Below are 57,671 nucleotides of genomic sequence, written 5' to 3'. Positions count from 1 at the left end.
CGTCCTTGGGGCTGGTGGCAACATCGGGCGACATGGACAGGCGCGCGGCCATGGAGCTTTCGCTGTCGGGGTGCGATTTACGCCCTTCACGTGCGCGGTACCTGCGCATGGCTTCGGGAATCATATCGGTCCGATTGGATGGCAGAATGCCCGCCGTGCGGATCATGCCGGCAAGCGAGCGCGCGGTGTAGGCCCCGCGGGAAAACCCGAAAATGTAGATCTGGTCGCCGGGCTCGTAAGTGAACAGAAGCGCGCGGTAGGCTTCCAGAATGCGGTCATCCAAACCCCAGCCCAGCGCACCGCCAAGCACCTTGTCCATGAATCTGGACAGTTTCGTCACGCCCTGACCGCTGCCCACGCCGGGCAGATAATGCACGACCTGCGTGACGCCATCGCGCGCCGTCGGGCGGATCGCTTGGGCAATGCGCAACACATGGGTTGGATTTTGCGCGTCGGAGCGATTCCAGGTTCCGTCACAGAAAATGGCGATACGTTTCATGTTAGCCTCGGTTTTGGATACCGAAGCTTAACATGCCACGATGGGTTGAGAAGCCTTTTGACGGGGCCGGCTTAGTCCAGCGTGACGCCCTTTCGCCCCGCCAGATCCGTAAAGTATTGCCACGCCACACGGCCCGAACGCGCGCCGCGTGTGGCTTGCCATTCAATGGCCTCGGCCCACAGGGTGTCGTCGTCGATCTCGACCCCATAGGCGGCACAATAGCCGCGGATCATCGCCAGATATTCGTCCTGATCACAGGGATGGAAGCCCAGCCATAGGCCGAAACGATCCGACAGCGAGACTTTTTCTTCCACCGCCTCAGACGGGTTGATCGCCGACTGGCGTTCGTTCTCGATCATATCGCGCGGCATCAGGTGGCGGCGGTTTGAGGTGGCGTAGAAGACCACGTTGTCTGGGCGGCCTTCGATCCCGCCATCCAGCACGGCTTTCAGCGACTTATAGTGCTGGTCGTCGTGACTGAACGAGAGGTCATCACAGAAGAGCAAAAAGCGATGCTGCGAGCCGCGCAGAAGATTCAAAAGACGCGCCACAGATGGTAGGTCTTCGCGCTGTAATTCCACGATCTTCAAAGGCTTTCCGCGGCTCAGAACCTCGGCGTGAACGGCCTTAACCAAGGACGATTTCCCCATGCCCCGTGCGCCCCAAAGCAGTGCGTTGTTTGCGGGCAGCCCGTCGGCAAATTGCAGGGTGTTCTCCAAAAGCGTATCGCGCGAGCGGTTTACGCCGACCAGCAGTTCCAACGCCACGCGCGAGACCTTCTGGACAGGCTCCAACCGATCGGGCGAGACATGCCAGACGAAGGCGTCAGCACTGTCAAAATCCGGTGCTTCGAACGGTGCGGGTGACATGCGCTCCAAAGCCTCGGCAATGCGTTTCATCATGTCCTGATCCGCCATGGGGATGGTCCTTCTTCTGGTCGAAAATCCTGAACCTTTAAAGCGCGGATGGGGCGGCTTTTAAAGGTCTAAGCCACCCCGCAGATGAAAAAAGCGCGCCCGATGGGCGCGCTTTGGTGTCTTGTGACATATGCGGGATCAGCGACCGGTTTCGACCATGCCCGGATCATCCTCGGGATCGTCATCCGGACCACCATCGGGGTCGTCGTCACCGTCGTCATCCTCGTCCTCGTCGAACTCGGCCATCAGCTCGTCTTCGGCTTCCTCGTCCTCGTCGTCGAACCACAAGCCTTGCGCGCGCAAGTCAGCCTCGCGTTTGGTTTCAACCCGCTTCACCAGCTGGATCGAAATCTCGTAAAGGCCATAGACCACAACGAACAGAATAACCTGCGTGATGACATCGGGCGGCGTGACCAGAGCGGCCAGAACCAGAATGCCCACGACGGCGTATTTGCGCACATCGGCCAGACCTTGCGAAGACACCAGACCAGCCTTCCCCATCAGGGTCAGCAGCACGGGCAGCTGAAAGCAGAGGCCAAAGGCCACGATGAACTTGATCGACAGGCGCAGATATTCCTGCACCGAGCCCTGGAAGTCGATGGATGCCTCGACCCCGGTTTCGCCGACATTGCCGGATTGCTGGAAGCCAAGGAAGAAGTCGAACGCCAGCGGCATGACCACATAGAACGCAAAGCTTGCGCCCAACAGGAACATGATTGGCGAGGCGAACAGGAACGGCAGAAACGCGCTTTTTTCGTTTTTGTACAGGCCCGGCGCCACAAAGCGCCACAACTGATAGCTGATATAGGGGAAGGACAACACCAGCCCACCGAAGAGCGAGATCGAGACCGCGACGAAGAAACCTTCTTGCAGTTTAATCAGGATCAGTCCGCAATCGGCCTGACCACGTTCGGCCATAGTCGAACACAGCGGGTCCGTCAGAAAGTTGAAAATCGGGTTCCAGACCGTAAAGCAGATCACCATGCCAATGATGAAAGCGATCGCGGAATGGATCAGCCGCGTGCGCAGCTCGGCCAGATGCTCGATCAGCGGGGCCGAGCTGTCTTCGATCTCGTCAGTGTCGCTCATGCGTCAGATGTGTCCGTGGATTTGGGCTTGGCCGCCGGTTTCTTCGCAGCCGGTTTCTTGGCGGCTGGTGTCTTGGCGGGCGCCTTCTTGGTGGCGGGCTTTTTCGCAGCGGGTTTCTTGGCGGGTTTGGACTTGGCTGCGGGTTTCTCTGCCGCATCGTCCTTTGCCTTGGCGGCAGGCTTCGCGCTGGCAGTGCTGATTTTCTCTGCAACCTTGGTGGTGTCTTCCGCCAGCTTCGCGCGCTCTTCGGCCTCTTTGGCTTTCAGGGCAGCGTCTGCCTCTTTCTGGTCGCGCAAGGCCTTGGAGGGGTCCCATTTCTCGAACCCTTCAGCGGCTTTGTTCAACGCATCCAGCCCCATCGACTTGGGCGATGTGGCCGACTTCAGTGTCGAGGAGACATCCTTGATGCCGCTTTCATCCGCCGCGTCGTTCATCGCCTGCGTGAATTCGCGTCCCATCTGACGCGCACGCGCCGTGAAGCGACCAAGCGTGCGGAACATGCCGGGCAGGTCCTTTGGACCCACCACGATCAAGGCCACCACGCCGATGACCAGAAGCTCGGTAAACCCGATATCGAACATAGGCAGCGCCTTTCCTTAGGCGGCTTACGCCTTGTCTTTTTCGCCCTCGGGCGTCACGTCCTTGGCAACAGAAGCGGCTTCGTCTTCGATTTCCTTCTTGCCGTCATCAACACCTTTCTTGAAGGCGGTGATGCCTTTGCCCACTTCGCCCATCAGCGACGAGATTTTGCCGCGGCCGAACAGAACCAGCACCACGACGGCAATCAGCAGAAGGCCCGGAAGGCCGATATTGTTGAGCATATTTTTCTCCCTAGTCCGAAAGCTTATTGCAGCTTTCGCATATATGTCGCCCTGAACATTTATTGTGTCGCGCGGGAAGTTCAAAGCCCCAAAGGGAAAAAACTGCGAAAACGGCAGGGTTTTCGCGATATCTGACGCGTGATGTCAGCAAGCTGTCAGATAAGTCACCACCAAGGGGCCGAATTTGATCATCGGGTGCGCGGCGATTCTGTCACATCAGCGGCGCGGAAACACAAAGCAGCGGTCGCGGCGGATGGCGATCCAAAGGGGCGTTTCCGGTTTGGGTAGGAACACAGACGGGACCGAGGCCGTCAGGATGCTGCCATCCCGCTCCATCTGGAATTCCACAAGGCTTTCCTTGCCGATAAAACGCGCCCGTTTGACCAACCCGCGGGCCCAAACGCCGTGATCAGGTGTCGGGCTGGGGCCGACGCCGCCACGATCGAAGTCGATCTTCAGGTGCTGCGGGCGGATGACGATGTCCACTTTGGATCCGTCCGGCACGCCCGGCGCCAGAAACTGGCCGAATGCGGTTTGCGTCAGCGCGCCATCCACCGTGCCCGAGATCACATTGACGTCGGAAAAGAAGGCGGCGGCCTGCAGATCGACCGGCGCATTATAAAGGTTATAGGGCGCACCGCGCTGCACGATCTGGCCCGCGCGCATCAGGGCGATCTCGTCGGCCATGCGCATCGCTTCTTCAGGTTCGTGCGTCACCAGAAGCACGGCTGCGCCTTCCTCTTTCAGGATGCTGAGCGCCTCATCGCGGATCCCATCGCGCAAACGATTATCGAGGCCCGAGAACGGCTCGTCCATCAGCATGATCGAGGGTTTGGGCGCCAGCGCGCGCGCCAAAGCGACCCGTTGCTGTTCGCCACCCGACAGCTCGTGCGGGAACTTGTCGACGAAATTGCGCAGTCCGACCTTCTCAAGAAGGACATGGACACGCTGGCGTTTTTCCGTCCGGGTGCCGGTGAGACCGAAAGCCACGTTGTCGCCGACAGACAGGTGCGGAAACAGGGCAAAATCCTGAAACATCAGGCCGATATGGCGTTTCTCGGGCGGGACAAACACGCCGGGACCTGCAACCATTTCGCCGTCGATCCAAACCTCGCCTTCGGTCTGGCGATCGACACCCGCGATGATCCGCAGCGTGGTGGACTTACCGCAGCCGGACGGTCCCAGAAGCCCGGTCACCTGGCCAGCCTCAAGCGACAGCGAGACCTCGCGCACAACATCCAGCCCGCCAAAATTGCGCTTCAACCCGCGCACTTCCAACCGCGCCGTGCTTTGGAGTGTCATGTCCATCTACAGTGCCTTCCCACCTTCTGACGCAAATCCTATTGTTTCCATCAGGTTTCCCTCGCTTAGCAGCCCCCCCGACGCCCCGCAAGCGAAACAGCGAAAAACGACAGCCAAAGGGGCAAGAGGTCGCGGACAGGACGGAGACGCGCGCCAAAGCTGCCAAGCTGAAGGGACGCGAGGTACCCCATGCGATTGTTTCTAAGCTTCACCCCTCTTTTGCTGTCCGTCGTGCTGCTTCAGCTTAGCTCGGGCGGGGCGGCACCCTTGGATGCGGTGTCCGGGCTAACGCTGGGCTTCACGAAATCTCAGGTGGGGCTATTAGGATCCGCGCATTTCATCGGGTTCTTCGTGGGGTGCTGGTGGGCGCCGCGGCTGATGGGGGCCGTCGGACACGCCCGCACATTTGCGGGATTTGCCGCGCTGGGGGCCATTGGGCTGTTGGCGCATATGATTTGGATCGATCCCTATGCGTGGGCGGTGATGCGGATGGCGACGGGTCTGTGCATCGCCGGCAGCTATACGGTGATTGAAAGCTGGATCAACGCACGCGTCACGAACGAGACGCGCGGGCGCCTGACCGGAGGTTATCGCATCGTGGATCTGGGCGGATCGCTCAGCGCCCAATTGCTGATCGCTGTATTAGAACCCGCTCATTACATCAGCTACAACATCCTTGCCATTGCCTGCTGCGCGGCCATCCTGCCCTTGGTCTTGACCCCTACCCGCGAGCCTCACACCCCAAGCGCGCCACGTCTGCGCCCAGCGTTGGCGTGGGGTCGATCTCCGCTGGCGGTGGCCGCGGTGGTGACCTCAGGGATCACAACCGCCGCGTTTCGGATGGTTGGCCCAATCTACGGCAACGAGGTTGGGCTTCAGACGCACCAGCTGGCATGGTTCCTGGCCGCCTTCGTTCTGGGGGGTGCCTTTGCGCAGTTCCCGACAGGATGGCTGGCCGACCGGTATGACCGCCGCTGGGTGCTGATCTGGCTGTCCGTTGCCGCCATTGCCAGCTGCGCGATCACGGTGATGGCCGCCGGATCCGGTGTCGCGGGCGTGTTTCTAGCCGCCGGCCTGTTCGGCTTTACCACCTTCCCGATCTTCTCGGTCGCGGCGGCACACGCAAACGACTTCGCCAGCAGCGAAGAACGGGTCGAGCTCTCCGCCGCTCTGATGTTCTATTACGCCGTAGGGGCCATCGCCTCGCCCCTGTTGGCGTCCAACCTGATCGAAAGCTTCGGCCCGCCCGCCCTGTTCGCGATGGTCGCCTTTGGACATCTGGTCCTTGTCGCCTTCAGCGTGGCACGGATGCGGCGCCGCCCGACCAGCGAAGATCGCACACCCTATACCTACACGCCGCGCACGTCCTTCTCGATGGGGCGACTGTTTGGCAAGCTACGGGACAAATCCGGCGACAATGGTTGACAGTCTGCACTGCGCTGAGTAGTCACGCGCCCTTTCTTTTAAGGAACGGAACGCCGATATGACCTCTTCTGTGCTTGCCGTGGATTTCGGCACTTCGAATTCGGCAGCCGCTGTTTTAAAGGCAGGCGCGGTCCGGCGCATTCCGATTGAAGGAGACGCCGATACGCTGCCCACTGCGGTGTTCTTTCCCACGGATGGCAGCGAGATGCGCATCGGGCGCGCGGCCAGTACAGCGCTGATTGATGGCGACGACGGGCGCTATATGCGAGCGCTGAAAAGCATCCTTGGGCATGAGTTGCTGCACGAAAGCCGTTTGGTCGGCGGCAAACGTCAAACCTTGGCAGATGTGGTCACGTCCTTTCTGGTAGCGTTCAAAGCCCGCGCCGAGGCACAGTCGGGGCAGGAGTTTAGGCGGGTGCTCTCGGGTCGTCCGGTGCAGTTTCATTCCGACAATGCAGCGCGGGACCAACAGGCCGAAGACGATCTGCGGGCCTGCTATCACGCAGCAGGATTTGAGGCGGTCGATTTCCTGTATGAACCCGAGGCGGCAGCACTGGCCTGTCGAGATCTGGGGGACACGCAAGGGATCGGGCTGATCGTCGACATTGGCGGCGGCACCTCGGATTTCAGCGTCTATCGCACAGAGGGCGACAAAATCGAGGTTCTGGCCAGCCATGGGATCCGGCTGGGCGGCACGGATTTCGACCAGAAGATTTCGGTCGCCCACGTGATGCCCCTTTTGGGCTATGGCGGACAATTGCGGCGGACCTTCGGGGACGAGTTGCTGCCCATGCCGAACGCCATATTCAACGAGCTGGCCACATGGGCGAAGATCCCATTCTTGTACGCGCGCGAGACTGAGCGCAAAGTGGAAGACCTGCTGGCCCATGCGGTCGAGCCGGAAAAGCTGGCTCGTCTGCAAGAGGTGATCACCCACCGGTTAGGCCACGAACTTGCCTTCGCCGTGGAAGACGGCAAAATCGCCGCCAATGCGGATCAGGCACAGGCGCGGATTGCGATGGGATTAATCGAGCGCGGACTAAGCGCCCCGATCACGGCCGGCAGCATGAACGCAGCACTTCAAGGATTTCGGGACGATCTGCGCATGGCGATGTATGAAACCTGCATGCGTGCGGGCGTGGCGCCGACCGCGATCAACACCGCCATTCTGGTCGGCGGCTCCAGCCTGATGCGCCTGGTCGCGGACGAGGTCACCGCCACCTGCCCCGCTGTCCGGCTGGAACAGTCCGAAGCCTTCACCGCCGTGGTTGACGGGCTTGCCTTGGCCACAGGGTAAGTCGGCACTGGCCCTTTCGGGGATTTCAGCCTAAACAACCGCAAACACGTATTGGGAGCTCACATGAACCGCGTCCTCATCACTTCGGCGATCCCTTACATCAACGGGATCAAGCACCTTGGCAATCTGGTAGGCTCGCAGCTGCCAGCTGACCTGTATGCACGCTATAACCGCTGCCGGGGCCGCGAGGTCATGTTCATCTGCGCAACCGACGAGCACGGCACCCCGGCCGAGTTGGCCGCCGCGAAAGCTGGCAAGCCCGTGGCCGAGTTCTGCGCCGAAATGCACGAGGTTCAGGCCGAGATCGCGCGTGGCTTCCGTCTGTCCTTTGACAACTTCGGACGCTCGTCCTCGCCTCAGAACCATAAGCTGACCCAGCATTTTGCGGGCAAGTTGGCGGACAACGGGTTCATCGAGGAAGTGAGCGAAAAGCAGGTCTATTCGAACGCCGATGGCCGCTTCCTGCCCGACCGCTACATCGAGGGGGAATGCCCGAACTGCGGCTATGACGGCGCGCGTGGCGACCAATGTGAAAACTGCACCAAGCAGCTGGATCCGACCGACCTGATCAACCCGCGCTCGGCCATTTCGGGCTCGACCGATCTGGAAGTGCGCGAAACCAAGCACTTGTATCTGAAGCAGTCCGCGCTGAAGGACAAACTGGATGCGTGGATCGACCAGAAGTCCGATTGGCCCGTGCTGACGACCTCGATCGCAAAGAAATGGCTGCATGACGGTGACGGCCTGCAAGATCGCGGCATCACGCGCGATCTGGACTGGGGCGTGCCGGTGAAAAAGGGGGACGAAGATTGGCCCGGCATGGAAGGCAAGGTCTTCTATGTCTGGTTCGACGCGCCCATCGAATACATCGCCGCCACCGCCGAGCTAGCGGACGAAAAAGGCGAAGGCCCCGAGTTCTGGGAGCGCTGGTGGCGCACCGACAAGGGTGCAGACGACGTGCGCTATGTCCAGTTCATGGGCAAAGACAACGTGCCGTTCCACACCCTGTCCTTCCCGGCCACGATCATGGGCTCGCAAGAGCCGTGGAAGCTGGTCGATTACATCAAGTCGTTCAACTATCTGAACTACGATGGTGGGCAGTTCTCGACCTCGAAAGGGCGCGGCGTGTTTATGGATCAGGCATTGTCGATCCTGCCCGCGGATTACTGGCGCTGGTGGCTGCTAAGCCACGCACCGGAAAACTCGGACGCAGAATTCACGTGGGAGAACTTCCAGACCAGCGTGAACAAAGACCTCGCTGACGTGCTGGGCAACTTTGTCAGCCGCGTGACCAAGTTCTGCCGCTCGAAGTTTTCGGAAGCGGTGCCGGAAGGTGGTGAATACGGCGAGGCCGAGGCCGCGCTGATCGCCGATCTGACCACCAAAGTCCGCGCCTATGAAGGCCACATGGAGGCGATGGACGTGCGCAAAGCCGCACAAGAGTTGCGCTCGATCTGGGTGGCGGGCAACGAATACCTGCAAGCCGCCGCACCGTGGGCGACCTTCAAAACCGACCCCGATCAGGCCGCCGCGCAAATCCGTCTGGCTCTGAACCTGATCCGTCTTTACGCGGTGCTGTCGGCCCCGTTCATCCCTGATGCGGCTGAAACCCTTCGCACGGCGATGAACACCGACATGGACTGGCCCGGCGACGTGGCCGAGGCACTGGATACGCTGAAAGCGGGCCACGCGTTCACGGTTCCGGAGAACCTCTTTGCCAAAATCGCCGACGAGCAGCGTGAAGAGTGGCAAGAGCGCTTCGCAGGCACGCGCGATTAAACAGATTGCCCGTGATTTTCGAAACGCCCCGCCTGATGGTCGGGGCGTTTTTTGCGACCAATTCGTCGCAAACGCACCCGATATAGCGGTCTCAGCCCACATGGGCACCAAATCAGCCAAATTTCCTTTATTTCGCCCCGAAACTGGCTATCTTCAAAGAAGAATAACAATAACCGGGTAAGATGACCGGAACCATGGGGACAAAAGGCAGCAAAAAGTTGACGATTGCGAAGGGCAAACAAAAGCCGATCCGGCTGTCGCTTTCTGACAAGCGCTCTGTACGTACGCAGTTTGGCGCGCTGCCCTTCCGCATTCATGATGGCAAGGTCGAAATCCTGCTGATCACCTCGCGCGGGACAGGGCGCTGGATCATTCCCAAGGGCTGGCCAATGGACGGCGAAACCCCTGCTGGCGCGGCTGCGACCGAAGCCATTGAAGAGGCTGGTGTCGAGGGGAAACTGTATCATCAGGTCTTGGGCTTCTATGCCTATGACAAGGGGTTTGCAGGCGAACGGCTGCCCTGTGTCGTCGCGGTGTTTCCCCTGAAGGTGAAAAAGCAGTTGAAGTCTTATCGGGAAAAGCACGAACGCCGCCGCAAATGGGTCAGCGCCAAGAAAGCCGCCCAGATGGTGGGCGAGCCTGAGTTGCGGCAGATTATCAAGGATTTCGACCCGAAAGCCCTGCGCTGACCTTCTGCACACATCGCTGGGGTCTTGCACAAGCCCGCGCCGAGTTTCATATATCTTTAACACGACACCACTTGGACGCACGCGCCCCATGATCCGCTATGCCTTGAAATGTGACCAGAACCACAAGTTTGAAAGCTGGTTCCAGAACGCCAACGCCTTTGAAGCGTTAAAGGCGGCCGGTCATGTTGCATGCCCGGATTGCGGGTCCACCAAGGTGGAAAAGTCGCTGATGGCCCCCAAGGTGCGTCCGGCGCGCAGCGCTGCGGCGAAGCCCGCGGCTCCCGATACGGCCCCTGCGCCTGCCCCATCTGCCCCCGCCCCGCATGTGGCGCCGCCCCCTGAAGTGCAGGCCGAGATCGAAGCCGAAATCGCCAAATTGCGTGCCAAGGTCGAGGCTGAAAGCGATTATGTGGGCGCCGATTTCGCCAAGGAAGCACGCGCCATGCATCTGGGCGACGCGCCCGAACGCGCGATCTATGGCGAGACCAAGCTGGAAGACGCCAAAGAACTGATCGAAGACGGGGTGCCTGTAATGCCCCTGCCCTTCACGCCGACCCGCAAGGTGAACTAGGCGCCTTGAGATTGGATGGCATTCGTCTAGGCTGTCGCCAACGACACCCATTGCAGGACGCTGCCATGCCCGACACCATCACTATCCGCCCGGTTCGCGCCGACGACAAACCCGCCTGGCGCGCGCTGTGGACGGCCTATTTGGACTTTTACGAGACCAAACTGGACGACACGGTCTATAACAGCTCGTTCGCGCGGATGCTGTCGGGCGACCCCGGCGAGTTTCAGGGGCTGGTGGCCGAGCAAGACGGCGTGCTTGTCGGCCTGACTCACTACCTGTTTCACCGCTCGATGTGGAGCATCGAGAACACCTGCTATCTGATGGACCTCTATGTCGATCCCAGCCTGCGCGGGGGTGGCGTGGGCCGGAAACTGATCGAAGCCGTCCACACGATCGCAAAGGACAATGGCTGTTCAGGCACCTACTGGCTGACGCAAGAGTTCAACTACAAGGGCCGGATGCTGTATGATCAGGTCGCCACGCGGACGCCGTTTATTAAATACGCGAAGAAGGACTAGGGCCGCGCAATCTGATCGCCTCATTTCTACACCATTCAATTGCCTGCTAAAGGAGTTCACATGCGCATTGTCATAACAGGGGCCAGCCGTGGCATCGGCAAAGAGCTTTATGATCGCTATCAGGCCGACGGGCACGAGGTGATCGGCACCTCGCGCAGCGGCGAAGGCGATTTGGTCGCGCTGGATGTGACCGATCCTCAGGCGTTTCAGGGACTGCAAGACGCGGTTGGCACGGCGGGGGATGATCTGCTGATCTGTAACGCGGGCATCTATCCAGACAAGTTCGAGGAAATGCCCGAAGGCTACCCTGCCCAGATGTGGGCCGAGGGGTTTGCGACCAATGTCACTGGCGTCTTTCTGACGGTGCAGGCGCTGTTGGAGAATGTCCAGGACGCCAAGGGCAAGATTGCCATCATCTCGTCCCAGATGGCCAGCCACACCCGCGCGCCGGGCGGAAGCTACATCTATCGCGCATCCAAAGCCGCCGCGCTGAACCTCGGCCGCAATCTGGCGGCGGATCTGGCGGATGACGGTGTCGCGGTTGGCATCTACCACCCCGGCTGGGTCCGTACAGATATGGGCGGCAGTGATGGTGAGATAGACTCCGAAACCTCGGCCAGCGGATTGATCAAGCGGTTCGCGGCTTTGTCGATGGACAGCGCAGGGTGTTTCGAGACGTGGGATGGTCGGGAGCATCCGTATTAAGAGAGGGGCTTTGCCCCTCGGCCGTTCCGACCTCACCCCAGGATATTTAAGACAAGAAAATGCAGTCTGCCTGGGTCAATCGCGCTCTGCCCTTGCCCTTTTGCCCCCTCCTGCGTAAGAGAAGCCGGACGTAAAGGAAGGGATGGGGTTCCATGCCAATTCTGGTGATGAAATTCGGCGGCACATCGGTCGCCAATCTGGATCGGATCCACCGGGCCTCGAAGCGGGTCGCGCGTGAGGTGGCCAATGGCTATGACGTGATCGTCATTGTCTCGGCCATGTCGGGCAAGACCAACGAGCTGGTGGGCTGGGTGAACGAAACCTCGCATCTGTATGACGCACGCGAATACGACGCGGTGGTCAGCTCGGGTGAGCAAGTGACCGCGGGCCTGATGGCGCTGCGCCTGCAGGAAATGGACGTGCCCGCACGCAGCTGGCAGGGCTGGCAGGTGCCGGTGAAAACCACCGGCGTGCACTCGGCCGCGCGGATCGAGGAAATCCCGTCCGATAACATCATGGCCAAGTTCGGCGAAGGCATGCGCGTCGCCGTTGTGGCGGGCTTCCAGGGCATCGCGGATGATGGCCGGATCACCACGCTGGGTCGTGGCGGATCGGATACCACCGCCGTGGCCTTCGCTGCCGCCTTTGATGCGGAACGGTGCGACATCTACACCGATGTGGACGGCGTTTACACGACCGATCCGCGCATCTCGGATAAGGCGCGCAAGCTGGACAAAATTGCATTCGAAGAAATGCTGGAACTGGCATCTCTGGGCGCCAAGGTTCTGCAAACCCGCTCGGTCGAGCTGGCAATGCGCTATAAGGTGAAACTGCGGGTTCTGAGCAGTTTTGAAGAATATGACCCGGAAGCAGGCACGCTGGTCTGCGACGAGGAGGATATCGTGGAAAGCAATGTAGTTTCTGGCGTCGCATACAGCCGCGACGAAGCGAAAATGACCCTTATCTCGGTGGCGGACCGCCCCGGCATCGCGTCGGCCATCTTCACCCCGCTAGCAGACGCCGGCGTGAACGTGGACATGATCGTGCAGAACATCTCGGAAGAGGGTCGCACGGACATGACCTTCTCGTGCCCTGTCGATCAGGTGGCACGCGCTGAGAAAGCCATGTCGGACGCAAAAGCCGCCGGCGACATCAACTTCCATGACATCGTGGCAGATCAGGACGTGGCGAAGGTGTCGATCGTCGGCATCGGCATGCGCTCGCAGGCTGGTATCGCGGCAAAAATGTTCGACGTGCTGTCCAACGAGGGCATCAACATCAAGGTTATCACCACCTCCGAGATCAAGATCTCGGTCCTGATCGACCGCAAATACATGGAGCTGGCCGTGCAGGCACTGCACGACGCGTTCGAGCTGGAAAAAGCGTAAGAGATACGGCCCTTAGGGTTGAAATGAGAACGGCCTCGCAGAGATTGACGCATTCCGTGCTGTAGGAGGCAATTGGTAATAAGCCGCAGAGCTTTGGTTGGCTCCACCGAAAAACGGTGGAGCCAATTTTGATAGATTGGGCGGAAAAGAACCGTTCGCTGCGATGAGCATCAAAGTCCGCAAAAGCGGGACTATCACGACATTCGCTCCGAGCTTCCAAATGACTAATCTGTTTGCATGTAGCGTCCGACTTGAAACAAGGCGGGTTTCGAAAATGACAGGTTGTCAAAATCTCATCCAGACAACGCCCGGTTTGCACTCCTTTCAGTGAGGTCAGGCGACTTCGAACAAAGCTGCGGCCCCCATACCTCCGCCAATGCACATGGACGTAACCACGTACTTTACGCCACGGCGCCTACCTTCAAGCAAAGCATGCCCGACTTGTCTCGCGCCCGTCATACCGTAGGGGTGGCCAATCGAAATGGCACCGCCATTCACGTTGTAGACTTCCGGATCAATACCAAGATGATCGCGGCAATACAGAACCTGGCAGGCGAAGGCTTCGTTAAGCTCCCAAAGGCCGATGTCTTCGATGCGAAGACCTGCATTCTTCAGCAGCTTTGGAATGGCATAGATCGGGCCGACACCCATCTCTTCCGGTGCGTTTCCTGCAACTGCCATACCGCGATAAATGCCGAGCGGTGTGAGCCCCTGTTGCTCAGCCAATTTGCCTTCCATGAGAACGCAAGCGGAAGCTCCATCTGAGAGCTGGCTTGCGTTTCCTGGGGTAATCACGCCTCCTTCGACAACCGGGTTCAGCCCGCCCAGTGCTTCGGTCGTCGTATTCGGTCGATTGCCTTCGTCTTTTGACAAGGTCACCTCTTCCAGGGTTTCCTCTCCGGTTTCGCGGTTCTTGACCCGCTTTATCGCAGTGATCGGAACGATCTCGTCATCAAAGGCGCCAGCGGCCTGAGCCCGAGCCGTCCGACCTTGGGAAAGTGCAGCGTATTCATCCTGCACCTCGCGGCTGATCCTATAGGTCCGCGCCACGTTTTCCGCGGTCATCAGCATCGGCATATAGGCATGCTCTGATTGGGCGATAACGTTTGGATCTTTCTCATCGCCCGCCCATTTCAGATAAGCATTCTGCAGGGCGGAAATGTTTTCCTGCCCGCCCGCCACGGCAACGTTCTGACCATCCACAATGACCTGCTTTGCAGCTGTCGCAATGGCCATCAACCCGGAGGAACATTGCCTGTCGATCGTCTGTCCTGCCACCGTATTGGGAAGGCCCGCCGCCAGCGCCGACAAACGAGCGACATTCATGCCTGCGGTTCCCGCAGTCAGGACCGATCCGATGACGACATCTTCTATCGAACCGGGGTCCACACCTGCACGTTCAACCGCGTGCTGAATGGCGTGCCCCATCATGGTAGGGGATTTGATGTTGTTCAGAGCACCCTTGAAGGCAACCCCAATCGGAGTTCGGGCGGTTGAGACGATAACGGCTTCTCTCATGATGTTTCCTTTCTGGCATCAAAATGCGCGGCAAGTGTCATGCCCGAGGTTACGAGGTCTTCCAACAAAGGCGCAGGCGTGAACCACATTTCGCCATAGGTGCCAAGCGACTGCCGATAGTGGGTCATGCGTTCCAGAATCTGGCTCAATCCAATCTCATCGGCATAGTGCAACGGGCCGCCGCGCCAATTTGGAAAGCCATAGCCATTGACCCAGATCAGGTCGCAATCACCCGGGCGCGTTGCAATGCCCTCTTCAAGGATCAAAAAGCCCTCGTTGATCAGGGGATAGAGACATCGCTCAAGGATTTCCTGATCGTCGATGTCCCTGCGTTTCACGCCATGCAGATCCGCCAGCTCGGAACTGATTTGAACCATCTCAGCGTCTTCGACCCGTGTCCGTCCCTCGTAAACATAGCTTCCACGCCCGGTTTTCTGACCCAGTCGGCCCAGTTCAAACAACCTGTCCTGCACGGCCTGGTATGTTGGGTCATGTGCGATTTCACTTCGCCGCTCCTGACGCACGCGTGCACCCACATCGACCCCAGCCAGATCCGCCATCGCGTGAATGCCCATGGCCATGCCAAAGCTCTCAAGGACTTCATCCACCTGTTTCGGCGTAGCCCCCTCAAGAAGCAGACGAGATCCTTCGCGAAAGTATGGCTCCAGCATCCGGTTTCCAACAAAGCCGTAGCACACGCCAACCGTGACTGGGAGCTTTCGGATCTTCTTTGCGACCGTGATTGCCGTTGCGATGACATCCGGAGCGGTCTTGACGCCGCGCACCACCTCCAGCAAGCGCATGACATTCGCTGGACTGAAGAAATGGAGGCCAATCACATCCTCCGGGCGGGAGGTGACCGCGGCGATTTCATCAAGATCCAACGTCGATGTGTTCGAGGCCAGTATCGCGCCAGGTTTGGCGTGCTGGTCCAACGCTTCGAAAATCTGGCGTTTGACATTCATGCTTTCAAACGCCGCTTCAATGATCAGGTCGGCCTCTGCGAGGTCGCCGTAGCTGAGCGTCCCGGTGGCGTTGGATGCGAAGGCCTCTGCCCGATCGGCACTGAGCCGCCCTTTTTGGGCCGCACGCTGGAAATGCTCCCGGACCTTTTCCAGCCCCTGTTCAAGCGCACTTTGCATGGTTTCCAGAAACGTGACCCGATACCCTGCCTGAAGAAAGGCGATGGCAATGCCGCGCCCCATTGTTCCGGCACCGATCACTGCGACTGATGAAATGTCACGTGGTTGGTCAGCACGGGTAACGCCCGGAACCTTGGAGCATTCACGCTCTGCAAAGAACAGATGCCGCCCCGCGCGCGATTGAGGTGTGTCGAGCAGTTCGGCGAAACCTGCCTTCTCTTGTGCCAAGCCCTCGGCCAGCGGCAATTCGCACGCGGCCTCGATGGATACCAAGCATCGTTCAGGGGCGACAAGGTTTTTGGACTTTGGTGCTATCTGATCTCGGAAACCCGCGAGATAACCCTTCGGATCAGGGTGTATGACGATCATATCCGCGCAACTGCGTTTCGGATCGCCCTCATGGCTGACACGGGTGGCGAAACCCAAAACATGCGCGCGAAATTCCTGATCATTTTCAAAAAGCGCGTCGACCAACCCGCAAGACGAGGCATATTCGCCTTTCACGGGATCACCCGAAAGGATCATTTGCGTTGCCGCTTCCAGCCCGGCAATCCGTGGCAGCCTTTGGGTGCCCCCGGCGCCTGGCAGCAACCCCAGCTTGATCTCTGGTAGCCCCATCACTGCATCCGGCGTTGCGACACGGTAATCACAGGCAAGCGCGATCTCAAGCGCACCACCCATCGCGGGACCTGCTATCGCGGCGATAATGGGTTTCTTGCAGGTTTCAATCGTTACACACAGGTCTGGCAGGTCAGGCTTGTCCCAAACTGCCCCGGTACGGAACTCGACGATGTCAGCGCCGCCGCAAAAGAGCGGCAGAGCCGAGCATAGAACGATAGCTTTGACCTGTTCATCGGCATCCAACTCGTGGATGGCCGAGGAAAGCGCCTGCCGCATCTTCAGGCCAAGAGCGTTCACTGGCGGGGCATTCAGCTCAATGAAAGCGACACCCTCGGTGTGTTTAATGGAAATCATGTTTGGAAACCTCAATTGGACTGCTTGGCAAGATCTTGTTCGATCTCTGCCCAATCGTCGAAGTGGATTACATTGCAGGGTGAATTCACGTTCTCGAGCCAGACAAAGACGGAGATGAATGGCTGGTCATAGACCCGGGTGGCGTGGGGATCGCCCGCCGCGTTCCAGATAAGTGATCCAGCCGGATAATCCTGCCAGTCACGGGTGCCAAACCGCCAACCAGATTTCTCGGACAGGTTCAGGTACAGCTCTGGCGCGTCGTGGTTGTGGTCGCGATACAGCGTCCTTGGGCCCAGCATGAAAATGCCAAGGTTGAAATCGGGATGGTGATGTCCACATGCGTCTGGCCCAATCAGCAGAGTATGTAGGTTACACTTTGTGTATCCCTCGCCCAATTCGGCACCAGGGGGATAGAATTGGGCGTTGTCTTCGCGCCAGATCAGATCATCCTTGGCCGCTTTCAGACAACGTGCGATTTCTTGCAATTCGGGGGCGACAATCCCGGCGATGGCGTTCTTCAGAACCTCATCGTGCCGGGTTCCTTGGGGAGGTAAATCAAAGAGCCTCTCACCCTTCAGGTCCATGGCTGCCAGCTTGTCCAACGTCAGATCAACGCCGCGCGTGGCAGCTCTGTGAGCCTGCAGATAGGTGACAATGGATTGAATAAGCGCCTGAATACGGCGTTGCTTGTCTGTCATGATTTAAAGTCCGAGCGCGTTGAAATATCTTTCCGCACGAGTTTCTTGTCGAGCTTGCCGACGCTGGTTTTAGGTAGGCGGGCGACAAAGATTATCTCGTCTGGAACTGCCCATTTTGAGATCTCGCCTGCGTCAACCCGCGACTGGATTTCTTCCATGACTCTCAAGCGCACAAGATCCGGGTCGACATCTTTTGCGGCTTGAGCAACCAAGACCGGCCTTTCGCCCCATTTCGCGTGCGGCAACCCGATTGCCGCGACGTCCTCAACGCCGCTACAAGACGATGCTATGTTTTCCAGTGCCAGCGAGGAAATCCATTCGCCGCCGGTCTTGATCACATCCTTGAGGCGGTCAGTAATCTGCAACGATCCATTCCGACGGATATACCCAACATCCCCGGTATGCAGATACCCACCGTCCCAAAGCTCATCCGAGGCTTGCGCATTATCCAGATAGCCTTGTGTCAACCAGGGAGCCCGAGCAACAACTTCGCCGGTTGTTTCGCCGTCATGTGGAACGTCCTGCATATCCGGTGTCACAACACGAAGGTCGACAAGCGGGCCGGGAAAGCCGGTTTGCGCCTGCATCTCGGGGTCATTGCTGGACAAATCGGCCACCGTCAGAAACGGACAGGTCTCGGACATCCCATAGGCCGCATGCAAGGATATGCCTGCCGCCGCCGCCCGGTCCTGCAAATTGCGCGGCAAAGCGGCCCCGCCAATGATCACTTTCCATCTGTCCAGGTCAATTTGTGGGCAGCCCGGATGGTCGAGCACCATTGACAGAACCGTGGGCACGCAGTGGGAAAAGGTGACGTTTTCGTCGGCAATCAATCGCAAGATTGTGTCAGGGTCATATCGACCGGGATAGACCTGACGCAGCCCCAGCATCGTTGCGGCATATGGAAATCCCCAGCCGTGGACATGAAACAAGGGCGTCAGCGGCATGTAAACGTCGCCGCGATGAAACCCGGCATTCCCGGGCCACGCGCCGAAACCAGCGATCAGACCCAAGGTGTGAAGGACCAACTGCCGATGTGAATAGCTCACCCCCTTGGGATTGCCGGTGGTCCCGGTCGTATAAAACAAGGTTGCCGTTTGTTTTTCATCGAAGTCCGGGAAGTCAAAGCTGCCTGGGGCTTTGCCTATCCACTCTTCATATCCTTCTCCGTCTCCAATCGGCACGATGGTGATGTCCCGATCAAAGCCCGATTTGATACCCTCAATGAGCGGCATGAAATCGCGGTGCACGATGATCAGATCCGGTTGCCCATGGTTGATCGTATAAAGAACCTGAGCAGGAGACAGACGCACGTTGATCGTGAAAAGGGACGCGCCCATCATCGGGATCGCGAAAAAACACTCAAGATAACGGTGCGTATCCCAATCCATGACACCGACGCGCATGCCCTCATGTATCCCGCTCGCCTTTAAAGAATTGGCAAGTTGGCGCACGCGTTTGCCCAAGTCCGCGTAGCTCAGTCGCATTTCGGTGCCGCTGACGATCTCTTGGCTGGCTGACGCGAGCTGGGATCCGGCCAGCAAGTGTTTAATCAGCAACGGATAGCCATATGCATTTGGCGAAGGTGAAAGTGGTGGCATGAAGGTGGAATCCCATAACATCTCTATCTGCTAATCTGGCATTTCTCACCCAGATGAAGAATTGAAAGAAATTTCCTTTCATCAAGAAATTCTAACCGATCACATCGCGCTGCGAATTGCGTGCTACCCCCTGACAGGTTATGAAAAGAGTATCAAAACCCTGCTACATTCGCGCCCGTCGTCGGATAACTCTGCTTGAGGGTAAGCAGAATTGATTTCATCGAGGAGATGCAGCAATGACCACTCACATGCCCACGCTGGTTTCACTGCGCGCTTTTGAGGCGGTGGCGCGTCACAAGAGTTTCCGAAAGGCTGCAGAAGAGATTTGTGTGACCCATGCGGCAGTCAGCCACCAAGTCAAAGCACTGGAAACATCAATCGGCGTTAAACTGCTGGAACGCACAAGCCGTTCGGTCGAACTGACACCGGCCGGGGAGCAATATTACCCGCCGGTCCGCGAGCACATTCAGGGCATTATCAAAGCCACACGGCGCATCCAGACACCTGAGGAACCGGACGTGTTGCTCGTTCAGTCCTACGCAAGTTTCAATACAATGTGGCTTCAGCCCAGATTGGCGGACTTTCTTCAGGATAATCCGGACACGCGTGTGCGCATCGTCTCTACCTTTGAAGACGGTGATTATGACATGCACCGGTTCGATGTGGGCGTGTTCAACGCGCCACCATTTGACAAACGGTTTGACTATAGCCCCTTGTTCGAAACGGATATCTACCCGGTATGTGCTCCGGAGGCCTTGAATGCGCCAAGCGGTGGAATGCCGCTGGAAGAGCTAAGAAATTTCCTGTTGCTGAGTGTCCCAAACACATGGAATGAGCCGGATGACTGGGACTGTTGGTTGGATGCGGCGGGCTTAGATCGCGAAACGATGAAATTTGGCTCTGTTTTCGACAATTACCCGCTTGTCCGTGAGGCTGTTCTAAATAATCACGGTATCAGCGTCGCAAGGGCACCGTTTTGCGCGCGTGATCTTGAGAGGGGGCGTCTGGTTAGACCCTTCGACATTTCAGTACCCGAGCCAGGCCGCTGGTATCTGGCGACGCAAAAAGAGCGTGCACCCAACCCCAAGCTCGATACATTTATCGACTGGCTGTTCGAACAGATCGAGGCCGACCCAACCATGCGGTTCTTCCGGGCCTGATCTGTTGACTTACAGCTCTGCCGTCAGCGCGCGTCAGTGCTGACGCGCACCGGCTTCGGATGCGACGCGAGGGACAAGAGCGCGAACCAGTTCGGTCATATCCAGTGTGCCGACCGTCTGCTCCCCATCTTTGACGATATAGGCGTGTGACGTATCGCCGCCAGACCGCGCGATCATGCTTTCGAGCGTGTCGTTCACGTCCACTTCGCCATGCGCATCTTTTGGCACTTTGCCGCCTACAAGCGGGGTCATAATCGAGCGCACCCGCAGAACCCGTGCGCGGTTGATGTCGCTCACGAAGTCTTCGATGTAGGGATCGTTAGGGTTCAGCAAGATAAACTGTGGCTCGCCTTGTTGCACGACAAAGCCGTCCTTCAGGATTACAAGGTGATCGGCCAGCTTCAGCGCCTCATCAAGATCGTGAGTGATGAAGATGATGGTCTTGTGCAGCTCTTTTTGCAGCTCGAGAAGCAGGTCCTGCATGTCAGTCCGGATCAGCGGATCAAGGGCCGAGAAAGCCTCGTCCATCAGCATGATCGGTGTGTTTGCGGTCAGCGCCCGGGCAATGCCCACCCGCTGTTGCATGCCACCAGACAACTGCGCTGGATAATGGTTCTCGAACCCGCTCAGACCGACGCGGTCCAGCCATTTCGCGGCTTCGCGGTCGCAGGTGACCTCGTCTTCGCCACGCACCGACAGTGGCATGCCCGCGTTCTTCAGCACAGTCTTGTGCGGCAATAGCGCGAATTTCTGGAACACCATCGACATCTTTTCCTGACGAGCATGACGCAACCCGTCCTCGGACAGGCTCATAACGTCCTCACCCTGCACGATGATCTCGCCCGCAGTGGGTTCGATCAACCGGTTCAGGTGGCGGATCAGCGTGGATTTGCCCGAGCCTGACAGGCCCATGACAACCGTGATTTCGCCCGCCTGCATATCGACGTTGATGTTGTTGAGACCCAACACGTGCCCGTGCTGTGCCAACAACTCTTCCTTGCCCATGCCTCCTTTGACATGCTGCAACACGTCCTTGTCGCGGGCGCCAAAGATTTTATAGAGCCCGGACAGGCTGACCATTGGTTGTGTCATCGAACGGGCTCCTTAGTGTTTGACTTGGGTCTTATCGACCCGTGTGAGAGCTGCCTTGGACACGCGGTCAAGGATCACGGCCAGCAAAACAATGCCGATGCCAGCGACGATGCCCACACCCAGTTCAAGGTTTCGGATACCGCGCAACACGTTCACGCCAAGGCCAGGGGCCGAAACAAGAGAGGCGATCACGACCATGGCAAGGCTCATCATGATGGTCTGGTTGATCCCGGCCATGATGTTCGGTAGCGCCAGCGGCAATTGTACTCGCATCAGTTTCTGGCGGTCATTCATGCCAAAGGCATTGGCCGCCTCAATCACGTCCCTGTCGACAAGGCGGATGCCAAGGTCGGTCAAACGGATCACCGGCACAATCGCGTAAAGGATGATTGCAATCCCATACAGTTTGGATTCCGTGACCGAGAACAAGAAAATTAGAGGGATCAGGTACACGAAGGTCGGCAGGGTCTGCAGCAGGTCGAGTAACGGAACCACGCTTTTTTGCAATCGGTCGGATTTCGACATGGCAATGCCAATGGGCACACCGAACAGCACCGATATCGTCGTACATACAAAGATGATCGACAGAGTCTGCATCGCCACATCGTAGTGATCTACGACAGCCAGCAGCATAATCGAGACGGCGACGAAGATCGTCACAGGGCGCGAACGCGAGGCGTACCAGGAAATCGCCACCAGAAGCGGGACCATGATGAACCACGGCATCGCTTCAAACAGCCATAGTGCGCCATCCAACATCCAGCTCAGCGGCTGTGTGATCGGGTCCAGAACAGTTTTCAGAGCCGGTTTGGCTGCCAGAAACCCTTCTTCGATCCCGTTGGTTACATCGCGCGACTGCCAAACCCGGTTGCAGCTTTCATGCAGATTATCAAACGAGGGAATCGGAACTAGCGGCCCAGAGGCCTCCTCTCCCCCTGCTCGCGCCGCAAGGTCCGCCAGCGAAAGAGGCGCTTCATCGCCGGAATCGCCGCACCAGTCGCTCAAACCTAAGGTGCTGAATAGCTTGTCATAGAAGGCCATTTATCCCACTTTCCGTCTACTTCAGTGCGTTAGGGGCATCGCTGAGGATGCCCCTGTCCGTGCAATTTACTGCAGCAGTGCAGAAAGATTGTCGCGCGCCGCATCGTTAAGCCATGCCCCCCAGACATCCTTGTTGGTCGTCAGGAAATGCACCGCGCCTTCATCGTAAGAGGCATTGTTGTCTTCAACCCATGCCAGCGTTTCGCCCATCTGTGCGTTGGTGAAGGACAGATTTGTCATCAGGTCAGACACTGCTGCGTTTTCGGCCATGAATTCTTTCGACAGAACTGTAACGACTTCACTGCGGGGGAAGGCGCTCATTTCTGGCGTCGCGCATTCCGCCGTGATGTTGCAGGCATGCTTTTCAGGGTCATGGGGGCCCATTTCGACCAGGGTCATCGGGTATTTACCCAGTACCGATGTCGGCGCCCAATAAAAGCCGAACCACGGCTCCTTGTTGCCGTAAGCGGCCGCGATCGAAGCCGCAAGGGTTTCGCCTGATCCATGCACAAAGTTATCAATGCCTGCATCAATCAACCCACCAGCCTTCAGCAGGTTGGTGCTGACATTCAGACAAGTCCATCCCTCGGGGCAGTTGTGAAAGCGATTTCCGACGAGTTCGGGGTTGGCTGCGATGCCTTCAATTGTCGCCAGTTCGGGATGTTTCTCCACAAGATAGTTCGGAACAAAGAACCCTTCGACTCCGCCATCTGACAGAACTTCGGTCACCGGAATGATCGCACCTGAGTCAACCAGACCTTGGTAAGCCGGCGCGCCGTTTGTCCAGATTTCAGTCAGAATATCAGGTTCTCCGGTCTCGGATACGGATGCCAGCGCAGGGTTGCTCGAGAGCGGCATTGCGGTGACGTCGCACCCGTAACCTTGCTCCATCAGGAACTTCGCAACCGCTGTGACGATCTGTGCAGACCCCCAGTCGCCTTGCATGATAGATACTTCACCGCATTCGTTTGCCTGAGCCGCCGAGGCGGTGATTGCGGCAGCAAATACACACCCGAGTCCCGTTGAAATCTTGAACATTTCTTTCCTCCTTGTCATCGGCGAAACAGGGGCAGAGAAACGCTCCAAACCAAAATTCGCCTTATTTGTAGAGATGATTTGTACCGATAGGCCCAAGAGTAAAAAACTGAAAAGAATTTTGAATCATGTACAATTGCTTACAGGTAAAATGTCACAGCTAAGCTCGTGCACAGTGACCTTCGCTCCAACGAATACGTCTTAGATGCAAATCCTTGAGTGGCATATGCAGGTGAGTTTTCGGATCTTTTTTAAGAGACAGAACGGGGTGTCATCACACCCAAGGGTGTCCATTCTGGACCTGTCACTTTCATTCGAGCGAACTGCAGCATTGAGTCAATGTGGGCACCCTACGGTCATTCGCGTCTGTTGCGACGAATGTCCGATGTGGACCGATAGCTTTTTAGAAACCATGCCAACGAATAATTGCAAGCCCGGAATAGCTGTTTTGCGATGGGCCTTTACGACAGCCGCGTCCAAAGAGGCGTGCCGTATAGAAGCCATGGCTTGTAAAGAACCCGAGAAAGGTTCGGAAGCGAAGGCTGCTCATCTTCCGACGACACTTTTTGAACTCCCAAGCGAATGGCTGGCGTGTTCTCAATAGGTGCCCGTTTTCGGTGTTTCTCTACGGGAATCCGTATATTTTCACCGGGAACTGCGATAGAGCTCATGGTCATTTCTACTTCTTCGGTTTCGTCATGCTTGTTCCGAGATGTTACATATTGGCGAAACTCGAAAAAATTATAGTGAACCCTGAAGATGTTCAGGATCGCGATCAGAACCCTGGGATTGTAGCTGGCACCGTTCTCAAACGAGGGACCTTTTCGAGCCCCGCCGCTGCTTGCGCGATCAGTCATACTGATGCGTTCGCGAACAGCCTCCATAAAGCTCGAAGCCGGCTGCAATGTCGCCCGGACAACGCGCCTTGTAATGGCCTTGCAAAGATCAGGATCCTTGATCTGAGAGTCTATGCCCAAAGCTTTGAATTGTTCCCTGTATCGGCGCGACAGGACTGGGAATCCGACAACCTTGTCTGTCTCGCCGCCAAACTGGACAGGACTTCGAATCCAGAGATCAGGGAAGGCACGTGTCGCAAAATTTGATATAGGAAACGGCCGAGCATCCCCGGATCGTCCAGGTTTGTAGGCAGGCTTCAGCCTGGCTTCAGTCCATGCATGCAGCGCTTCATATGGCGCAAGGTTCGGATTGGCATTCCGAAACCTTCTGAGCGATGCGTCGTATCGGTTGAACTTCGAGGTGATCTGACCCTTGGTTGCCTTCTTGTTGAAGCTCACGACAAGCCATTCAAACAAATCCTCCTTAATGTCTTCCCGGAAGATGTGCGGAACTACCCGCGCCATTGCCGCTTCTTGTTCACTGACGAGCGTTATCTTTCCGGAGGGCAACATTTCTCTCAGGCATTCGAGATGCGCCGCTTTTGTGTAGGTATCGCGCGTCATAATGCCCGAAAATGAGTTGCGCGTATCACGCTCTGACGCGGGGAAATTGAAATAGAACCTGCGAAGGAAGCTGAGCGAGAGCCGCCTTTCCTCAGCTCTGTCGAGCTCGAATTGAAGGCTCGCGTCGGGTGTCCTCTTCGCTCGCTTGAGCTTTTCATGAACCTTCTCACCGAAGAGGCGGAATTCTGACTCGGCAGCTGCGAAGAGTGCTCCTTCTTCATACCGCCCAGAGGGTCGTTGGAATTCCAAAAGGGGCGCGGTGAACGTTGTTCCATCTGCCTTGGTATAAGTCTTTCTGATCTTCACTGGCCCTTTGCGACCACCGTAGTGGTCGAGCAGATAATTGGCGGGATCAATGGTAGGATCGAAATCGACATCTATTCGGTAAATGTAGCCAGAATCGATGTCTGCACTGATCGAACAATTCAACTGTGTCAGGCGGCGGTCAGTGCGCGTCTCCCAGTTCACCGAAAGAACAATATCGTCATGGGCAATTTTGTGATGGCGAAATTTCCCGAGGCGTTCGTGGTCCTTACGCCACTTGTCCAACTGGGCCTTTTCATAAGCAAGGAGGACTTCCTCAAGCCAAAATATGCGATCGTAGAACCGCGACATGCCAACCTGTCGCCTGCCATCAGGGCTTCTGAAAATTCGGCGCATATCACTCATTCCTGACTCATTGACCAGGTGGTTCAGGATTTGGATGTTTTCAGTTCTTTCCTTCTGCCGGCGATGCGGTGCTGACACCGTAAACCGCGAGCCTCTTTGGCCTTTGCATGCTTTGCAAACGACACGCATTCCGAGGGGCTTTCCACCCTTCCGGCTACCTTTTCTGGGCGTGGTCTTGCCGTTGGCACCATCGAGGGCAAACGCAGTCGGCTCTTCAAGATACCGCTTTCCGCAGCTACCGCATCTTGGTCCATCCAGAACGCCGTTCATCGACCTTAGGCGATTTGTTTCCGCCACGAAGTGAGCATTGGAAAGAACCTTCTGACCCAAGCCACATTTTCGATTCCCAGCCTTGTGCTGGCATACAATGGTTCTTGTATCCATCCATGCTCTTGGCTCGTTCCCGTATTCGAGGATGGAAGAAACCCGCGCATCTTCTTTCTTGCCCGAGGAAGACAGCTTGTATTGCCCGACACCTGCGGAAATCGCTGCGCTCGAAGCAGCCGCCAGTTTGAATTTCGAAGACCCCCCACGAGGATCAGGAATGTCAGGATTAAATGCGAAGCCAAAATTTCCGCAATCCGGATTTCCGCATGTGTTCAAGTTTACTCGGCCGACAACCTCTGGGTAAATCTGGTCGAGCGATAGGTTTTCAATGCTCTCGAACAAAGCCCCCCCCCCACCTTCAGTTTTGCCATGGCGTTTCCCGCTGATTGTTATATTGGCCAAAACTCGCAAAAACGAAGCCCGGGACTGCGAGGTCCCGGGCATCAGGCCGATCTGTCGTCGACTTTGAATTCGAAATTCAAATAGAAATCAATGTCCTGCCGGAAATAGTTCGGCAGGACATGATGGGAAGCCTCCTATCGGACGGAATGCGTCACGCAGAGATGCGGGGCCGTTTTTTCTTTAGGGGCCGCGTAGAGCGTGTCTATCCCGTGCCGCCATTCACCGCGCGCACCATTTCTCTCAGATGACGCATGTCAGTCCCGCAACACCCGCCAAACACAGTTATGGCCGGGTTGCTTTTCACAATATCTGCGATTTCGCGACCTAGTTGACGCGGATCGCCTTCATCAAGCTTCTCAGCTTCATCGAGCTCGGCATGCGAACAGCGCGAAGCATTTGCCACAACGCCGCGCAACCTTGGGTGCGCATTAAGCGACCCGGCAAAATGTGATGGGTGAGCGCAGTTAATCATGAAGTAAGCAGCACTGCTCCCACTATCTGCGTCTATCTGATCAATCGCGTCTGTAAGCGGTGTACCGTCTGCAAGGCAGCCATCAGTTTCGACGACCAATGACATGACGATTGGCAGCCCTACGTCACGTGCTGCCAGAATACATCCTGCGGCTTCGCTGCGTCGGTTGAATGTATAGGCGGTCGCCATATCGACGGCGGTCTCGCGTAAAACAGAAAGTTGCGCGGTGTGATAAGCGCGCGCCTCATCCACAGACATCACAGACATCTTTGCGTAGGGATCGGCACATGGTCCGATACAAGCCGAGACCAAAATGTCTTCGCGCCCCGCCGATCGGCGCACATCATCCATTAAGGACGCAGCATCCCGATTGACGCCGGCAAGACGTTCGCCGCCGTATCCCAAAGGCGCGGCACGATCAGCGTTCGCCATCCATGTTGGCGTATCGAGAATACACCCGATATCCATTTCGCCCGCCAATTGGATTAACGTGTGCATTTGCCCAGCAAGAATACTCCGGGTTTCTGAGTTATCGAGTAGAGGAAAAGAAGCAAATCCCGGCAGTTCCAAACCGTGATTAAATATCAGATCGGTCCCTGTACCTGTGTAAGCTAGGAATTTCCTGTCACTGTCATGTGGCAACTTCCTTGTCATGTCCTGCACCTATTCTTCATCTGGTGTAGTTTTGGATGATAGCAGCGATCAGCTTTCCGGCAAAACGCCCCGCTCCCCCTCCAACCCCGCAATAATCAGCTCGACCCCCTGCGCGAAGTTGTGCAGGCCGTCATATTTGCGAGCGGCAACTTTTTCGGCCATGGCGCGCAGGTTGGGATAGGTCTCGGCGGGGATCAGGTGGAGGTGGGCTTGGGTGACCTCGGCGTAGTCTTCGGGTGCGAAAGGGAAGTTTAACTCCTGAAGCGTGAATCCATAGATATGGCTATCCATCAGGTTCCAAGCGTGGTCGGCGTCGATCAGATCAATGCCCGCGTTGGTCATCACGGCCAGCGTCGCCTCGACATAAGCCAGAACGTTAGGGCCTGTGTTGGGCAAAGACACCATCAGCTGTATCGTCCACGGGTGGCGTTTAAATACGGCGCGGGCGTTGTGGGCGCGGGCGCGGAGTTCCTCTTGCCACGGCCCGTCCGGATTGGGCAGTGGGATCTGCGCGATGGCCCAGTCTGCCATGCCCATCAGCAGCGCATCCTTGTTGGCGAAATGGTTGTAGAGCGACATCGCCTCGACCCCCAGCGCGGCGGCGAGTTTGCGCATGGACAGCGAATCGGACCCGGCCTCGTCCGCCAGTTTCACGGCAGCGGCGAGGATCACCTCGCGGGTCAGCTTTGATGTTTTCCCTGATTTTCGAGCCACTTGCGCCTCTCTCATTGCCCTCTCTTGATTTACTTACAGTGTAAGTTTATATCAAGCCCCAAGTTAACTTACACCGTAAGTAAAGGATCAAAGATATGAAACGCATCTGCATCGTCGGGATCTCGGGCAAGCTGGGACAATATATGCTGAAACACGCGCTGGAGCGTGGCTATCACGTGAATGGTGTGTGCCGCGAAAAGAGCGTGGGGAAGCTGGACGCGGTGTTGGCCGAACATGGTGACCGCATCACGCTCTACCCCGGCAAGACCAATGACCGCGAGGTGATCCGGCAAGCGGTGAAGGGCTGCGAAGGCGTGCTGACCGTGCTGGCGCCGTGGGGCGTGCAGCAATATTCGTCTGGCACAGCGCAGGCCGTGATGGACTTCGCTGAACCAGACGCGCGGCTAATCTTCTCGTGCGGGTGGCACATCACTTTGGACGGGCAGGACCAATACTCGCGCACTTTTCGCACGCTGCTTTCGGTGGCGACCAAGTTGACCCGCTGGCTGCGTCTAGTCGAGATCGACGACCAAGTGCTGGCTTGTGAACTGATCTTCAACTCAGACACCAAATGGACCGTTGTGCGTGGCTCGGACCTTGAGGAAGGCGACAGCCAAGGGCTCCCCGTTTGGTCCGAACACGTGCAAGACCCGGTGCTGGCCTCCAACATGACCCGCCGGATCGACTTTGCCCTGTTCATGGTCGAGGCGCTGCGAAACGACGCGCTAATTGGGAAAGCGCCCGCGATTTGCGGGGCGGGGACGGAAAGTGCGCGGGCCTATGCGCCTGCGGTCTGAAGTCGATTGACCCCTTGGGCAGTCAGTGCGGCGACCAGCCTGTCCATCGCAATGCGTTGAACGGGTTGGCCATCGCGCAGCGCCAAGGCAGCGGCGGTCCCTGTCGCCTGCCCCATCGCCATGCATTGCGGCATCCCCCGCACTGAGGCAAAAGCCACGGGGTCGGCGGATAGAATGCGCCCTGCGAACATCAGGTTCTCGACCGCCGCCGGGATCAGGGACCGAAACGGGATGGTGTAGTAGTCACCTTTTGAGATCGCCGCGTGGTGGGTCATATCCCCGTCCGAGCGCATCACATCGTCGATAGGATTGTCGCAAGCCACGATGCCGTCCGGGAACTTCGTAGCAACGGCAAGATCTTCGCCGGTCAGGCGATACACGCCCTCCAACTTACGTGTCTCGCGCACGCCGACGGTTGGCGAGAGCAGCGACATATGTGCGCTCTCAAATCCCGGTACGTCGCTTTGCAGGAACTGCGCCAGTTGCAGGCAGCGCCGCCGCCCCTCTTGTGTGGCACGCCCCACCGCCACCGGATCGGTCCCGTCCACGTTGCGGATATGCACGGAATTGCAAAACACCGTGCCCGCATGAAACCCGCGCATCAGGTAAAGCTGCGCAAGATCGGGATGCAGGCGCCCCTCGGCGATGCCGCGCGCAGCGTGGGTTTGGAAGTATGGATCGGGATCGGCGAAGGCCGTGTCCCAGTCTACACCGACCATGTGGAACGAGATCGTGACCGCCATCATGCTGCCCGACGCATCGCCCAGCGCATAAGGCACGCCTGCCTTGGCCGAGATGTCCCCGTCGCCCGAGCAGTCGATGACCACGCCGGGCGTGACCGTGAACAGCCCGTTCCGATCACAGCACTCCACTCGGGCGATCTTGTCCCCTTCAAGATGCGGCGTCAGCGCGGTTGCCCCCAGCCGGACCTCAACGCCCGCCTCTTCAAGCATCTCGAACATTGTCAGGGTGGCGATGTCGTGGTCGTACAGGATCTCTGGCCCGAAATTATCAAGCGTGCAGGGGCGTTTCTCGGCGGCAGGTGGGATCATTGCGGCAAGGCGGTCTGTCAGCTCTTCCATCAGCCCGCCGATGATCTGATCGACCGGAAAGCCCCCGCCCCACGGCATGCCGGGGCAAAACGCCATGACGCCGCCGACTTTCTGGGTGGCCTCTAAAAGCATCACGCGAAGGCCTTGGCGACCGGCAGCGACTGCGGCGCCGAACCCTGCTGTACCGCCGCCGATGACCAGAACATCCGTGTCAAAGTTCTTATGTGGCATGTCAGCCCCCGATGCCTCGTTTCATCGCCGACTAGAGAGGCATTGTAGCCCCGTTGCAAGCAACAATACGCGGGCGGGTTTATCGGCTATCTGCGAAGCTTCCCAAACACCCGCCCGTCATTCACCGCGAACCCCACTGCGATGATGGCGAAGCCCACCCATGCTTCGGGACCGATGCGCTCACCTAGGAACATCGCGCCGAGGGCGATGGCGAAGGGCGGGATCAGAAGGGTGACGAGCATCAGGTTTGCGGCCCCTGCCCGGGCGAGGATGGCGAAGTAGAGCACATAGGCCAGCGCGGTGGACAGGGCTGCGAGGCCGAGGAGAGCGCCCCATGTGGGTGCGGTCAGAGCGAGGGTTGGCGCGCCATCCACCATCCAGACCACGGGGGTCATAATCAGGGCGCTGGCACTCACCATGCCCAGCGCATTCATAAGCGGTGGCTGGCCCGCCAACATGACCCGACCCCAGACGCTGGCAAAGGCGTATGACAGCGCGGCGCCGAGGATGGCCAGTTGGGCGAGGTTGGCGGGGTTGAAGCCCGACACGGCCTCGGGGCCCATGATGACGCCAACGCCGATGAGGCCCAGTACCGCCCCGCCGATCTTGCGGGCGGTGAGGGGCTCGTCGGCCAGCAGCACGCCGGCGACCACCGCGCCAAACATCGCCGTGGTCCCGTTCAGGATCGAAGCAAGGCCACTTTCAATCTGCGTCTGCCCCCAGAAAATCAGCGAAAACGGGATCGCGTTGTTGAGCGCGCCCATACCCAGATAGCCCAGCCAAATGCGAGGGCTGCGCGGAATGGGGATGCGCTTCATCGCCACGATCACCGCCAGAATAGGAATGGTCCAGAACACGCGATGCAGCGTGATGGTTAGCGGCGGCACCTCGCCCAGCGCGACCTCGGCAAAGAAGAACGACCCGCCCCAAACAGCCGCCAGAGCGATCAGCATGATCCATGCGGTGTTATTCATTCTCGTATCTATCAAAGACCATAAACCTTGGGTGACGAAACACTAGAACGCATGCTTGACAGACAAGAGCAGCTTCTCCAATCCGGTTCTTGCGCGCAATCATTTACCCGAACAGTTTGGTTCGCGATGGAGACGATATGAAGTTCAAGACTGGTCACGCTGGCCATACAAATGACATTGAAAAGCTTTTCCTCAACACGTTTACCGCGTCTGAAGGGGAAGAAGAGGGGCGGATTGTTTCGCAACTGACATCCAGACTGATGCAGTCAGACCAACAGCAAGACATTCTGTGTTGCACGGCGTGGGACGCAGAGACGTTGTTGGGCTGTATCTTCTTCTCACGCCTGCGATTTCCAAAGGATTCGCGGTCGGTCTTCATCCTGGCGCCGGTTGCCGTTGCAACGGCACAACAGGGCCGCGGGACTGGGCAAGCCCTCATCCGTTTCGGATTAGATGAAATCAAGGCGCAGGATTGCGACGTTGCTTTGACCTATGGCGATCCCGCATATTACGGCAAGGTCGGTTTTCGCGCGATCACCACAGACGAGGTAGCACCGCCCCTACCCTTGCAATACCCTGAAGGGTGGCTGGGACAATCGCTGTCAAATGCAGAACTTGAGCCGTTGATCGGACCTTCACAATGCGTAGAAGCTTTCAATGACCCAAGTCTTTGGTGATCGCGCTGCGCTTTACATCTGCCCGTAAGGCGTCGAGCGAGAGATTTCCAACTCCTCGTCACTCATCACCTCTTCGACGCCTTCAAACAGCGGCGTAGACAGGTAGCGCTCACCGGTGTCGGGCAGCATGACCAGGATGTTGGCGCCCTCGGGAGCGTTCTTGGCTACCTCGATCGCTGTGGCGAAGGTTGCGCCGGCCGAGATGCCGACGAAGATGCCTTCCTCGGCGGCCAGACGTTGCGACCACTTGATGCCCTCCGGGCCGGGGACCGAGGTCAGCTCGTCGTAAAGCCCGTTGTCCAGCGCCTCTTGCAGGACGTGGGGGATGAAGTCCGGGGTCCAGCCCTGAATGGGGTGCGGGTTGAAATCCGGGTGGCCTTCGGTAGGCTGGTTTGCCTCGTTGCGGGTGTTCACGTAACCGGACGCGACAATCGCGGCGTTGGCCGGTTCGGTCAGGATGATCTTGGTGTCGGGGCGTTCTTTCTTCAAGACACGCCCGATGCCCGTCACGGTGCCGCCGGTGCCATAGCCGGTGACCAGATAGTCCAGACGCTCGCCCTCGAAATCGGCAAGGATCTCGCGCGCAGTGGTGTTTTCGTGGATGTCGGCATTGGCGTCGGTTTCGAACTGGCTGGCAAGGAACCAGCCGTTTGCCTCGGCCAGTTCTTTGGCTTTGGAATACATACCGAAGCCCTTCAGCTCTTTCGGGGTCATTACGACCTTCGCACCAAGAAAGCGCATCAGCTTGCGCCGCTCGACCGAAAAGCTTTCAGCCATCGTCACAACCAGCGGATAGCCCTTGGCCGCGCAGACCATAGCAAGGCCGATGCCGGTGTTGCCGGATGTGGCCTCGACCACCGTTTGGCCGGGCTTCAGCGCGCCTGAAGCCTCGGCGGCTTCGATGATGTTCAGAGCAAGGCGGTCCTTGACGGAGCCCGCCGGATTGAACGCCTCCATCTTCACGAACATGTTCACGCCTTCGGGCGCGATGCGGTTGATGCGGATGACGGGCGTGTCGCCTACGGTATCCAGAATGCTGTCATAGCGCGTGCCGCGCCCATTGGTCTGTCGAGGTGCCATGGAATTGTCCTTTCGCGATACACGAGTTCCATTGTTCTTTGAGCTTAAACCTAAGCCGCGATCCGCGCAGTCAAAACCCGCCCCGCGCGAAAAAGACTGAAATTCATGTATCGCGATAGGTGCCCGTCGCATCGTCCCAGATTTCCCCAACCCGCTGCGTTTCTGTTCCGCACAAACCCTGGCCGGGCCGCGCATTATGCGGGCAAAACGTAGGTCGGACAAAAACACGCAGGTTTTTGCTGATGTGGACGCAACGAGTTTCTGGCATAGGTGGCAGCGAGCCGCTAGGATAAGGCTTGATCAAACGGCGCGTGTCTTGGCGAACGGGACAGCAAAGACGCCGTGGCACACAGGGATTGGTAACATGGCAGAAAGCCAGACAAGCGACAGCCGCAAGCTTTTGGTCAGCCTGCGCGAGACCCTTGCGGCAGCGTCCGAGGGGCAGGAGAGGCTTGACCGCATTACGTCTCTGATTGCGGAAAGCTTGGGGGTCGAGGTGTGCTCGATCTATCTGTTCCGGGATGCTGAAACGCTGGAACTCTGTGCGACTGAAGGCCTGAAAGCCGAAGCTGTACACCAGACCCGCCTGCGCGTGGGCGAGGGGCTTGTGGGGCGCGTGGCGCGCTCGGGCCGGGTGGTGAACACCGAAGACGCCCCGTCGGCGCGCGGGTTCCGGTACATGCCGGAAACGGGGGAAGAGATTTACTCGAGCTTCCTTGGCGTACCCATTCAGCGTCTCGGCGAAAAGCTGGGCGTGCTGGTCATCCAGTCGAAGGACGCGCGCGTCTTCTCAGCAGACGAGATCTATGGCATCGAAGTGGTCGCCATGGTGCTGGCCGAAATGACCGAGCTGGGCGCCTTCGTCGGTGAAGGCGAGGCGATGGGCGCACTGCACCAGCGGCCAGTCACCTTCAAGGGCAGCATCGGGCAGGAAGGCGCGGCCGAGGGCCATGTCTGGCTGCATGAACCCCGTGTGGTGGTGACCAACCCGGTGGCGGATGATCCGGATGTGGAACTGAAGCGCCTGAATGACGCGGTCGACATGCTGCGCGTCTCTGTCGATGAGATGCTGGAAAACGCCCAGACCACCGACAAGGAACAGATGCAGGTTCTGGAAGCCTATCGGATGTTCGCCAATTCCAAGGGCTGGATGCGGCGCATGGCCGAAGATATCTCGCGCGGTCTGTCCGCCGAAGCCGCGGTTGAAAAGGAACAATCCGCCGCGCGTGCCCGAATGAGCCAGGTGCCGGACCCTTACCTGCGCGAACGTCTGCATGATCTGGATGACCTGTCCAACCGCCTGCTGCGCATCCTGACCGGACAGGGCAAGGATACCGGCGCCGAAATGCCGGAAAATCCGATTCTGATCGCCACAAATATCGGGCCGGGCGAGCTTCTGGAATATGGGCGCGGCCTGAAGGGGATCGTGCTGGAAGAAGGCTCGGTCGCCAGCCACGCCGCAATCGTGGCGCGCGCCTTCGCGATCCCGCTGATCATTCAGGCAGGCCACATCGCGACCGAGGCGCTGAACGGCGACCACATCCTTGTGGATGGGGAAAACGGTGTGGTCCACCTGCGCCCCGAAGACACGATTATCTCGGCTTTCCGCGACAAGATGGCGATGGAGGCCACGAAGCAGGAACGCTATCAAAGCCTGCGCGACAAGCCTGCGATGGGTCTGTGCGGAACCGAAGTGAAGCTGCACATGAATGCGGGCCTGATGGCCGATCTGCCCTCGCTGGAAAGCTCGGGTGCGTATGGCGTGGGCCTGTTCCGCACCGAGTTACAATTCCTGACCGTAGACCGTGTGCCGCGCCGGGGCGATCTGGCGGCGACCTATGCCCGCGTGTTGGATGCCGCGAAAGGAAAGCGGGTGACCTTCCGCACGCTCGACATCGGGTCGGATAAAGTGCTGCCCTATATGAACCCGCTGGACGAACCGAATCCCGCTTTAGGCTGGCGTGCGATCCGCGTTGGGCTGGACAAGCCGGGGGTCATGCGGATGCAGCTTCAGGCGCTGATCCGTGCCGCCGCTGGGCGCCGCCTGACCGTCATGTTCCCCTTCATCGCGCAGTTGGACGAATTCCGCGATGCCCGCGAAATGCTGCTGGCCGAGATCGAGCGCGAACGGGCTCTGGGACATATCCTGCCCGAGAAGGTCGAAATCGGCGCCATGCTGGAAACGCCCTCGATGGTCTTTGCCCCGCAGCAGTTCTTCGAGATGGCCGATTTCATCTCGATCGGCGGCAACGATCTGAAGCAGTTTTTCTATGCGGCGGACCGCGAAAACGAACGGGTGCGACGACGCTATGATACGCTGAACGTGTCTTTCCTGAACCTGATTGAAGAGATCGTGACCCGGTGCGACGCGGCGCGTACGCCGCTCAGTTTCTGTGGTGAAGACGCTGGTCGCCCGCTGGAAGCGGTGTGCTTTGCAGCGCTTGGCATGCGGCATCTGTCTATGCGGCCGGCCTCGATCGGTCCGGTCAAAAGCCTGATAAGACGCACGAACTTGGATGACCTGCGCGAACTTATCGACGCGGCACGCCTGTCGGGTGAGCAATCGGTCCGTCCAACGGTAAAGGCGTGGCTGGCGGAAAACGCGGTGTAAGAAACAATCCGTTTCGCCCCGCGTCACGCCCGGTTAGGAAAATCTTCAGACAATTAGAACAATCGTAGAACAGCGACGCGGGCGCTTCGATCCCCCATGACCGGGCCAGTCGAACCGCACGTACCTTGGAAGATCACACTGCGGCTCGGCCTGCGGCGCATTGCCTGGACCGCCCGCGAAAGGAGAGACCCATGCTGTTTCGTGTACTCGTCACTGGAGTGTTCACCGGTTCCATCGCCGCCGTCACGGCGTTTTCGCAGGGGCTTGGGCCGCTTGCTGCCTTCGCGGCCTACGCCGTTTTCGCCGGATTTGCCGTCATTGGAATGGGCGTCCTGACCATCACAGCCCCCAAGCTGCCTGCCCCCTCGCGTCAATGGCAGTTGGATCAATCACGCGATGCACGCGCCCCGCGGATCTGGCACCCGCTGTCATACAATCGACAGTCCCCCTACTGGCAACAGCGGCTAGAACGCATGGCGCGGCAAACCATCGGCACGCAGGCCCGACCCACGACATTTTGTGTATTCACATCGGTGCGTCGAAACCAACCCACCTTTCGCTAAGGTACTTCCAGCATCGCGCTAGGCGTCGTCAAACCTACGAACAACACCCGCCACACCACGCCACGACCCACAGTCCTGATCATAGGCGAGAACCCGGTCAGGGTTGGTGGGCGGCGGCATAACCACCCCTTCTAACCGGGTGAATCCGAACCGCTGGTAATAGGGCGCATCCCCCACCAGCATCACACGATTCCAACCCAGTTCGGCCGCCCGTCCAAGGCTTTGACGGATTAGATGGCCACCCAGCCCCTCGCCCTGACGGGTGGGGTGCACAGCCACCGGCCCCAGCAACAGCGCTTTGTGCTTTTGCGCTCCGACAATGGCGATGGGCCAATAGCGGATCGCCCCAGCCAGAACGCCGTCTGCGTCACGGGCCACCATGGACAGCTCTGGAATAGGCGGCACATTATCGCGCAGACGATAGGATGACAGCGCCTCGCGCCCAGGCGCAAAGCACAGGTCATAGAGGGCTTCGACCTCCCACCAATCTTCCTGCGTTTCCTGAGACAGATGATACAGCTGCCTGCCCTCGTGTTGCCTTTGGCTTCTCTTTAGGTTCCTGCTATCACGGCAAGGCCATGAAACGGAAGGGATAAGCCAGTGTTCTACAAACCCGAAAACGGACATGGGCTGCCGCATAACCCGTTCAACGCCCTGATTGTCCCGCGCCCAATTGCCTGGATCACCACGCGCGATGCGGATGGGCGCGACAACCTTGCCCCTTATTCGTTCTTCAACGGCGTCGCCTATGACCCGCCACAGGTGATGTTTGCGACGACCTCGGGTAAGGCGGACCGGGAAATGGGCAAGGATTCGCTGGACAACATCCACCAGACCGGCGTGTTTTGCGTGCACATGGTGTCAGAAGAGCTGACCGATGCGATGAACATCAGCGCTGCCAGTTTCGGGCGCGAGATCAACGAGATCGACGAGGCCGGATTGGAGCGGGTCGCGTGCGAAACCATCGACGCCGTCCGCCTGCCCGCCGCCCCTGCCGCACTTGAATGCAAACTGACGCAGATCACGCAATTACCGGGCGAGGCGAATTACGTCTGCTTCGGCGAGGTGACCGGGATCCATATGCGGGATGACTGTATCGTCGACGGGATCTTCGACATCACCCGTGCGCGGCCCTTGGCGCGGTTGGGCTATCGCGATTATTCCGTCGTGCGCGACAGTTTCACCCTGAAACGCCCCGGCGAATAACGTCGGACATGAAAAAGGCGCCCAAAGGCGCCTTTTTGTCAGTGTCCACCAAGGATGCCGGTTTTGACCGAATAGTCCACGGCGACCTCGTAATCGGGGTCGTCATCGCTGTCGACCATCAGATGACCCGCCTTGGTCAGCAGGTCGTGGCAATCACGGCTGAGATGGCGCAGCTGCACCTTCTTGCCCAGCGCTTCGTATTTGGCGGCCACAGCCTCGATCGCTTGCAAGGCCGATTGGTCAACGACGCGCGAGCGGGCGAATTCGATCACCACCAGATCGGGGTCGTTTTTCACGTCGAAGAGTTCAATGAACCCGTCTGACGAGCCGAAGAACAGCGGGCCTTCCACGTCATAAACCTTGGCGCCGTCCTCTTCTCGGGTGACAGCGTGGATGCGCGCGGCGGCGTTCCAAGCATAGGCCAGAGCGGACACGATCACGCCCACCACAACAGCAACAGCAAGGTCTTCCGCCACGGTGACAGCGGTTACCAGCAGGATCACGAAGGCGTCCGTGCGCGGTACGCGGCGCAGGATCTTCAGCGAGTTCCACGCAAAGGTACCAATCACCACCATGAACATCACGCCGACCAAGGCCGCCAGCGGGATCATCTCGATCCAGCTGGAAGCGACAACGATGAACAGCAGCAGGAACAGCGCGGCGGCGATGCCGGCGATGCGGGTACGACCGCCCGAGCGCACGTTGATCATCGACTGACCGATCATCGCACAGCCCCCCATGCCGCCGAAGAAGCCGGTGATCACGTTGGACGTCCCCTGCGCGATGCACTCCTGCGACGCGCCGCCACGCTGGCCGGTCATTTCGCCCACTAGGTTCAGGGTCAGCAAGCTTTCAATCAAGCCAATGGCGGCGAGGATCACGGCGTAAGGCAAGATGATCCAGAGCGTTTCCAGCGTGAATGGGGCCAGCGCGGTGCCATACAGCCCTTCACCCGTGCCAAACGGGTTGTGGAAGCTGGGGAGGCCACCCTTGATCGAGGCCATGTCCCCAACGGTCGGCACGTCGATGCCAAAGGCAATAACAAGCCCGGCGACAACGCCAATCCCAGCCAGAGGTGCCGGGATGAACGAGGTCAGTTTCGGCAGCCCCCAAATGATCAACATGGTCAGGCCCACAAGCCCCAGCATCATATAAAGTGACATACCAGACAGCCAGGCATCGGGATTGCCCGGTTCCTTGAACTGGGTCATCTGCGCCAAGAAAATAACGATCGCAAGACCGTTCACAAAGCCCAACATCACCGGGTGCGGCACAAGGCGGATGAACTTACCCCAATGCATCACGCCCGCGAAAATCTGCAAAATCCCCATCAAAACAACGGTTGCGAACAGGTACTCAACACCGTGTTCGGCGACCAGAGCGACCATCACAACGGCCAGCGCGCCGGTTGCGCCCGAGATCATGCCGGGACGCCCGCCGATCACGGCGGTGATCAGGCCAACCATGAAGGCCGCATACAGGCCCACCAGCGGGTGCACGCCCGCGACGAAGGCAAACGCCACGGCCTCGGGCACGAGGGCCAGGGCCACGGTCAGGCCCGACAACAGCTCGGTTTTGATCCGCGACGGCGTCAGCTCATCGTTCGGCGACAAGCGCAGATCAGGGCGTTCGATACGATTGGCAAAGCTTGCCAGAAGGGCTCGGGCCACGGGGTCACCTCTTATGGGGAATTGTTCGCGATGGGGCTGTCTAACGGCTTCGGGCCTGTCGGGCAATGCCTCAGATGACTTGCTGCCCTGCAACTATTGCATGGCGTGGCGGCAACGCGCGCGATAGGCTGCGGCCAAAGCAGAACAGGAGGCAGGCATGGACACGCATATTGGGATCATCGGTGGGTCGGGCATCTATCAGATGGACGGGCTGGAAGACGCGCGTTGGGTGGATGTGGACAGCCCGTGGGGCGCACCGTCGGACCAGATCCTGACGGGCCGTTTGAACGGCGTTGCCATGTCCTTTCTGCCGCGTCACGGACGGGGGCATGTGCATTCCCCGTCGGATGTGCCGTACCGTGCGAATATCGATGCGCTGAAACGGCTGGGCGTCACGGATGTGATCAGCGTTTCCGCTTGTGGGTCGTTTCGCGAGGAAATGGCGCCGGGTGATTTTGTCATTGTAGATCAATTCATTGACCGAACTTTCGCGCGATCGAAAAGCTTCTTTGGTTCGGGCTGCGTGGCCCATGTGGGGTTTGCCCATCCAACCTGCCCGCGCCTGTCTTCGGCCTGCGTAGACGCCGCCCGCGCGGCGGGCGTCACGGTGCATGAGGGCGGCACCTATCTGGCGATGGAAGGGCCGCAGTTTTCCACGCTCGCCGAAAGCCGGATGTATCGCGACCAATGGGGGGCGCATGTGATTGGCATGACCAACATGCCCGAAGCCAAGCTCGCCCGCGAGGCCGAGCTCTGCTACGCCTCGGTCGCGATGGTGACGGATTACGACTGCTGGCACCCGGACCATGACGAGGTCGACGTGGCACAGGTGATTGCGACGCTGACCGGCAATGGCGACAAAGCGAAACGGATGGTGGCAGGACTGCCCGCGCGTCTCGGCGTGGATCGTGCCCCCTGCACCCATGGCTGCGACCGCGCGCTGAACATGGCGATCATGACCGCCCCCGGAAAACGTGATCCCGCGCTTCTGGCCAAGCTGGACGCGATTGCGGGTCGGGTGTTGTGAACCGTCTGAACGGCGTCGACATCGCGCGATACCTTGCGTTTGTCGGAATGGTTCTGGTGAACTTCCGTCTGGCATCTGAAGTCAGCGGAGGCTCGGATATCGGGTCGCTGATCACCGACAACTTGGAGGGCCGCGCCGCAGCTCTGTTCGTTGTGTTGGCAGGTGTCGGGGCCAGTCTGGGCCGTGTGCCGTGGCACCTGACCCTACGCCGCGCGCTCTTCCTGTTCGTCGTCGGCATGCTGAACATGCTGATCTTCGACGCGGACATCCTGCATTTCTATGCGCTCTACTTCATTGTCGCGATGGTCTTCATGCGCCGGTCAAACAACAGCCTTCTTTTGGGCGTCGCTGTGTTCATCCTCGTCGGGTTCGTGGCGCAGCTGATGCTGGATTTCGACCGCGGCTGGAGTTGGGCCACGCTTTCCTATCACGACGTCTGGACGATCGAGGGCTTCCTGCGTCACTCGCTGTTCAACGGCTGGCATCCGGTCTTTCCGTGGGCGGCGTTCCTGCTGTGGGGCATGTGGCTTGGGCGTCTGAAACTTAGCCGTTGGACGGTCCAAATCGGCATGGTGCTGGGCGGCGCGTTGGTGGCGGTCGCGGCCCATCAAGCCAGCGCGGTCCTGATCCGCGAGCCCGAGATTGGTGCCCTGATGAGCACCGAACCGGTCCCGGCGGGGCCGCTCTATATGCTGGCGAGCGGGGCCACAGCGGTGGCGGTTCTGGGCACGGTGTTGCTGATCACGCCGCTTTTGTTGGCTTTGCCCATCTTCCGACGCCTGTGCGACGCAATGATCGTCGCCGGGCGCCAGACCCTGACGCACTATGTCGCGCATATCCTGATCGGTATAGGCACGCTCGAGGCAATGGGGCGGCTCGACGGATCGCTACAGCCGATGCAGATTTTCTGGATCTCGATCGCCTATTGCGCATTTGCCGCGTTGTTCAGTTGGCTGTGGTCGCATAAGTTCAAACGCGGGCCGATTGAGGCCATCATGCGACTGATCACCGAGGGAAAAACATGAAATCCGTCAAAGACTATATCCGCACCATCGTGGACTTCCCGCATGAAGGGATTCTGTTTCGCGATGTGACCACTCTGTTCGCCGATCCGCGCGGGTTTCGCATGGCGGTGGACCAGATGCTGCACCCTTATGCCGGGATGCAGATCGACAAGGTCGTTGGGCTTGAGGCGCGTGGTTTCATTCTGGGCGGCGCGATTGCGCACCAGTTGACGCTGGGGTTCGTGCCGATCCGCAAAAAGGGCAAACTGCCCGGTGCCACGCTGTCGGAAGCCTATACGCTGGAATATGGCGAGGCTGTGATGGAGATCCATGACGACGCCATCCAGCCGGGCGAAAAGGTGCTGCTGGTCGATGACCTGCTGGCCACCGGCGGCACAGCAGAGGCCGGGATCAAACTGATCGAACGTCTGGGTGGCGAGATCGTGGGCTGTTCCTTCATCGTCGACCTTCCGGAACTGGGCGGGCGCAAGAAGCTGGAAGAGCTTGGCATGGGCGTCGATGTTTTGTGCGAATTCGAAGGCTTGTGAACCCTCGCTTAACCATTCGCCCCTAATGCTGTTCCTGCCCGGTCGGAGCCCGGGCGCTGCTTGAGCACGTGACTATAGTGCAACGCCCCGCTTACCCGGCGGGGCGTTTTCTTTTTTTCTGGTGGCTCACGTCGTGAGCCTGTTGGGGGCGTTGCCCCCGCGCCTTTGGCGCTCCCCCAAGGTATTTCGCGCAAGAGGAAGGAGAGAGGTTTCAATTGAGTGGGAAGAATACGCCGGGATTCATGATCCCGTTTGGATCGAGCGTCTGTTTGATCGCACGCATCGCGGCAAGGCGTGTGGGATCTGCATAGCGGGCAAGCTCGTCGGTTTTCAGGCGGCCCACGCCGTGCTCGGCGCTAAACGATCCGCCGTGATCCGCCACAAGGTCATAGACGGCGCGACGAATGGCATCGCGCTGGGGAATATACGTGGATTTGTCTTCGCCCGCGGGCGGGAAAACGTTGTAGTGCAAGTTTCCGTCACCCAGATGCCCGAAAGCATTCACGCGGAACGGGCCGAGGGCCGCGAGGGCGTCGTATGCGCGCGTCAGGAAGGCCGGGATTTCCGACAAAGGCAGGGAAATGTCATGCGAGTTAATGGCCCCTACTGCTTTGTTCGCCAAGGGAATTTCCTCGCGCAGCTTCCAAAGGGCAGCGCGTTGGGATTGGGATTGTGCAATGACGCCATCGAACACCAAGCCTGCTTCTTGCGCGGCCTCAAAGAGCGTGAGCAGCGCGGCCTCTGGGTCATCGGACGGGCCAAGGCCCAGATCGATCAACACTGACCACGCGGGCGGTTTAGCAAAGGGTTGCGGTCCGCCCAGACCAGTTTCGGTCAGGAACTCCAACCCAGTGCCCTTGATCAACTCGAATGCGCTGATCCCCTGCCCCAGTTGGGATTGCACCAACGCCAGAAGCTCCAAAGCGGCGGATGGGTCCTGCACACAGAGAAGCGCGATTCCGGAACGCGCCGGGCGCGGGAACAGGCGCAGACTGGCGGCGGTGATCACGCCCAACGTGCCCTCGGCTCCGCACAGAAGCGCGCGCAGATCATAGCCTGTGTTGTCCTTGCGCAGCCGCTTCAGTCCGTGATGGATGGTGCCATCGGGCAGCACGGCCTCGATCCCCAGACACAGCTCGCGCGCGGTGCCATAGCGCAGTACATTCACGCCCCCCGCATTGGTCGACAGGCATCCCCCGATGCGGCACGAGCCTTCCGACGCCAGCGACAGCGGGAACAAACGATCCACGTTTTCCGCAGCGGATTGAACATCTGCCAAGATGGCCCCTGCCTCGGCGACCAGCACGTTCTCGGCCGGGTGAACAGCGCGGATGCGGGTCATGCGTTCAAGGCTCAGGATCACCGGGCGGGCGTCTTGCATCACCTGCCCACCGACCAGCCCGGTACCGCCGCCATAGGGCACGACGGGGACGCGGGCGTCGTTGCAGATGCGCAGGATGGTGGACACTTCGTCCACCGAGCCGGGGGCCAAAAGCAATCCGCCCACACCTTGGAACATCCCGCGTGGTTCTTCCAAATAGGCCGGGGTAAGGGGGCGGAAGGCTGCGTCCGGCAGGGCCGCACGCAATTGCGTTTCGATGGCTGCATCGACAGATCTCACGTCACGCCCCCTTTTGTGGTTCACAGACAGATCACCAAGCGCGGCTTAGCCCACATGCGTGCGCCCGCGCCGGTCCGATCTGAGGTTGGCATAGAGCACATGATTGCGCCAGCGCCCGTTGATCTGAAGATAGCTTTGCGCCACGCCTTCGTATTTATAGCCGACCTTTTCCAGAACCCCGCGCGAGGCGGCGTTTTCTGGCAGGCACCCGGCCTCAAGACGCGACAGGTCCAACTCGTTGAAGGCGTAATGCACCAATGCCTCGAGCCCTTCGCGCATATAGCCCTGCCGCGCAAAGCGTTCGCCGATCCAATATCCGGTCGTGCCGGCTTGCGAAGGACCGCGGCGGATGTTGTCCAGCGTCAGCGCCCCCAGCAGCGCATCGTCCTGACGTCGAAACATAAAAAGTGGAAGCGCGGTGCCGCTTGTGACCGAACGATTGGCCCAATAAACGCGATTTGTGAAACTTTTCCGGGTCAGGTGATCGGCCGCCCATGTAGGTTCCCAAGGTGTCAAGAAGTCCCGGCTGGCAACCCGAAGGGCGGCCCATGAGCGATAGTCGCCATGCATGGGCGGGCGCAGGGTCATCCGTTCGGTTTCGATCCGAACTTTCTTGGGCCGCGCGAACATCAGGCAGCGCGCCTTTCCATCAGAGCCTCCAGCGTCTCGGCCTTGTCTGCCGGGCCATAGACCGCCATCGCCATAGCGCTGTTCGTCAAAGACGCCCCGAAATCGCGCAGGTCTTGCAGGGTGACGGCCTCGATCTTGTCGACCGTATCGGCCAGCGTTGGCACGTAACCCCAGATCCCGACCAGGCGCGCCATACGCTCGGCGCGGGCGGACGGGCTTTCCAATCCCATCAAAAGGCCAGCCTTCATTTGGGTCCGCGCGCGTTCAAGCTCGCGATCCGACATGTCACTGGCGGCGCGTTTCATCTCGTCAATGCAGAGGCCCGACAGAGCAGCGATGTCGTCGCCCGAGGTACCCGCATAGACGGTCATCATGCCGGTATCGTCATAGGACCCGACCTGCGAGAAAATCGAATAGCACAGCCCGCGTTTCTCGCGCACTTCTTGGAAGAGGCGCGAGGACATGCCGCCACCAAGGGCAGAGCTAAAGAGCTGTGCGGCATAAAACCCGTCATCGCGATACGAGGGCGCTTCCAAGCCCAGCGTGAAATGCACCTGTTCCAGCGTGTTGTTGACCTCGACCCGCGCGCCAGAGGTCCAGCGCGCCACGTCTGGCACCAGCACAGGGCGTGGGGCCAGCGCACCGAACGCGGCTTCGGCAAGGCGCAGGATTTCGTCGTGGTTTACAGCTCCGGCAGCCGACAGGATCAGTTGTTCCGGGCCGTAGTGCTGACCGACAAAGCCCGACAGGTCGTCGCGTCCAAAAGATTTCACCCGCTCGGACGGGCCAAGGATGGTGCGACCGATGGGCTGATCCGGGAAGGCGGCTTCCTGCAGCCAGTCAAAGACCACATCATCGGGCGTATCCAGCGCCTGACCGATTTCCTGCAGGATCACACCGCGTTCGGTCTCGATCTCGCCCGTGTCAAAAACCGGGTTCAGCACGATGTCCGAAATCACGTCGAGCCCAAGCGCCACGTCGTCTTTCAACACACGCACGTAGTATGCTGTCACTTCGCGCGAGGTATAGGCGTTGATATAGCCACCCACGTCCTCGATCGCCTCGGCAATCTCAAGCGCGTTGCGCTTTTCGGTGCCCTTGAACGCCATATGCTCAAGGAAATGCGCGATGCCGTTCTGGGCCTGCGTTTCGTGACGGCCACCCGCCATGACCCACACGCCGAGTGAGGCGCTTTCCAGCCCCGGCATGTGCTCGGTCACGACGCGTACGCCGTTGGACAGGCGATCCAAGCGCACCGTCATGCAGGGGTGGCCTTTCCGGTGCGTTCCATGATCAGCGACTTCAGCGCGTCCAGATCGTTGGCCACGCGGGTCACACGCTCGTCGCGGTCAAACAGGTCAGCCATGCGCGGCGGCAGCGGCGCGTCTTCTCCGCAAGCGTCTTTCACAGCGGCGGGGAATTTGGCGGGATGGGCGGTGGCCAGCGTGATCATCGGGCTGTCGCCCAGATGCTCTTCGGCCACTTTCACACCAACAGCCGAGTGCGGGCAGAGCACTTCGCCGGTGGTGGCAAAGCTGGTCTTGATTTGCGCCATGGTCTCGTCTTCGGACGCACGGCCCGAGGTAAACTGTTCACGCAGGTATTCCATCGCACCTTGGCTGATCGAAAATCCGCCGTCTTTCAGATCGTCCATCTGACCCGCCACGGCTGATCCGTCACGCCCATAAGCGTCAAACAGCGCGCGTTCAAAATTCGAGGACACCTGAATGTCCATCGACGGGCTGATCGAGGGCGTGACACCCGCCTTGGTGTAGGCGCCGGTTTCCATCGTGCGGTGCAGAATGTCGTTCTGGTTCGTCGCGATCACCAGCTGGTCAATCGGCAGGCCCATCTTCTTGGCGATATAGCCCGCGAAGATGTCGCCGAAGTTGCCGGTTGGCACGGTGAAGCTGACCTTGCGATGCGGCGCACCCAGCGACACGGCGGACGAGAAGTAGTATACCACCTGCGCCAGCACACGCGCCCAGTTGATCGAGTTCACACCCGCCAGCTTCACGCCATCGCGGAACTCGAAATCGTTGAACATGTCTTTCAGGCGCGCCTGACAATCATCAAAGTCGCCATCCACAGCCAGCGCGTGGACGTTGCTTTCCGACGGCGTGGTCATCTGGCGGCGCTGTACGTCCGACACGCGACCGTGCGGGAACAGGATAAACACGTCGACCGCGTCCAGCCCCTTGAAGGCTTCGATGGCGGCCGACCCGGTGTCGCCGGAGGTCGCACCCACGATGGTCACCTTTTCACCGCGACGGCTGAGGGCCACTTGGAACAGTTGGCCAATCAGCTGCATCGCGAAATCTTTGAAGGCGAGCGTCGGGCCGTGGAAAAGCTCCAACAGGAAGTGGTTCGGACCAAGCTGCACCAACGGTGCACGGGCGTCGTGGCCGAAGCCAGCATAGGCCTTGGCGATGATCTCTTTGAACTCTTCATCGGTGAAGGTGTCGCCCACGAAAGGACGCATCACGCGGAACGCGATCTCTTCATAGGACAGGCCCGCCAGTGCGGCGATCTCATCGGTCGACATGGTCGGCACGGTTTCCGGCACATAGAGGCCGCCGTCACGGGCAAGGCCGGTTAGCATGGCGTCTTCAAAGCTGAGAACAGGTGCGTCGCCGCGGGTCGAGATATAGCGCATCGAAAGTGAGTCCTTCAGGTGTTTCGGCGTTTCTTACGCCAAAGCAAGGTAAGTGTCATCATCGACCATGTCAGGGCCAGCAAAAACCATGTGCCTGCGTATTCAAGGTGTCGGTTGGGAACCCCGTCCGAGGTAACGGGAAGTGGAAGCACGCGCGGCTCAGCCGGGGTCATCTGTCGGGTGATAACAAAGACCGGTTGGGTACCTAGTACTTCGGCCATTTGGTCAATGTCACGGGCAAACCACGTATTACCTTCTACGTCATTATCAGGGGTCGAGCTGCGGCGGTCATCTGGCCAGTGCAGGTTGCCTTCGATGCTGACCTGGCCTTCGGGGGCTGGCGGCATCTTGTCCGCTACGCGAATAAAACCCCGGTCGATTAGGATTGCACCTTTATCGGTCTGCAAAGGTGAGATCAGGCGATACCCCGCCCCGTCCTGTTTAGTGGATACCAGCACGCGCAGGGTGCCTTCTCCAAACTGCCCCGAGACCACGACGGGCAGATAGGTATCACGCGCCTTGTCGGGCACTTCCGGCAGGGATACCGGAGCCGCAGCGATGCGTGCGTCGATCTCGGCCAGCACGCCTTCTTTCCAGTGCAAACGCTGCACCTGCCATGTGCCCAGCCCCAGAAACAGAGACAGCACGGCAATAGACAGGATGATGGCGATGGCTTGGCGCATGATACAGATCCGAAAAAGAAAGGCGCGAGGGTTTCCCCTCGCGCCCCTGATTAGGACTAATCGCAGGTCAGGTTCAACCGCCCCAAACGTAAACAGCGGCGAACAGGAACAGCCATACAACGTCAACGAAGTGCCAGTACCAAGCTGCGGCCTCGAAGCCAACGTGGCTTTCCGGGGTAAAGTGACCCTTCATCGCACGCAGCAGGCAGATGAACAGGAAGATGGTGCCGACGATCACGTGGAAGCCGTGGAAGCCGGTAGCCATAAAGAAGTTGGCGCCATAGATGTTGCCCGAGAAGTCAAAGGCAGCATGGCTATATTCGTAGGCCTGGAAAAAGGTGAAGATCACGCCCAGGATCACGGCCAGTGTCAGACCCCAAACCAGATCTTTCCGGTTGTTTTCATGCGCGATGGCGTGGTGCGCCCAAGTTACGGCACAGCCCGACAGAAGCAGGATCAGCGTGTTGATCAGCGGCAGGTGCCAGGGATCAAAGGTCTCGATCCCAACCGGCGGCCAAACACCATCAATCTTGGGCGAGCCCTCGGTCATCGGGTACATGGCGTGCTTGAAGAAGCTCCAGAACCACGCAACGAAGAACATCACTTCGGACATGATGAACAGGATCACGCCATAGCGCAGGCCGATTTTCACGACCGAGGTGTGGTCGCCGGTTTCGCCTTCATGCACAACGTCCGACCACCAAGCGAACATGACGTACAACACGCCAGCCAGACCGATGAAGAACAGCCAAGGGTTGCCTTCAGCCATCCATTTGACGGCGCCAAACAGCATAACGAAGCCTGCCACGGCACCCAGGAACGGGTTCACCGAGGGCGGCAGAATGTGAAAATCGTGGTTCTTTGCGTGTGCCATAAGCGTCTAGTCCCTGTTCTTCTGGCGTCAGTTTTGCACAACCGTCTGAGGTGCGTCTAGCGAAGCGACCTCTTCCGGCAATTCGGTTTCGTGGAACGTGTAGGACAACGTGATCGCGTTCACGTATTTGCCTTCATCGTCCTCGATCAATTCGGGGTCCACGTAGAAGGTGACCGGCATGGTCACGCGTTCTCCGGGTTGCAGCACCTGCTGTTCAAAGCAGAAGCAGTCAATCTTGGTGAAGAAGCCACCCGCGGCGAAAGGTGCCACGTTGTAGCTGGCGGTGCCGGCGACGGGGCGGTCGGTCGGGTTGTAGGCTTCATAAAACGCCAGACCGGTCTCGCCCAAACGGATCTCCATCTCGCGCTGGACGGGCTTGAACTCCCACGGCATGCCGCGCTCTTTTGAGGCGTCGAAGCGGACCAGCACGGTGCGGTCCAGCACAACGTCGGATGCGGTTTCAGCCACACCTGTGACACCGCCAAAGCCGGTCACGCGGCAGAACCAGTCATAGAACGGAACCGAGGCCCAGCTGAGCGATCCCATCAGAAGGACCACGCCAACGGCCTTTGCCGCGGTTTTCTGAGGCTTCGTCAAGCTCATTGGCTGGCCTCCGACGCGGCTTCCGGTTGATACAGCTCTCCGACTTTTGCCACGGTCAGGCCGTAGACAAGGGCAACAAAGCCAACCAGAACAAGGCCCAACCCGATATTGCGGGAAAAGCGGCGCTTGTGCATTTCGTGTTCTGCCTTGATCGCCATTAGCCCCAGCCCCCCAGACCAAACGGTTTCAACGAGGCTTCGACCAGAAGCGCACCATAGTGCAGGAACAGATAGGCCAGCGACAGCTTGAACAGGCCACGTTCGGCCTTATGGCTGTCAGCTTCGCTGTCCGCGTCGGTGCGGCGGAACACGTCCCATGCACCTTTGATGAACATGGCGTTCAGGAGCAGCGCGATCACCATATAGGTGGGACCACCGACCGAGGTCAGGCCCAGCGCGATGGCAACAGCAGCCAAGGCAAATGTGTAGCCAAGGATATGGTTGCGGGTCGCTTTGCGGCCGTGGGTCACGGTCAGCATCGGCACACCGGCGTTTGCATAATCACCCTTGGTGAAGAGGGCCAGCGCCCAGAAGTGCGGCGGCGTCCATGCGAAGGTCAAAGCGAACATCAGAACGCTTTCGATCGAGATCCCACCCGTGGCCACAGCCCAGCCGATCATCGGAGGGAACGCGCCCGCCGCGCCACCGATCACGATGTTCTGCGGGGTCCAGCGTTTCAGCCACATCGTGTAGATCACGACATAGAAGAAGATGGTGAAGGCCAGCAGGGCTGCGGCCATCAGGTTGGCAGCCAATCCCAGCATCACAACGGCCATGACCGACAGGGTAATGCCGATGGCGAACGCCTCGCCTTCCTCGACCTTGCCCGAGGGGATCGGACGGGTCAGAGTACGCTTCATTTTGCGGTCGATATCAGCATCCCACCACATGTTCAGGGCACCCGAGGCGCCTCCGCCCACGGCGATGAACAGGATCGAGGCCAGACCAACGATGGGGTTCACACCAACCGGCGCGACCAGCAGCCCCACAAGGGCTGTGAACACCACCAGCGACATAACGCGCGGCTTCAACAGCGCGAAATAATCGCCAAACCCGGCCTCGCCGGTTTCGGTCTTGGTGGTTTGGATGCTGGCGTCAGTCATGATGTTTTGGCGCTCTGGCTAGAGTCTTTTTGGTAAGAAACCGCCCCCGGGAAGGGCGGCTTGTGGGAAGGGGTTTCCCCCTTCCGTCTGATCAGTTTGCCGATGCAACCTGAATGGCAGGTGCGGTGGTCGCGTCGCCTGCATATTCTTCGATCGCGCCTTTCAGCCAAGCTTCGTACTCGGCTTCGGTCACGGCTTTCACAGTGATCGGCATGTAAGCGTGGTCTTTGCCACACAGCTCCGAACACTGGCCGAAGTAGATGCCTTCCTTGCCGGGCTCAACTTCGAACCACAGTTCGGCCAGACGACCGGGAACAGCGTCCTGCTTTACACCAAAGGCCGGGATGGTCCACGAGTGGATTACGTCGGCAGCAGTCACCTGCATCACAACTTTCTTGCCGGTGGGCACGACAACAGCGGTATCGGTGGCCAGCAGATAGTCGCTCTGCTCGTATCCGTGGTCTTCCAGGGCCGATTTATCCAGAAGGAAGCTGTCGAAGCCGAACTCGTGCTCGGGATATTCGTAACCCCAGTACCACTGGTACCCGGTGACCTTGATCACGACGTCACCTTTGGGGATGACCTGCTGCTGGAACAGAACCGGCAGCGAGAACGCACCGATGAAGACCAGGATCACAACCGGGATCAGGGTCCATGCAATTTCAATCGGGGTGTTGTGCGAGAAGGTCGCCGGTTCAGGGTTGGCGCGGCGGTTGTGGCGCACGATCACCCACAGAAGCAGCGCGGTCACGAACAGCGAGATGGCGATGATGATCACGTTGATCAGACCGTCCAGCCACTGCGCATTTTCAGCGATGTTGGTTGCTGCAGGTTGGAACCCGATTGCACCGTCGACCGGCTTACCCAGCACTTCGAGGTTTTCCTGAGCCGAGGCGATACCCGCCGTCATCATAGCCGTTGCAGTGGCGAAAAGGCTGCTGAAACGCATCATATTCGTCTTTCTCTTCCCTGTGCGGCGCGGCCCGACACCGGTGATTTCCGGTTCAAGCTGCTGCGCGCTCATGCCTCTCCCGCACATGGGGCGCGGGAATCCCTTGTTTCTCATTGGTGTGAAACCATATTAGTAAGCTGGGAACAAGGAAAAACCTTCGCAAGTTAACGAACAACGTCGCGTTTAGCGCAAACTAAAGGCCCCCCATGACCGACACCACCGCATTTCGCCCGTTCGAGACCCTGATTGGACAGGATGAGGCCCAAAAGATTCTGGCGCAGACCACACAAGGCGCCGATGACGGCGAGTTGTTTCTGGAACGGATGCGGTCCGAGGCCTTGGTCTTTGACGACGGCCGCCTGCGCAACGCCAGCTATGACGCCTCCGAGGGCTTTGGCCTGCGCGCCGTGAACGGCGAAACCACCGGCTACGCCCACTCGACCGAGATCAGCGAGGCGGCGCTGAAACGTGCGGCCTCGACCGTGGCGCTGGCCGTGGGCGATGGTGGCGGCACATGGGCCGATGCCCCTTCCCGCACCAACCGCAAGCTCTATACAGATGCCGACCCGATGGCAGATGCGGGCTTTGGCCTGAAGGTCGAGACGCTGCGCGAGATCGACGCCTTCACCCGCGACCTTGATTCGCGCGTTGTGCAGGTCTCGGCCACCATCGCGGCATCTCTGCAAGAGGTGCATATCCTGCGCCCGGACGGTCAGTTGGTGTCGGACACGCGTCCGATGACACGGCTGAACGTGTCTGTGATAGTTGAAGAAGACGGGCGACGCGAAAGCGGTTCGGCAGGCGGCGGCGGACGTGCCGGACTGACCGGGTTGATGGACCCGAAACACTGGCAAAGCACCGCGCGCGAGGCATTGCGGATTGCATTGGTGAACCTCGACGCGGTGCCTGCGCCTGCGGGTGTGATGGACGTGGTTCTGGGCAACGGTTGGCCCGGCATTCTGCTGCACGAGGCGGTGGGCCACGGGTTGGAGGGTGACTTCAACCGCAAGGGCACCTCGGCCTTCTCGGGCCTTGTGGGGCAACAGGTTGCGGCAAAAGGCGTAACCGTCGTGGATGATGGCACCCTGCCCGACCGCCGCGGCTCGATCAGCGTGGATGACGAAGGCACGCCCTCGGGCCGGACCACCCTGATCGAAGACGGCGTGCTGGTCGGCTATATGCAAGACCGCCAAAACGCCCGCCTGATGGGTGTGCCCGCCACTGGAAACGGACGCCGCCAAAGCTACGCCCACGCGCCCATGCCCCGCATGACCAACACCATCATGGAAGGCGGCACCGCCACGCCAGAAGAAGTGTTGGGCGAGCTGAAAGACGGCATCTATGCCGTCGGGTTTGGCGGCGGTCAGGTGGACATTACCAACGGCAAATTCGTCTTCTCCTGCACCGAAGCTTATCGCGTCGAAGGCGGCAAGGTCGGCGCGCCGGTGAAAGGCGCCACCCTGATCGGAGACGGCCCGCAAGCGATGAAACAAATCCGCGCGATCGGGAATGATATGGCGCTGGATCCCGGCGTCGGCACCTGCGGCAAGGCGGGGCAGTCAGTTCCGGTTGGCGTGGGACAGCCATCGTTGCTGATTGGTGGGCTGACGGTCGGGGGCTCGGCAGCTTAGCGGGCCTTTTCCCAGTCCAAACGCGGGTGGACACCTTACTCTCAGGCGATTCACCCGCCGTTAACCAATTTCCCTGCATGCTGATCCGGCAAAAGACGGAATCACGTATGACCAAGGACCTTTTCCAACCTCTTCACCCCATTCCCTCACCCAGGACAGAGGATGAGGCCGTCTTGTGGATCCGTCTTTTGCGTTCGCGTCGCGTCGGCGTATCAACCTTTTTCAGGCTTCTGGGCGAACATGGCTCGGCCGAGGCCGCGCTGGACGCCCTGCCCGAGGTCGCGAAGGCGGCGGGTGTGAAGGATTATGCCTCCTGCCCCGAAGATGTGGCCCAAGACGAATACCGTCGGGCGCAGATGGCCGGGGCCAAGATGATCTGCTGGGGCACTGACGCCTACCCAGCGCTTCTGTCCGAAATCTCGGACCCGCCCCCGTTTTTCTGGGCGATGGGCGACACAACCCTGTTGCACAGCCCCATTATCGCGCTGATCGGCGCGCGCAACGCGTCCTCGATCGGGACGCGCATGGCCCGCAAACTCGCCAATGAGTTGGGCGAGGCAGGGTTCACCGTCATTTCGGGCCTCGCGCGCGGGATCGATACGGTCGCCCACGAAGCCGCGTTGAAATCCGGCAAGACCATCGCCGTGATGGCCGGCGGCGTGGATGTCATCTATCCAAAAGAAAACACCGATCTGGCCGAGGATATCGCGCGCGACGGGCTGCGCATCTCGGAAATGCCGCCGGGTGTCACCCCACAAGCGCGACACTTCCCACGCCGCAACAGGTTGATCTCTGGACTGGCCCGCGCCGTAGTGGTCGTCGAGGCCGCGGCGAAATCCGGATCGCTTCTGACCGCCCGCAACGCGTTGGATCAGGGGCGCGACGTGTTGGCCGTTCCGGGACATCCTTTTGATGCCCGTGCCTATGGGTGCAACATGCTGATCCGGGACGGCGCGGCGCTGGTGCGCAACGCGGCAGATGTGATCGAGGCAATAGGTCCGGCACAATCACCGGCGTCGACTGACGCGAAATCACACGTAAATGACGCTTCTGCTGCCACATCCAAGGCCGGAACCCGCGATAAAAGGACATTGGCAGAAACCGCCAAACTACACGGCCAGATCCTGTCCAGACTGGGATCTTGCCCCTTGGCCGAGGATCAGCTGATCCGCGATATCGGTCAATCACATGGTCTGGGCTCGCAACAGATTCTACCGGAATTGGTGAATCTCGAGCTTGATGGACGCATCACGCGCCAAGCTGGGGGGCTTCTTTCGAAGCCCTCATAAGCCCATTTGGAAGATTGGTAATATCTTTTTACCAATTTAGCGCTAAACCTTACCCAATCGTTACAAAAACTATTGCGCTGCAATGCGGCACGCCCTACGACTCCTGCAATTCCACGAACGGGACAAGGGGACCACTGATGCGCGACTTTCAGAAAATCCTGATCGCCAACCGCGGCGAGATTGCAATCCGCGTGATGCGGGCGGCGAACGAGATGGGCAAAAAGACCGTTGCGGTCTATGCCGAAGAGGACAAGCTGGGCCTGCACCGCTTCAAAGCGGACGAGGCGTACCGGATCGGCGAAGGCATGGGCCCGGTGGCCGCCTACCTGTCGATTGACGAGATCATCCGGGTGGCCAAGGAAAGTGGCGCTGACGCGATCCACCCGGGCTATGGCCTTTTGTCGGAAAACCCCGACTTCGTGGACGCCTGTGCGGCCAACGGCATCACCTTCATCGGCCCCAAAGCCGAAACCATGCGCGCACTGGGCGACAAGGCCTCGGCCCGTAAGGTTGCGATTGCAGCCGGTGTTCCGGTCATCCCGGCCACCGAAGTGCTTAGCGATGACATGGAGGCTATCAAGTCGGAAGCGGCCGAGATCGGCTATCCCCTAATGTTGAAAGCCAGCTGGGGCGGCGGCGGACGCGGCATGCGCCCGATCTTTGGCCCGGATGAGGTTGAAGAAAAAGTTCTGGAAGGCCGCCGCGAAGCGGAAGCTGCGTTCGGCAACGGCGAGGGCTATCTGGAAAAGATGATCACCCGCGCCCGTCACGTCGAGGTGCAGATCCTCGGCGACAGCCACGGCAACATCTATCACCTCTATGAGCGCGACTGCTCGGTCCAGCGCCGCAACCAAAAAGTGGTCGAACGTGCACCTGCGCCGTACCTGTCGGAAGCCCAGCGGGAAGAGCTGTGCGAGCTTGGCCGCAAGATCTGTAACCACGTGAACTATGAATGCGCGGGCACGGTCGAATTCCTGATGGATATGGAATCGGGCAAGTTCTACTTCATCGAAGTGAACCCCCGCGTTCAGGTCGAGCACACCGTGACCGAGGAAGTCACCGGCATCGACATCGTGCAGGCGCAGATCCTGATCGCCGAAGGCAAGTCGCTGGCCGAGGCCACCGGCAAAGCCAGCCAGTATGACATCCGTCTGAACGGCCACGCGCTGCAAACCCGTGTGACCACGGAAGATCCGCAGAACAACTTCATCCCGGATTACGGCCGGATCACCGCCTATCGCTCGGCCACTGGCATGGGCATCCGTCTGGATGGCGGCACGGCCTATGCGGGCGGTGTCATCACGCGCTACTACGATTCGCTGCTGACCAAAGTGACGGCCTGGGCACAGACGCCCGAAAAGGCGATCGCCCGTATGGACCGCGCGCTGCGCGAGTTCCGTGTGCGCGGCGTGTCGACGAACATCGCGTTTGTCGAGAACCTGCTGAAGCACCCGACCTTCCTGAACAACCAGTACACCACCAAGTTCATCGACGAGACGCCGGAGCTGTTCAAGTTCTCGAAACGTCGTGACCGCGGCACCAAGGTTCTGACCTATATCGCGGACATCACCGTGAACGGGCACCCGGAAACGGCTGATCGCCCGGCCCCGCCCGCCGATCTGAAAGCGCCGAAGCCCCCTGCTCTGCGCGCGGATCCGGCTGCTGGCACCCGCACCCTGCTTGAGGCCGAAGGTCCGCAGGCCGTCGCCGATTGGATGAAGGCGCAGAGACAGCTTCTGATCACAGACACCACGATGCGTGACGGACACCAGTCGCTTCTGGCAACCCGCATGCGCTCGATCGATATGATCAAGGTGGCCCCCGCATACGCCGCAAACCTGCCGCAGTTGTTCAGTGTCGAATGCTGGGGCGGCGCGACCTTCGACGTGGCCTATCGCTTCTTGCAGGAATGCCCGTGGCAGCGCCTGCGCGACCTGCGCAACGCGATGCCGAACGTGATGACGCAAATGCTGCTGCGCGCCTCGAACGGGGTGGGCTACACCAACTACCCGGACAACGTCGTGCAAGAATTTGTGCGTCAGGCAGCGGTGTCCGGTGTCGACGTGTTCCGCGTGTTCGACTCGCTCAACTGGGTCGAAAACATGCGCGTTGCGATGGATGCCGTGGTCGAAGCCGGCAAGGTCTGCGAAGGCACGGTCTGCTATACCGGCGACATCCTGAACCCGGATCGCTCGAAATATGACCTGAAGTACTATGTCGGCATGGCGAAAGAGCTAGAGGCCGCAGGCGCCCATGTTCTGGGCCTGAAAGACATGGCTGGCCTTTTGAAACCCGCCGCAGCCCGCGTGCTGGTGAAAGCGCTGAAGGAAGAAGTCGGCCTGCCGATCCACTTCCACACGCATGACACCTCGGGCATTGCAGGTGCGACCATCCTGTCCGCTGCCGATGCGGGCGTCGATGCCGTGGACGTGGCGATGGACGCGTTCTCGGGCGGCACATCGCAGGCCTGTCTGGGCTCGGTGGTTGAGGCCCTGCGCAACACCGACCGCAATACCGGGCTGGACATTGGCGCGATCCGTGAGATCTCGAACTATTGGGAAGGCGTACGCCACCAATATGCCGCTTTCGAAAGCGGGTTGGAGGCACCGGCATCCGAGGTTTACCTGCACGAGATGCCCGGCGGCCAGTTCACCAACCTGAAGGCGCAAGCGCGCTCGCTTGGTCTGGAAGAGAAATGGCCGGACGTGGCGCAAAGCTATGCGGATGTGAACCAGATGTTTGGCGACATCGTGAAGGTGACCCCGTCGTCGAAAGTTGTCGGCGACATGGCCCTGATGATGGTCAGCCAGGGCCTGACCCGCGACGAGGTCGAGGATCCCAAGACTGACGTGGCCTTCCCGGATTCGGTGGTCGACATGATGCGCGGCAATCTGGGCCAACCGCCCGGTGGCTTCCCAGACAGCATCATCAAGAAGGTTCTGAAGGACGAGAAGCCGAACCTTGAGCGTCCCGGCAAACATCTGGAGCCCGTAGACCTGGAAGCCACGCGTGCCAAACTGTCGAAGGAGCTGGAAGGCTTTAAAGTCGATGACGAGGATCTGAACGGCTACCTGATGTATCCCAAGGTCTTCTTGGACTACATGGGCCGCCACCGCCAATACGGCCCGGTCCGCACTCTGCCGACCAAGACCTTCTTCTACGGCATGGAGCCGGGGGAAGAGATCTCGGCCGAGATCGATCCGGGCAAGACGCTGGAAATCCGTCTGCAAGCCATGGGCGAGACCGACGAGAACGGCGAAGTGAAGGTGTTCTTTGAATTGAACGGCCAGCCGCGCACCATCCGCGTGCCGAACCGCTTGGTCAAATCGTCGACCCAAGCCCGTCCGAAGGCCGAGGATGGCAACCACAACCACGTGGGCGCCCCGATGCCGGGCGTGGTGGCCTCGGTTGCTGTGGCCGCAGGGCAGCAGGTACATGAAGGCGATCTGCTTCTGACCATCGAAGCGATGAAGATGGAAACGGGCATCCACGCCGAACGCGACGCGGTGGTCACCGCCCTGCACGTTCAAGCAGGTGGTCAGATCGACGCGAAGGACCTGTTGGTCGAGCTGGAGTAACAGATACGACCAAGAAATCGAAAACGGCCGCCAATTTGGCGGCCGTTTTTCATTTTCGCGACAAATGTCTAAGCGCTGGCTTAGAACGCGCTCTCGCGGCTTTGTCGCGCCTTGATCTGACAATGAGTGTGATGATGATGCGCGTCGCGGTGGTTTTCATCATGACATTTCGGACAAAGAGCGACCGGCGTCAGCACGCGCCCTCCGCCACCCAATCGGGCCATGAACTCATCACCACAGACCTCAAGGCTTTCTCCACGGGCTGCGAGTTCTTCGGACGTCACGCCGCAGCATTCACACTGTTTCAAGGACAACGCCTCACGGCGTTCTCGCTCTGTCACCACCTTTTGATAGTTGCAAGCTTCTAGTTTCAAAACACACCCCCCCAGGATGATTCTGAGCCCCACACTCCTTCTACTTTCCAATATAGGTAATAATCGTGCGATTTTCAGGTCAATTCTTTGTGTCTTCTATACCCGCCCCTCAAACATCCCACTTCGCGGCAAAAAAAACTGAAATATCGCGCTTTTCCTCTTGCAGCCCGCGCCCGTATTTCTTATTTCACGCCTCACCGAAGGAAGCGGGCGTAGCTCAGGGGTAGAGCATAACCTTGCCAAGGTTAGGGTCGGGCGTTCGAATCGCCTCGCCCGCT

At 59.2% G+C, this 57,671-nt stretch carries 52 protein-coding genes and 1 tRNA gene (1 of these 53 running past the window's edge); 21 read left to right on the top strand and 32 right to left on the bottom strand.

The window, feature by feature from the left end; translation table 11 throughout:
- From Q0677_RS14170 to Q0677_RS14145, 6 genes are all read right to left on the bottom strand, one after another.
- A protein-coding gene (locus Q0677_RS14170) for a DUF2235 domain-containing protein (protein ID WP_298911126.1) crosses the window boundary here: on the bottom strand, positions 1 to 499 show its start. 647 nt of this gene lie to the left of the window's left edge; the window shows 499 of its 1,146 coding nt (coding positions 1–499); the start codon lies at positions 497 to 499; the stop codon falls past the left edge of the window.
- Positions 500 to 570: 71 nt separating this feature from the next.
- On the bottom strand, positions 571 to 1,416 hold the full coding sequence (locus Q0677_RS14165) for an ATP-binding protein (RefSeq protein ID WP_298911125.1): 846 nt from the start codon (positions 1,414 to 1,416) through the stop codon (positions 571 to 573).
- 138 nt (positions 1,417 to 1,554) lie between these two features.
- Positions 1,555 to 2,505: a twin-arginine translocase subunit TatC gene (tatC, locus tag Q0677_RS14160; protein WP_298911123.1), complete on the bottom strand. Its 951-nt coding sequence runs from the start codon at positions 2,503 to 2,505 to the stop codon at positions 1,555 to 1,557.
- Complete coding sequence (gene tatB / locus Q0677_RS14155) at positions 2,502 to 3,086, bottom strand: Sec-independent protein translocase protein TatB (RefSeq protein WP_298911121.1); 585 nt, start codon at positions 3,084 to 3,086, stop codon at positions 2,502 to 2,504. Before tatB ends, tatC begins: the two co-directional genes overlap by 4 nt.
- A 24-nt stretch (positions 3,087 to 3,110) precedes the next feature.
- A complete protein-coding gene (locus Q0677_RS14150; RefSeq protein WP_133487357.1) occupies positions 3,111 to 3,326 on the bottom strand; it encodes a twin-arginine translocase TatA/TatE family subunit in 216 nt (71 codons plus the stop codon).
- Between the two features lie 216 nt (positions 3,327 to 3,542).
- A complete protein-coding gene (locus Q0677_RS14145; RefSeq protein WP_298911119.1) occupies positions 3,543 to 4,628 on the bottom strand; it encodes an ABC transporter ATP-binding protein in 1,086 nt (361 codons plus the stop codon).
- 189 nt (positions 4,629 to 4,817) lie between these two features.
- Here Q0677_RS14145 and Q0677_RS14140 point away from each other — a divergent pair, with 189 nt between their 5' ends.
- From Q0677_RS14140 to Q0677_RS14105, 8 genes are all read left to right on the top strand, one after another.
- A complete protein-coding gene (locus Q0677_RS14140) occupies positions 4,818 to 6,053 on the top strand; it encodes an MFS transporter (RefSeq protein ID WP_298911117.1) in 1,236 nt (411 codons plus the stop codon).
- A 58-nt stretch (positions 6,054 to 6,111) separates the two neighbouring features.
- Positions 6,112 to 7,350 (top strand): Hsp70 family protein, encoded by a 1,239-nt coding sequence (locus Q0677_RS14135; RefSeq protein WP_298911116.1) that lies wholly within the window; start codon positions 6,112 to 6,114, stop codon positions 7,348 to 7,350.
- A 63-nt stretch (positions 7,351 to 7,413) separates the two neighbouring features.
- Positions 7,414 to 9,129: a methionine--tRNA ligase gene (gene metG / locus Q0677_RS14130; RefSeq protein ID WP_298911115.1), complete on the top strand. Its 1,716-nt coding sequence runs from the start codon at positions 7,414 to 7,416 to the stop codon at positions 9,127 to 9,129.
- A gap of 218 nt (positions 9,130 to 9,347) precedes the next feature.
- The gene (locus tag Q0677_RS14125; RefSeq protein ID WP_298911113.1) at positions 9,348 to 9,818 is read left to right on the top strand and encodes an NUDIX hydrolase; all 471 of its coding nucleotides are present in this window, start codon (positions 9,348 to 9,350) and stop codon (positions 9,816 to 9,818) included.
- An 88-nt stretch (positions 9,819 to 9,906) separates the two neighbouring features.
- The gene (locus Q0677_RS14120) at positions 9,907 to 10,389 is read left to right on the top strand and encodes a DUF1178 family protein (protein WP_298911111.1); all 483 of its coding nucleotides are present in this window, start codon (positions 9,907 to 9,909) and stop codon (positions 10,387 to 10,389) included.
- A 65-nt stretch (positions 10,390 to 10,454) separates the two neighbouring features.
- On the top strand, positions 10,455 to 10,907 hold the full coding sequence (locus Q0677_RS14115; protein WP_298911109.1) for a GNAT family N-acetyltransferase: 453 nt from the start codon (positions 10,455 to 10,457) through the stop codon (positions 10,905 to 10,907).
- 60 nt (positions 10,908 to 10,967) lie between these two features.
- Positions 10,968 to 11,612, top strand: coding sequence for an SDR family NAD(P)-dependent oxidoreductase (locus Q0677_RS14110; RefSeq protein ID WP_298911107.1), 645 nt, complete (start codon positions 10,968 to 10,970; stop codon positions 11,610 to 11,612).
- A gap of 152 nt (positions 11,613 to 11,764) precedes the next feature.
- Positions 11,765 to 13,000, top strand: a complete 1,236-nt coding sequence (locus tag Q0677_RS14105; protein ID WP_298911105.1) for an aspartate kinase — start codon at positions 11,765 to 11,767, stop codon at positions 12,998 to 13,000.
- A gap of 333 nt (positions 13,001 to 13,333) precedes the next feature.
- Here Q0677_RS14105 and Q0677_RS14100 read toward each other — a convergent pair whose 3' ends face one another.
- The 4 genes from Q0677_RS14100 to Q0677_RS14085 are packed head-to-tail and all read right to left on the bottom strand — an operon-like array spanning position 13,334 to position 18,934.
- Entirely contained in the window at positions 13,334 to 14,518 is a 1,185-nt protein-coding gene (locus Q0677_RS14100; RefSeq protein ID WP_298911103.1) for an acetyl-CoA C-acyltransferase, read from the bottom strand.
- Positions 14,515 to 16,635: a 3-hydroxyacyl-CoA dehydrogenase NAD-binding domain-containing protein gene (locus Q0677_RS14095; protein WP_298911102.1), complete on the bottom strand. Its 2,121-nt coding sequence runs from the start codon at positions 16,633 to 16,635 to the stop codon at positions 14,515 to 14,517. Before Q0677_RS14095 ends, Q0677_RS14100 begins: the two co-directional genes overlap by 4 nt.
- Positions 16,636 to 16,646: 11 nt before the next feature.
- A complete protein-coding gene (locus tag Q0677_RS14090) occupies positions 16,647 to 17,333 on the bottom strand; it encodes a dimethylsulfonioproprionate lyase family protein (RefSeq protein ID WP_298911100.1) in 687 nt (228 codons plus the stop codon).
- On the bottom strand, positions 17,330 to 18,934 hold the full coding sequence (locus Q0677_RS14085; protein ID WP_298911098.1) for a fatty acid--CoA ligase: 1,605 nt from the start codon (positions 18,932 to 18,934) through the stop codon (positions 17,330 to 17,332). The genes Q0677_RS14090 and Q0677_RS14085 overlap by 4 nt, the downstream gene beginning before the upstream one ends.
- 236 nt (positions 18,935 to 19,170) lie before the next feature.
- Here Q0677_RS14085 and Q0677_RS14080 point away from each other — a divergent pair, with 236 nt between their 5' ends.
- Positions 19,171 to 20,094: a LysR substrate-binding domain-containing protein gene (locus Q0677_RS14080; protein WP_298911095.1), complete on the top strand. Its 924-nt coding sequence runs from the start codon at positions 19,171 to 19,173 to the stop codon at positions 20,092 to 20,094.
- Between the two features lie 33 nt (positions 20,095 to 20,127).
- Here the strand turns inward: Q0677_RS14080 and Q0677_RS14075 are convergent, their stop codons facing one another.
- From Q0677_RS14075 to Q0677_RS14050, 6 genes are all read right to left on the bottom strand, one after another.
- The gene (locus Q0677_RS14075; protein WP_298911092.1) at positions 20,128 to 21,186 is read right to left on the bottom strand and encodes a glycine betaine/L-proline ABC transporter ATP-binding protein; all 1,059 of its coding nucleotides are present in this window, start codon (positions 21,184 to 21,186) and stop codon (positions 20,128 to 20,130) included.
- A 12-nt stretch (positions 21,187 to 21,198) separates the two neighbouring features.
- A complete protein-coding gene (locus Q0677_RS14070; RefSeq protein WP_298911089.1) occupies positions 21,199 to 22,227 on the bottom strand; it encodes a proline/glycine betaine ABC transporter permease in 1,029 nt (342 codons plus the stop codon).
- Between the two features lie 66 nt (positions 22,228 to 22,293).
- Positions 22,294 to 23,265: an ABC transporter substrate-binding protein gene (locus Q0677_RS14065; protein ID WP_298911086.1), complete on the bottom strand. Its 972-nt coding sequence runs from the start codon at positions 23,263 to 23,265 to the stop codon at positions 22,294 to 22,296.
- A gap of 458 nt (positions 23,266 to 23,723) precedes the next feature.
- Positions 23,724 to 26,060, bottom strand: coding sequence for a hypothetical protein (locus Q0677_RS14060; protein WP_298911083.1), 2,337 nt, complete (start codon positions 26,058 to 26,060; stop codon positions 23,724 to 23,726).
- A gap of 262 nt (positions 26,061 to 26,322) precedes the next feature.
- Positions 26,323 to 27,246, bottom strand: a complete 924-nt coding sequence (locus Q0677_RS14055) for a homocysteine S-methyltransferase family protein (RefSeq protein ID WP_298911080.1) — start codon at positions 27,244 to 27,246, stop codon at positions 26,323 to 26,325.
- A 48-nt stretch (positions 27,247 to 27,294) separates the two neighbouring features.
- The gene (locus tag Q0677_RS14050) at positions 27,295 to 27,960 is read right to left on the bottom strand and encodes a TetR/AcrR family transcriptional regulator (protein WP_298911077.1); all 666 of its coding nucleotides are present in this window, start codon (positions 27,958 to 27,960) and stop codon (positions 27,295 to 27,297) included.
- A 95-nt stretch (positions 27,961 to 28,055) separates the two neighbouring features.
- Between Q0677_RS14050 and Q0677_RS14045 the strand changes: the two genes are divergently transcribed.
- Positions 28,056 to 28,757, top strand: a complete 702-nt coding sequence (locus tag Q0677_RS14045) for an NAD(P)H-binding protein (protein WP_298911074.1) — start codon at positions 28,056 to 28,058, stop codon at positions 28,755 to 28,757.
- On the opposite strand, the gene Q0677_RS14040 is transcribed toward Q0677_RS14045, so the two are convergent.
- Positions 28,739 to 30,040 carry an FAD-dependent oxidoreductase gene (locus Q0677_RS14040; protein ID WP_298911071.1) on the bottom strand — a complete coding sequence of 434 codons (1,302 nt, stop codon included), beginning with the start codon at positions 30,038 to 30,040 and terminating at the stop codon, positions 28,739 to 28,741. The two genes, Q0677_RS14045 and Q0677_RS14040, sit on opposite strands and share 19 nt — an antisense overlap.
- 86 nt (positions 30,041 to 30,126) lie before the next feature.
- Positions 30,127 to 31,014, bottom strand: a complete 888-nt coding sequence (locus tag Q0677_RS14035) for a DMT family transporter (protein WP_298911068.1) — start codon at positions 31,012 to 31,014, stop codon at positions 30,127 to 30,129.
- A 137-nt stretch (positions 31,015 to 31,151) separates the two neighbouring features.
- On the opposite strand from Q0677_RS14035, the gene Q0677_RS14030 reads away from it, so the two are divergent.
- Complete coding sequence (locus tag Q0677_RS14030) at positions 31,152 to 31,691, top strand: GNAT family N-acetyltransferase (protein WP_298911065.1); 540 nt, start codon at positions 31,152 to 31,154, stop codon at positions 31,689 to 31,691.
- Between the two features lie 12 nt (positions 31,692 to 31,703).
- Here the strand turns inward: Q0677_RS14030 and cysK are convergent, their stop codons facing one another.
- Complete coding sequence (gene cysK, locus Q0677_RS14025; RefSeq protein WP_298911062.1) at positions 31,704 to 32,771, bottom strand: cysteine synthase A; 1,068 nt, start codon at positions 32,769 to 32,771, stop codon at positions 31,704 to 31,706.
- A 364-nt stretch (positions 32,772 to 33,135) separates the two neighbouring features.
- Between cysK and ptsP the strand changes: the two genes are divergently transcribed.
- The gene (gene ptsP, locus Q0677_RS14020; RefSeq protein WP_298911060.1) at positions 33,136 to 35,382 is read left to right on the top strand and encodes a phosphoenolpyruvate--protein phosphotransferase; all 2,247 of its coding nucleotides are present in this window, start codon (positions 33,136 to 33,138) and stop codon (positions 35,380 to 35,382) included.
- Positions 35,383 to 35,573: 191 nt separating this feature from the next.
- Positions 35,574 to 35,945, top strand: a complete 372-nt coding sequence (locus Q0677_RS14015; RefSeq protein ID WP_298911057.1) for a hypothetical protein — start codon at positions 35,574 to 35,576, stop codon at positions 35,943 to 35,945.
- Positions 35,946 to 35,963: 18 nt separating this feature from the next.
- Here the strand turns inward: Q0677_RS14015 and Q0677_RS14010 are convergent, their stop codons facing one another.
- Positions 35,964 to 36,464 carry a GNAT family N-acetyltransferase gene (locus Q0677_RS14010; RefSeq protein ID WP_298911308.1) on the bottom strand — a complete coding sequence of 167 codons (501 nt, stop codon included), beginning with the start codon at positions 36,462 to 36,464 and terminating at the stop codon, positions 35,964 to 35,966.
- A gap of 81 nt (positions 36,465 to 36,545) precedes the next feature.
- Here Q0677_RS14010 and Q0677_RS14005 point away from each other — a divergent pair, with 81 nt between their 5' ends.
- A complete protein-coding gene (locus Q0677_RS14005) occupies positions 36,546 to 37,151 on the top strand; it encodes a flavin reductase family protein (RefSeq protein ID WP_298911054.1) in 606 nt (201 codons plus the stop codon).
- A gap of 38 nt (positions 37,152 to 37,189) precedes the next feature.
- Here the strand turns inward: Q0677_RS14005 and Q0677_RS14000 are convergent, their stop codons facing one another.
- Positions 37,190 to 38,821, bottom strand: a complete 1,632-nt coding sequence (locus Q0677_RS14000) for a SulP family inorganic anion transporter (RefSeq protein WP_298911052.1) — start codon at positions 38,819 to 38,821, stop codon at positions 37,190 to 37,192.
- A 157-nt stretch (positions 38,822 to 38,978) separates the two neighbouring features.
- Between Q0677_RS14000 and Q0677_RS13995 the strand changes: the two genes are divergently transcribed.
- Genes Q0677_RS13995 through Q0677_RS13985 form a run of 3 tightly spaced genes read left to right on the top strand, consistent with a single transcriptional unit; the run spans position 38,979 to position 41,400 of the window.
- Complete coding sequence (locus Q0677_RS13995) at positions 38,979 to 39,848, top strand: S-methyl-5'-thioadenosine phosphorylase (RefSeq protein ID WP_298911049.1); 870 nt, start codon at positions 38,979 to 38,981, stop codon at positions 39,846 to 39,848.
- A complete protein-coding gene (locus tag Q0677_RS13990) occupies positions 39,845 to 40,873 on the top strand; it encodes a heparan-alpha-glucosaminide N-acetyltransferase domain-containing protein (protein ID WP_298911046.1) in 1,029 nt (342 codons plus the stop codon). The genes Q0677_RS13995 and Q0677_RS13990 overlap by 4 nt, the downstream gene beginning before the upstream one ends.
- Positions 40,870 to 41,400, top strand: coding sequence for an adenine phosphoribosyltransferase (locus Q0677_RS13985; RefSeq protein WP_133487404.1), 531 nt, complete (start codon positions 40,870 to 40,872; stop codon positions 41,398 to 41,400). The genes Q0677_RS13990 and Q0677_RS13985 overlap by 4 nt, the downstream gene beginning before the upstream one ends.
- Positions 41,401 to 41,611: 211 nt before the next feature.
- Here Q0677_RS13985 and Q0677_RS13980 read toward each other — a convergent pair whose 3' ends face one another.
- From Q0677_RS13980 to coxB, 10 genes are all read right to left on the bottom strand, one after another.
- Complete coding sequence (locus tag Q0677_RS13980) at positions 41,612 to 43,021, bottom strand: FAD-binding oxidoreductase (RefSeq protein ID WP_298911043.1); 1,410 nt, start codon at positions 43,019 to 43,021, stop codon at positions 41,612 to 41,614.
- A gap of 45 nt (positions 43,022 to 43,066) precedes the next feature.
- The gene (locus Q0677_RS13975; protein WP_298911040.1) at positions 43,067 to 43,651 is read right to left on the bottom strand and encodes a GNAT family protein; all 585 of its coding nucleotides are present in this window, start codon (positions 43,649 to 43,651) and stop codon (positions 43,067 to 43,069) included.
- On the bottom strand, positions 43,651 to 44,913 hold the full coding sequence (locus Q0677_RS13970; RefSeq protein ID WP_298911037.1) for a pitrilysin family protein: 1,263 nt from the start codon (positions 44,911 to 44,913) through the stop codon (positions 43,651 to 43,653). Before Q0677_RS13970 ends, Q0677_RS13975 begins: the two co-directional genes overlap by 1 nt.
- The gene (thrC, locus tag Q0677_RS13965; RefSeq protein WP_298911034.1) at positions 44,910 to 46,307 is read right to left on the bottom strand and encodes a threonine synthase; all 1,398 of its coding nucleotides are present in this window, start codon (positions 46,305 to 46,307) and stop codon (positions 44,910 to 44,912) included. Before thrC ends, Q0677_RS13970 begins: the two co-directional genes overlap by 4 nt.
- Positions 46,308 to 46,321: 14 nt before the next feature.
- Positions 46,322 to 46,990 carry an SURF1 family protein gene (locus Q0677_RS13960; RefSeq protein ID WP_298911032.1) on the bottom strand — a complete coding sequence of 223 codons (669 nt, stop codon included), beginning with the start codon at positions 46,988 to 46,990 and terminating at the stop codon, positions 46,322 to 46,324.
- A gap of 73 nt (positions 46,991 to 47,063) precedes the next feature.
- The gene (locus tag Q0677_RS13955) at positions 47,064 to 47,864 is read right to left on the bottom strand and encodes a cytochrome c oxidase subunit 3 (protein WP_298911029.1); all 801 of its coding nucleotides are present in this window, start codon (positions 47,862 to 47,864) and stop codon (positions 47,064 to 47,066) included.
- Between the two features lie 27 nt (positions 47,865 to 47,891).
- The gene (locus tag Q0677_RS13950; protein ID WP_298911026.1) at positions 47,892 to 48,467 is read right to left on the bottom strand and encodes a cytochrome c oxidase assembly protein; all 576 of its coding nucleotides are present in this window, start codon (positions 48,465 to 48,467) and stop codon (positions 47,892 to 47,894) included.
- Positions 48,464 to 48,625 (bottom strand): hypothetical protein, encoded by a 162-nt coding sequence (locus Q0677_RS13945; RefSeq protein ID WP_203564900.1) that lies wholly within the window; start codon positions 48,623 to 48,625, stop codon positions 48,464 to 48,466. Before Q0677_RS13945 ends, Q0677_RS13950 begins: the two co-directional genes overlap by 4 nt.
- Positions 48,625 to 49,569 (bottom strand): heme o synthase, encoded by a 945-nt coding sequence (gene cyoE / locus Q0677_RS13940; RefSeq protein ID WP_298911012.1) that lies wholly within the window; start codon positions 49,567 to 49,569, stop codon positions 48,625 to 48,627. Before cyoE ends, Q0677_RS13945 begins: the two co-directional genes overlap by 1 nt.
- Positions 49,570 to 49,660: 91 nt before the next feature.
- Positions 49,661 to 50,518 (bottom strand): cytochrome c oxidase subunit II, encoded by an 858-nt coding sequence (coxB, locus tag Q0677_RS13935; RefSeq protein WP_240686499.1) that lies wholly within the window; start codon positions 50,516 to 50,518, stop codon positions 49,661 to 49,663.
- A 209-nt stretch (positions 50,519 to 50,727) separates the two neighbouring features.
- Here coxB and tldD point away from each other — a divergent pair, with 209 nt between their 5' ends.
- From tldD to Q0677_RS13920, 3 genes are all read left to right on the top strand, one after another.
- Positions 50,728 to 52,152 (top strand): metalloprotease TldD, encoded by a 1,425-nt coding sequence (tldD, locus tag Q0677_RS13930; RefSeq protein WP_298911003.1) that lies wholly within the window; start codon positions 50,728 to 50,730, stop codon positions 52,150 to 52,152.
- Positions 52,153 to 52,259: 107 nt separating this feature from the next.
- The gene (dprA, locus tag Q0677_RS13925; protein WP_298911001.1) at positions 52,260 to 53,441 is read left to right on the top strand and encodes a DNA-processing protein DprA; all 1,182 of its coding nucleotides are present in this window, start codon (positions 52,260 to 52,262) and stop codon (positions 53,439 to 53,441) included.
- A gap of 137 nt (positions 53,442 to 53,578) precedes the next feature.
- A complete protein-coding gene (locus Q0677_RS13920; RefSeq protein ID WP_298910998.1) occupies positions 53,579 to 57,019 on the top strand; it encodes a pyruvate carboxylase in 3,441 nt (1,146 codons plus the stop codon).
- 80 nt (positions 57,020 to 57,099) lie between these two features.
- Here the strand turns inward: Q0677_RS13920 and Q0677_RS13915 are convergent, their stop codons facing one another.
- Positions 57,100 to 57,393, bottom strand: a complete 294-nt coding sequence (locus Q0677_RS13915) for a hypothetical protein (RefSeq protein WP_298910995.1) — start codon at positions 57,391 to 57,393, stop codon at positions 57,100 to 57,102.
- A 206-nt stretch (positions 57,394 to 57,599) separates the two neighbouring features.
- Here Q0677_RS13915 and Q0677_RS13910 point away from each other — a divergent pair.
- Positions 57,600 to 57,671 (top strand) — tRNA-Gly (locus Q0677_RS13910).

The organism is uncultured Aliiroseovarius sp., from assembly GCF_947492455.1.
Lineage (GTDB): Bacteria > Pseudomonadota > Alphaproteobacteria > Rhodobacterales > Rhodobacteraceae > Aliiroseovarius.
Note: the sequence above shows the minus strand (reverse complement) of the source record. Positions and strands in the feature narration are given on the sequence as shown.

Bases quoted from the DNA above. Each gene is read 5' to 3' on its own strand.
- Q0677_RS14165 (WP_298911125.1), bottom strand. From the start codon at position 1,416: ATGGCGGATCAGGACATGATGAAACGCATTGCCGAGGCTTTGGAGCGC.
- tatC (WP_298911123.1), bottom strand. From the start codon at position 2,505: ATGAGCGACACTGACGAGATCGAAGACAGCTCGGCCCCGCTGATCGAG.
- tatB (WP_298911121.1), bottom strand. From the start codon at position 3,086: ATGTTCGATATCGGGTTTACCGAGCTTCTGGTCATCGGCGTGGTGGCC.
- Q0677_RS14150 (WP_133487357.1), bottom strand. From the start codon at position 3,326: ATGCTCAACAATATCGGCCTTCCGGGCCTTCTGCTGATTGCCGTCGTG.
- Q0677_RS14145 (WP_298911119.1), bottom strand. From the start codon at position 4,628: ATGACACTCCAAAGCACGGCGCGGTTGGAAGTGCGCGGGTTGAAGCGC.
- Q0677_RS14140 (WP_298911117.1), top strand. From the start codon at position 4,818: ATGCGATTGTTTCTAAGCTTCACCCCTCTTTTGCTGTCCGTCGTGCTG.
- Q0677_RS14135 (WP_298911116.1), top strand. From the start codon at position 6,112: ATGACCTCTTCTGTGCTTGCCGTGGATTTCGGCACTTCGAATTCGGCA.
- metG (WP_298911115.1), top strand. From the start codon at position 7,414: ATGAACCGCGTCCTCATCACTTCGGCGATCCCTTACATCAACGGGATC.
- Q0677_RS14120 (WP_298911111.1), top strand. From the start codon at position 9,907: ATGATCCGCTATGCCTTGAAATGTGACCAGAACCACAAGTTTGAAAGC.
- Q0677_RS14115 (WP_298911109.1), top strand. From the start codon at position 10,455: ATGCCCGACACCATCACTATCCGCCCGGTTCGCGCCGACGACAAACCC.
- Q0677_RS14110 (WP_298911107.1), top strand. From the start codon at position 10,968: ATGCGCATTGTCATAACAGGGGCCAGCCGTGGCATCGGCAAAGAGCTT.
- Q0677_RS14105 (WP_298911105.1), top strand. From the start codon at position 11,765: ATGCCAATTCTGGTGATGAAATTCGGCGGCACATCGGTCGCCAATCTG.
- Q0677_RS14100 (WP_298911103.1), bottom strand. From the start codon at position 14,518: ATGAGAGAAGCCGTTATCGTCTCAACCGCCCGAACTCCGATTGGGGTT.
- Q0677_RS14095 (WP_298911102.1), bottom strand. From the start codon at position 16,635: ATGATTTCCATTAAACACACCGAGGGTGTCGCTTTCATTGAGCTGAAT.
- Q0677_RS14090 (WP_298911100.1), bottom strand. From the start codon at position 17,333: ATGACAGACAAGCAACGCCGTATTCAGGCGCTTATTCAATCCATTGTC.
- Q0677_RS14085 (WP_298911098.1), bottom strand. From the start codon at position 18,934: ATGCCACCACTTTCACCTTCGCCAAATGCATATGGCTATCCGTTGCTG.
- Q0677_RS14080 (WP_298911095.1), top strand. From the start codon at position 19,171: ATGACCACTCACATGCCCACGCTGGTTTCACTGCGCGCTTTTGAGGCG.
- Q0677_RS14075 (WP_298911092.1), bottom strand. From the start codon at position 21,186: ATGACACAACCAATGGTCAGCCTGTCCGGGCTCTATAAAATCTTTGGC.
- Q0677_RS14070 (WP_298911089.1), bottom strand. From the start codon at position 22,227: ATGGCCTTCTATGACAAGCTATTCAGCACCTTAGGTTTGAGCGACTGG.
- Q0677_RS14065 (WP_298911086.1), bottom strand. From the start codon at position 23,265: ATGTTCAAGATTTCAACGGGACTCGGGTGTGTATTTGCTGCCGCAATC.
- Q0677_RS14055 (WP_298911080.1), bottom strand. From the start codon at position 27,246: ATGACAAGGAAGTTGCCACATGACAGTGACAGGAAATTCCTAGCTTAC.
- Q0677_RS14045 (WP_298911074.1), top strand. From the start codon at position 28,056: ATGAAACGCATCTGCATCGTCGGGATCTCGGGCAAGCTGGGACAATAT.
- Q0677_RS14040 (WP_298911071.1), bottom strand. From the start codon at position 30,040: ATGCCACATAAGAACTTTGACACGGATGTTCTGGTCATCGGCGGCGGT.
- Q0677_RS14035 (WP_298911068.1), bottom strand. From the start codon at position 31,014: ATGAATAACACCGCATGGATCATGCTGATCGCTCTGGCGGCTGTTTGG.
- Q0677_RS14030 (WP_298911065.1), top strand. From the start codon at position 31,152: ATGAAGTTCAAGACTGGTCACGCTGGCCATACAAATGACATTGAAAAG.
- cysK (WP_298911062.1), bottom strand. From the start codon at position 32,771: ATGGCACCTCGACAGACCAATGGGCGCGGCACGCGCTATGACAGCATT.
- ptsP (WP_298911060.1), top strand. From the start codon at position 33,136: ATGGCAGAAAGCCAGACAAGCGACAGCCGCAAGCTTTTGGTCAGCCTG.
- Q0677_RS14015 (WP_298911057.1), top strand. From the start codon at position 35,574: ATGCTGTTTCGTGTACTCGTCACTGGAGTGTTCACCGGTTCCATCGCC.
- Q0677_RS13995 (WP_298911049.1), top strand. From the start codon at position 38,979: ATGGACACGCATATTGGGATCATCGGTGGGTCGGGCATCTATCAGATG.
- Q0677_RS13985 (WP_133487404.1), top strand. From the start codon at position 40,870: ATGAAATCCGTCAAAGACTATATCCGCACCATCGTGGACTTCCCGCAT.
- Q0677_RS13975 (WP_298911040.1), bottom strand. From the start codon at position 43,651: ATGTTCGCGCGGCCCAAGAAAGTTCGGATCGAAACCGAACGGATGACC.
- Q0677_RS13970 (WP_298911037.1), bottom strand. From the start codon at position 44,913: ATGACGGTGCGCTTGGATCGCCTGTCCAACGGCGTACGCGTCGTGACC.
- thrC (WP_298911034.1), bottom strand. From the start codon at position 46,307: ATGCGCTATATCTCGACCCGCGGCGACGCACCTGTTCTCAGCTTTGAA.
- Q0677_RS13960 (WP_298911032.1), bottom strand. From the start codon at position 46,990: ATGCGCCAAGCCATCGCCATCATCCTGTCTATTGCCGTGCTGTCTCTG.
- Q0677_RS13955 (WP_298911029.1), bottom strand. From the start codon at position 47,864: ATGGCACACGCAAAGAACCACGATTTTCACATTCTGCCGCCCTCGGTG.
- Q0677_RS13950 (WP_298911026.1), bottom strand. From the start codon at position 48,467: ATGAGCTTGACGAAGCCTCAGAAAACCGCGGCAAAGGCCGTTGGCGTG.
- Q0677_RS13945 (WP_203564900.1), bottom strand. From the start codon at position 48,625: ATGGCGATCAAGGCAGAACACGAAATGCACAAGCGCCGCTTTTCCCGC.
- cyoE (WP_298911012.1), bottom strand. From the start codon at position 49,569: ATGACTGACGCCAGCATCCAAACCACCAAGACCGAAACCGGCGAGGCC.
- coxB (WP_240686499.1), bottom strand. From the start codon at position 50,518: ATGCGTTTCAGCAGCCTTTTCGCCACTGCAACGGCTATGATGACGGCG.
- tldD (WP_298911003.1), top strand. From the start codon at position 50,728: ATGACCGACACCACCGCATTTCGCCCGTTCGAGACCCTGATTGGACAG.
- dprA (WP_298911001.1), top strand. From the start codon at position 52,260: ATGACCAAGGACCTTTTCCAACCTCTTCACCCCATTCCCTCACCCAGG.
- Q0677_RS13920 (WP_298910998.1), top strand. From the start codon at position 53,579: ATGCGCGACTTTCAGAAAATCCTGATCGCCAACCGCGGCGAGATTGCA.